Origin of the sequence: Ilyobacter polytropus DSM 2926 (assembly GCF_000165505.1) — a bacterium.
GTDB classification, from domain to species: Bacteria; Fusobacteriota; Fusobacteriia; order Fusobacteriales; family Fusobacteriaceae; genus Ilyobacter; species Ilyobacter polytropus.
Map to the genome: position 1 here is coordinate 1,036,223 of NC_014632.1, position 57,671 is coordinate 1,093,893.

Annotated in this window: 61 protein-coding genes (2 of these 61 running past the window's edge); 27 read left to right on the forward strand and 34 right to left on the reverse strand. The window is 32.6% G+C overall.

Features of this window, described 5'->3' with window-relative positions:
• The 6 genes from ILYOP_RS04765 to ILYOP_RS04790 all read right to left on the reverse strand — a co-directional run.
• Positions 1 to 414 carry the 5' end (the start) of a glycogen debranching protein gene (locus ILYOP_RS04765; RefSeq protein WP_013387389.1) on the reverse strand. It extends 1,650 nt beyond the left edge of the window, so only the first 414 of its 2,064 coding nucleotides appear in the window; it begins with the start codon at positions 412 to 414; the stop codon falls past the left edge of the window.
• A 204-nt stretch (positions 415 to 618) separates the two neighbouring features.
• On the reverse strand, positions 619 to 1,086 hold the full coding sequence (gene tnpA / locus ILYOP_RS04770) for an IS200/IS605 family transposase (protein WP_013387381.1): 468 nt from the start codon (positions 1,084 to 1,086) through the stop codon (positions 619 to 621).
• A 248-nt stretch (positions 1,087 to 1,334) separates the two neighbouring features.
• Complete coding sequence (locus tag ILYOP_RS04775; protein ID WP_013387390.1) at positions 1,335 to 1,877, reverse strand: nitroreductase family protein; 543 nt, start codon at positions 1,875 to 1,877, stop codon at positions 1,335 to 1,337.
• A 13-nt stretch (positions 1,878 to 1,890) separates the two neighbouring features.
• Positions 1,891 to 2,787 (reverse strand): deoxyribonuclease IV, encoded by an 897-nt coding sequence (gene nfo / locus ILYOP_RS04780; protein ID WP_013387391.1) that lies wholly within the window; start codon positions 2,785 to 2,787, stop codon positions 1,891 to 1,893.
• A 268-nt stretch (positions 2,788 to 3,055) separates the two neighbouring features.
• A complete protein-coding gene (locus ILYOP_RS04785) occupies positions 3,056 to 4,378 on the reverse strand; it encodes an aspartate kinase (protein ID WP_013387393.1) in 1,323 nt (440 codons plus the stop codon).
• A 770-nt stretch (positions 4,379 to 5,148) separates the two neighbouring features.
• Entirely contained in the window at positions 5,149 to 5,601 is a 453-nt protein-coding gene (locus ILYOP_RS04790) for a hypothetical protein (RefSeq protein WP_013387394.1), read from the reverse strand.
• A 2,007-nt stretch (positions 5,602 to 7,608) separates the two neighbouring features.
• Between ILYOP_RS04790 and ILYOP_RS04795 the strand changes: the two genes are divergently transcribed.
• Positions 7,609 to 7,998 carry a hypothetical protein gene (locus tag ILYOP_RS04795; RefSeq protein ID WP_013387395.1) on the forward strand — a complete coding sequence of 130 codons (390 nt, stop codon included), beginning with the start codon at positions 7,609 to 7,611 and terminating at the stop codon, positions 7,996 to 7,998.
• 59 nt (positions 7,999 to 8,057) lie between these two features.
• Positions 8,058 to 8,219, forward strand: coding sequence for a hypothetical protein (locus ILYOP_RS15745; protein ID WP_013387396.1), 162 nt, complete (start codon positions 8,058 to 8,060; stop codon positions 8,217 to 8,219).
• A gap of 177 nt (positions 8,220 to 8,396) precedes the next feature.
• Here the strand turns inward: ILYOP_RS15745 and ILYOP_RS04800 are convergent, their stop codons facing one another.
• Both ILYOP_RS04800 and ILYOP_RS15965 read right to left on the reverse strand, forming a co-directional pair.
• Complete coding sequence (locus tag ILYOP_RS04800) at positions 8,397 to 9,383, reverse strand: NAD(P)-dependent alcohol dehydrogenase (RefSeq protein WP_013387397.1); 987 nt, start codon at positions 9,381 to 9,383, stop codon at positions 8,397 to 8,399.
• A gap of 211 nt (positions 9,384 to 9,594) precedes the next feature.
• A complete protein-coding gene (locus ILYOP_RS15965) occupies positions 9,595 to 9,819 on the reverse strand; it encodes a hypothetical protein (protein ID WP_222838836.1) in 225 nt (74 codons plus the stop codon).
• Positions 9,820 to 10,214: 395 nt separating this feature from the next.
• Between ILYOP_RS15965 and ILYOP_RS04810 the strand changes: the two genes are divergently transcribed.
• The 4 genes from ILYOP_RS04810 to ILYOP_RS04825 all read left to right on the forward strand — a co-directional run bounded on the left by ILYOP_RS04810 (position 10,215) and on the right by ILYOP_RS04825 (position 13,791).
• Positions 10,215 to 10,871 (forward strand): GGDEF domain-containing protein, encoded by a 657-nt coding sequence (locus ILYOP_RS04810; RefSeq protein WP_222838837.1) that lies wholly within the window; start codon positions 10,215 to 10,217, stop codon positions 10,869 to 10,871.
• A 163-nt stretch (positions 10,872 to 11,034) separates the two neighbouring features.
• Complete coding sequence (locus tag ILYOP_RS04815; protein ID WP_013387398.1) at positions 11,035 to 11,235, forward strand: cold-shock protein; 201 nt, start codon at positions 11,035 to 11,037, stop codon at positions 11,233 to 11,235.
• Positions 11,236 to 11,487: 252 nt separating this feature from the next.
• Complete coding sequence (locus ILYOP_RS04820) at positions 11,488 to 13,107, forward strand: ABC-F family ATP-binding cassette domain-containing protein (protein ID WP_013387399.1); 1,620 nt, start codon at positions 11,488 to 11,490, stop codon at positions 13,105 to 13,107.
• A gap of 189 nt (positions 13,108 to 13,296) precedes the next feature.
• A complete protein-coding gene (locus ILYOP_RS04825) occupies positions 13,297 to 13,791 on the forward strand; it encodes a cyclic nucleotide-binding domain-containing protein (RefSeq protein ID WP_013387400.1) in 495 nt (164 codons plus the stop codon).
• A gap of 483 nt (positions 13,792 to 14,274) precedes the next feature.
• Here ILYOP_RS04825 and ILYOP_RS04830 read toward each other — a convergent pair whose 3' ends face one another.
• Complete coding sequence (locus tag ILYOP_RS04830) at positions 14,275 to 15,933, reverse strand: putative bifunctional diguanylate cyclase/phosphodiesterase (RefSeq protein ID WP_013387401.1); 1,659 nt, start codon at positions 15,931 to 15,933, stop codon at positions 14,275 to 14,277.
• A gap of 172 nt (positions 15,934 to 16,105) precedes the next feature.
• Between ILYOP_RS04830 and ILYOP_RS04835 the strand changes: the two genes are divergently transcribed.
• Both ILYOP_RS04835 and ILYOP_RS04840 read left to right on the forward strand, forming a co-directional pair.
• Positions 16,106 to 16,468 (forward strand): DUF805 domain-containing protein, encoded by a 363-nt coding sequence (locus ILYOP_RS04835; protein WP_013387402.1) that lies wholly within the window; start codon positions 16,106 to 16,108, stop codon positions 16,466 to 16,468.
• Between the two features lie 318 nt (positions 16,469 to 16,786).
• Positions 16,787 to 18,271, forward strand: a complete 1,485-nt coding sequence (locus ILYOP_RS04840; RefSeq protein WP_222838838.1) for a bifunctional diguanylate cyclase/phosphodiesterase — start codon at positions 16,787 to 16,789, stop codon at positions 18,269 to 18,271.
• A 224-nt stretch (positions 18,272 to 18,495) separates the two neighbouring features.
• Here ILYOP_RS04840 and mnmL read toward each other — a convergent pair whose 3' ends face one another.
• Positions 18,496 to 19,419, reverse strand: a complete 924-nt coding sequence (gene mnmL / locus ILYOP_RS04845; protein ID WP_013387404.1) for a tRNA modification radical SAM protein MnmL/YtqA — start codon at positions 19,417 to 19,419, stop codon at positions 18,496 to 18,498.
• Between the two features lie 142 nt (positions 19,420 to 19,561).
• Here mnmL and ILYOP_RS04850 point away from each other — a divergent pair, with 142 nt between their 5' ends.
• Complete coding sequence (locus tag ILYOP_RS04850; protein WP_013387405.1) at positions 19,562 to 19,738, forward strand: HTH domain-containing protein; 177 nt, start codon at positions 19,562 to 19,564, stop codon at positions 19,736 to 19,738.
• An 83-nt stretch (positions 19,739 to 19,821) separates the two neighbouring features.
• Here ILYOP_RS04850 and ILYOP_RS04855 read toward each other — a convergent pair whose 3' ends face one another.
• On the reverse strand, positions 19,822 to 20,454 hold the full coding sequence (locus tag ILYOP_RS04855; RefSeq protein WP_013387406.1) for a flavodoxin family protein: 633 nt from the start codon (positions 20,452 to 20,454) through the stop codon (positions 19,822 to 19,824).
• 149 nt (positions 20,455 to 20,603) lie between these two features.
• Here ILYOP_RS04855 and ILYOP_RS04860 point away from each other — a divergent pair, with 149 nt between their 5' ends.
• Complete coding sequence (locus ILYOP_RS04860) at positions 20,604 to 20,951, forward strand: winged helix-turn-helix transcriptional regulator (RefSeq protein ID WP_013387407.1); 348 nt, start codon at positions 20,604 to 20,606, stop codon at positions 20,949 to 20,951.
• A gap of 36 nt (positions 20,952 to 20,987) precedes the next feature.
• On the opposite strand, the gene ILYOP_RS04865 is transcribed toward ILYOP_RS04860, so the two are convergent.
• From ILYOP_RS04865 to ybaK, 7 genes are all read right to left on the reverse strand, one after another.
• Positions 20,988 to 21,680: a hypothetical protein gene (locus ILYOP_RS04865; protein ID WP_013387408.1), complete on the reverse strand. Its 693-nt coding sequence runs from the start codon at positions 21,678 to 21,680 to the stop codon at positions 20,988 to 20,990.
• A 220-nt stretch (positions 21,681 to 21,900) separates the two neighbouring features.
• Positions 21,901 to 22,521, reverse strand: coding sequence for an epoxyqueuosine reductase QueH (locus ILYOP_RS04870; RefSeq protein ID WP_148223695.1), 621 nt, complete (start codon positions 22,519 to 22,521; stop codon positions 21,901 to 21,903).
• Between the two features lie 62 nt (positions 22,522 to 22,583).
• Entirely contained in the window at positions 22,584 to 23,117 is a 534-nt protein-coding gene (locus ILYOP_RS04875; protein WP_013387410.1) for an NUDIX hydrolase, read from the reverse strand.
• A gap of 10 nt (positions 23,118 to 23,127) precedes the next feature.
• Positions 23,128 to 23,883: a TrmH family RNA methyltransferase gene (locus ILYOP_RS04880; protein ID WP_013387411.1), complete on the reverse strand. Its 756-nt coding sequence runs from the start codon at positions 23,881 to 23,883 to the stop codon at positions 23,128 to 23,130.
• A gap of 44 nt (positions 23,884 to 23,927) precedes the next feature.
• Entirely contained in the window at positions 23,928 to 24,173 is a 246-nt protein-coding gene (locus ILYOP_RS04885) for a hypothetical protein (RefSeq protein WP_222838839.1), read from the reverse strand.
• A 98-nt stretch (positions 24,174 to 24,271) separates the two neighbouring features.
• Positions 24,272 to 24,508 carry a hypothetical protein gene (locus ILYOP_RS04890; protein WP_013387413.1) on the reverse strand — a complete coding sequence of 79 codons (237 nt, stop codon included), beginning with the start codon at positions 24,506 to 24,508 and terminating at the stop codon, positions 24,272 to 24,274.
• 18 nt (positions 24,509 to 24,526) lie between these two features.
• Entirely contained in the window at positions 24,527 to 25,000 is a 474-nt protein-coding gene (gene ybaK / locus ILYOP_RS04895; RefSeq protein ID WP_013387414.1) for a Cys-tRNA(Pro) deacylase, read from the reverse strand.
• Positions 25,001 to 25,147: 147 nt separating this feature from the next.
• On the opposite strand from ybaK, the gene ILYOP_RS04900 reads away from it, so the two are divergent.
• The 3 genes from ILYOP_RS04900 to htpX all read left to right on the forward strand — a co-directional run bounded on the left by ILYOP_RS04900 (position 25,148) and on the right by htpX (position 28,974).
• Positions 25,148 to 26,632 (forward strand): phytoene desaturase family protein, encoded by a 1,485-nt coding sequence (locus tag ILYOP_RS04900; protein WP_013387415.1) that lies wholly within the window; start codon positions 25,148 to 25,150, stop codon positions 26,630 to 26,632.
• Between the two features lie 2 nt (positions 26,633 to 26,634).
• On the forward strand, positions 26,635 to 27,840 hold the full coding sequence (locus tag ILYOP_RS15120) for an AarF/UbiB family protein (RefSeq protein WP_013387416.1): 1,206 nt from the start codon (positions 26,635 to 26,637) through the stop codon (positions 27,838 to 27,840).
• Positions 27,841 to 28,134: 294 nt separating this feature from the next.
• The gene (gene htpX, locus ILYOP_RS04905; protein ID WP_013387417.1) at positions 28,135 to 28,974 is read left to right on the forward strand and encodes a zinc metalloprotease HtpX; all 840 of its coding nucleotides are present in this window, start codon (positions 28,135 to 28,137) and stop codon (positions 28,972 to 28,974) included.
• A 36-nt stretch (positions 28,975 to 29,010) separates the two neighbouring features.
• On the opposite strand, the gene ILYOP_RS04910 is transcribed toward htpX, so the two are convergent.
• Together ILYOP_RS04910 and ILYOP_RS04915 are read right to left on the reverse strand one after the other, a co-directional pair.
• Positions 29,011 to 29,409, reverse strand: a complete 399-nt coding sequence (locus tag ILYOP_RS04910) for a cupredoxin domain-containing protein (protein ID WP_013387418.1) — start codon at positions 29,407 to 29,409, stop codon at positions 29,011 to 29,013.
• A 65-nt stretch (positions 29,410 to 29,474) separates the two neighbouring features.
• Positions 29,475 to 30,647 carry an iron-containing alcohol dehydrogenase gene (locus ILYOP_RS04915; RefSeq protein WP_013387419.1) on the reverse strand — a complete coding sequence of 391 codons (1,173 nt, stop codon included), beginning with the start codon at positions 30,645 to 30,647 and terminating at the stop codon, positions 29,475 to 29,477.
• A 156-nt stretch (positions 30,648 to 30,803) separates the two neighbouring features.
• Here ILYOP_RS04915 and ILYOP_RS04920 point away from each other — a divergent pair, with 156 nt between their 5' ends.
• Together ILYOP_RS04920 and ILYOP_RS04925 are read left to right on the forward strand one after the other, a co-directional pair.
• Positions 30,804 to 31,217 carry an acyl-CoA thioesterase gene (locus ILYOP_RS04920; protein WP_013387420.1) on the forward strand — a complete coding sequence of 138 codons (414 nt, stop codon included), beginning with the start codon at positions 30,804 to 30,806 and terminating at the stop codon, positions 31,215 to 31,217.
• Between the two features lie 49 nt (positions 31,218 to 31,266).
• Positions 31,267 to 31,980: a hypothetical protein gene (locus ILYOP_RS04925; RefSeq protein WP_013387421.1), complete on the forward strand. Its 714-nt coding sequence runs from the start codon at positions 31,267 to 31,269 to the stop codon at positions 31,978 to 31,980.
• Between the two features lie 578 nt (positions 31,981 to 32,558).
• Here the strand turns inward: ILYOP_RS04925 and ILYOP_RS04930 are convergent.
• Positions 32,559 to 34,139 (reverse strand): NAD(P)/FAD-dependent oxidoreductase, encoded by a 1,581-nt coding sequence (locus ILYOP_RS04930; RefSeq protein WP_013387422.1) that lies wholly within the window; start codon positions 34,137 to 34,139, stop codon positions 32,559 to 32,561.
• Positions 34,120 to 34,557: a CGGC domain-containing protein gene (locus ILYOP_RS04935; protein WP_013387423.1), complete on the reverse strand. Its 438-nt coding sequence runs from the start codon at positions 34,555 to 34,557 to the stop codon at positions 34,120 to 34,122. The genes ILYOP_RS04930 and ILYOP_RS04935 overlap by 20 nt, the downstream gene beginning before the upstream one ends.
• A gap of 204 nt (positions 34,558 to 34,761) precedes the next feature.
• On the opposite strand from ILYOP_RS04935, the gene ILYOP_RS04940 reads away from it, so the two are divergent.
• The 3 genes from ILYOP_RS04940 (at position 34,762) to ILYOP_RS04950 (ending at position 38,416) form a co-directional block, all read left to right on the forward strand.
• Positions 34,762 to 36,027, forward strand: coding sequence for an ATP-binding protein (locus tag ILYOP_RS04940; RefSeq protein WP_013387424.1), 1,266 nt, complete (start codon positions 34,762 to 34,764; stop codon positions 36,025 to 36,027).
• Positions 36,028 to 36,042: 15 nt separating this feature from the next.
• Positions 36,043 to 36,924, forward strand: coding sequence for a response regulator (locus ILYOP_RS04945; RefSeq protein WP_013387425.1), 882 nt, complete (start codon positions 36,043 to 36,045; stop codon positions 36,922 to 36,924).
• 238 nt (positions 36,925 to 37,162) lie between these two features.
• On the forward strand, positions 37,163 to 38,416 hold the full coding sequence (locus ILYOP_RS04950; protein WP_013387426.1) for a dicarboxylate/amino acid:cation symporter: 1,254 nt from the start codon (positions 37,163 to 37,165) through the stop codon (positions 38,414 to 38,416).
• 84 nt (positions 38,417 to 38,500) lie between these two features.
• Here ILYOP_RS04950 and ILYOP_RS04955 read toward each other — a convergent pair whose 3' ends face one another.
• The 3 genes from ILYOP_RS04955 to ILYOP_RS04965 are packed head-to-tail and all read right to left on the reverse strand — an operon-like array spanning position 38,501 to position 40,948.
• Positions 38,501 to 39,322, reverse strand: a complete 822-nt coding sequence (locus ILYOP_RS04955) for a nitroreductase family protein (RefSeq protein ID WP_013387427.1) — start codon at positions 39,320 to 39,322, stop codon at positions 38,501 to 38,503.
• A 25-nt stretch (positions 39,323 to 39,347) separates the two neighbouring features.
• The gene (locus ILYOP_RS04960; protein WP_013387428.1) at positions 39,348 to 40,520 is read right to left on the reverse strand and encodes an iron-containing alcohol dehydrogenase; all 1,173 of its coding nucleotides are present in this window, start codon (positions 40,518 to 40,520) and stop codon (positions 39,348 to 39,350) included.
• Positions 40,521 to 40,558: 38 nt separating this feature from the next.
• Positions 40,559 to 40,948 (reverse strand): MerR family transcriptional regulator, encoded by a 390-nt coding sequence (locus tag ILYOP_RS04965; RefSeq protein WP_013387429.1) that lies wholly within the window; start codon positions 40,946 to 40,948, stop codon positions 40,559 to 40,561.
• Positions 40,949 to 41,173: 225 nt separating this feature from the next.
• On the opposite strand from ILYOP_RS04965, the gene ILYOP_RS04970 reads away from it, so the two are divergent.
• The 3 genes from ILYOP_RS04970 to ILYOP_RS04980 all read left to right on the forward strand — a co-directional run bounded on the left by ILYOP_RS04970 (position 41,174) and on the right by ILYOP_RS04980 (position 44,449).
• Entirely contained in the window at positions 41,174 to 42,271 is a 1,098-nt protein-coding gene (locus tag ILYOP_RS04970) for a Leu/Phe/Val dehydrogenase (protein WP_013387430.1), read from the forward strand.
• Positions 42,272 to 42,303: 32 nt separating this feature from the next.
• A complete protein-coding gene (gene buk / locus ILYOP_RS04975; RefSeq protein ID WP_013387431.1) occupies positions 42,304 to 43,383 on the forward strand; it encodes a butyrate kinase in 1,080 nt (359 codons plus the stop codon).
• A 184-nt stretch (positions 43,384 to 43,567) separates the two neighbouring features.
• Positions 43,568 to 44,449 (forward strand): fumarylacetoacetate hydrolase family protein, encoded by an 882-nt coding sequence (locus ILYOP_RS04980; RefSeq protein WP_013387432.1) that lies wholly within the window; start codon positions 43,568 to 43,570, stop codon positions 44,447 to 44,449.
• A gap of 256 nt (positions 44,450 to 44,705) precedes the next feature.
• Here ILYOP_RS04980 and aroF read toward each other — a convergent pair whose 3' ends face one another.
• The 7 genes from aroF to ILYOP_RS05010 form a co-directional block, all read right to left on the reverse strand.
• Complete coding sequence (gene aroF, locus ILYOP_RS04985) at positions 44,706 to 45,719, reverse strand: 3-deoxy-7-phosphoheptulonate synthase (protein WP_013387433.1); 1,014 nt, start codon at positions 45,717 to 45,719, stop codon at positions 44,706 to 44,708.
• A 363-nt stretch (positions 45,720 to 46,082) separates the two neighbouring features.
• A complete protein-coding gene (locus ILYOP_RS15750; protein WP_013387434.1) occupies positions 46,083 to 46,250 on the reverse strand; it encodes a hypothetical protein in 168 nt (55 codons plus the stop codon).
• 1 nt (position 46,251) lies between these two features.
• A complete protein-coding gene (locus ILYOP_RS04990; RefSeq protein WP_013387435.1) occupies positions 46,252 to 47,925 on the reverse strand; it encodes an L-lactate permease in 1,674 nt (557 codons plus the stop codon).
• A 326-nt stretch (positions 47,926 to 48,251) separates the two neighbouring features.
• The gene (locus tag ILYOP_RS04995) at positions 48,252 to 49,652 is read right to left on the reverse strand and encodes an FAD-binding oxidoreductase (protein ID WP_013387436.1); all 1,401 of its coding nucleotides are present in this window, start codon (positions 49,650 to 49,652) and stop codon (positions 48,252 to 48,254) included.
• Between the two features lie 2 nt (positions 49,653 to 49,654).
• Entirely contained in the window at positions 49,655 to 50,869 is a 1,215-nt protein-coding gene (locus ILYOP_RS05000) for an electron transfer flavoprotein subunit alpha/FixB family protein (RefSeq protein ID WP_013387437.1), read from the reverse strand.
• Positions 50,870 to 50,878: 9 nt separating this feature from the next.
• Positions 50,879 to 51,667 (reverse strand): electron transfer flavoprotein subunit beta/FixA family protein, encoded by a 789-nt coding sequence (locus ILYOP_RS05005; protein ID WP_013387438.1) that lies wholly within the window; start codon positions 51,665 to 51,667, stop codon positions 50,879 to 50,881.
• A gap of 331 nt (positions 51,668 to 51,998) precedes the next feature.
• Complete coding sequence (locus ILYOP_RS05010; protein WP_013387439.1) at positions 51,999 to 52,667, reverse strand: FadR/GntR family transcriptional regulator; 669 nt, start codon at positions 52,665 to 52,667, stop codon at positions 51,999 to 52,001.
• Positions 52,668 to 53,168: 501 nt separating this feature from the next.
• Between ILYOP_RS05010 and ILYOP_RS05015 the strand changes: the two genes are divergently transcribed.
• The 3 genes from ILYOP_RS05015 to ILYOP_RS05025 all read left to right on the forward strand — a co-directional run bounded on the left by ILYOP_RS05015 (position 53,169) and on the right by ILYOP_RS05025 (position 54,321).
• Positions 53,169 to 53,432, forward strand: a complete 264-nt coding sequence (locus ILYOP_RS05015) for a hypothetical protein (protein WP_013387440.1) — start codon at positions 53,169 to 53,171, stop codon at positions 53,430 to 53,432.
• A gap of 108 nt (positions 53,433 to 53,540) precedes the next feature.
• Positions 53,541 to 53,939: a hypothetical protein gene (locus ILYOP_RS05020; protein ID WP_013387441.1), complete on the forward strand. Its 399-nt coding sequence runs from the start codon at positions 53,541 to 53,543 to the stop codon at positions 53,937 to 53,939.
• A gap of 199 nt (positions 53,940 to 54,138) precedes the next feature.
• The gene (locus ILYOP_RS05025; protein ID WP_013387442.1) at positions 54,139 to 54,321 is read left to right on the forward strand and encodes a hypothetical protein; all 183 of its coding nucleotides are present in this window, start codon (positions 54,139 to 54,141) and stop codon (positions 54,319 to 54,321) included.
• A gap of 45 nt (positions 54,322 to 54,366) precedes the next feature.
• On the opposite strand, the gene ILYOP_RS05030 is transcribed toward ILYOP_RS05025, so the two are convergent.
• On the reverse strand, positions 54,367 to 55,044 hold the full coding sequence (locus tag ILYOP_RS05030) for a metal-dependent hydrolase (protein ID WP_013387443.1): 678 nt from the start codon (positions 55,042 to 55,044) through the stop codon (positions 54,367 to 54,369).
• Positions 55,045 to 55,477: 433 nt separating this feature from the next.
• Here ILYOP_RS05030 and ILYOP_RS05035 point away from each other — a divergent pair, with 433 nt between their 5' ends.
• The gene (locus tag ILYOP_RS05035) at positions 55,478 to 56,803 is read left to right on the forward strand and encodes an SH3 domain-containing protein (RefSeq protein WP_013387444.1); all 1,326 of its coding nucleotides are present in this window, start codon (positions 55,478 to 55,480) and stop codon (positions 56,801 to 56,803) included.
• Positions 56,804 to 56,832: 29 nt separating this feature from the next.
• Here ILYOP_RS05035 and ILYOP_RS05040 read toward each other — a convergent pair whose 3' ends face one another.
• A complete protein-coding gene (locus ILYOP_RS05040; RefSeq protein WP_013387445.1) occupies positions 56,833 to 57,159 on the reverse strand; it encodes a hypothetical protein in 327 nt (108 codons plus the stop codon).
• Between the two features lie 152 nt (positions 57,160 to 57,311).
• Here ILYOP_RS05040 and ILYOP_RS05045 point away from each other — a divergent pair, with 152 nt between their 5' ends.
• Positions 57,312 to 57,554: an SH3 domain-containing protein gene (locus ILYOP_RS05045; RefSeq protein WP_013387446.1), complete on the forward strand. Its 243-nt coding sequence runs from the start codon at positions 57,312 to 57,314 to the stop codon at positions 57,552 to 57,554.
• Between the two features lie 12 nt (positions 57,555 to 57,566).
• Positions 57,567 to 57,671: the beginning of an OmpA family protein gene (locus tag ILYOP_RS15125; RefSeq protein ID WP_013387447.1), read on the forward strand. It continues 522 nt past the right edge of the window; the window shows 105 of its 627 coding nt (coding positions 1-105); the start codon lies at positions 57,567 to 57,569; its stop codon lies off the right edge, out of view.

Below are 57,671 nucleotides of genomic sequence, written 5' to 3' on the forward strand. Positions count from 1 at the left end.
GTTTTTTGGTTTCATATCTTCAGACCAGTTGTATGTTCTGGTATCTAATATCAAACCTTTTCTAGGAGATTTTGGGCAGCCATTTTTAGGAGTTATACACTTTGCATAGGGATCTAAAATTAGTTTGTCAGGGGAAAATCTATGTCCGAGCTTCATATCAAAAGGCCCGTCTACTATCCACCCATAATAGTAACCTTCAGTCATACCTTCTACATACACATGCCATATATCTCCTGTTTTATTAACATTTTTATCTAATTTATATGAAAAACAAGGTTCACAATCATCTGAGTGTTCAAATATATGTAAAGTCATACTGGTTGCATTCCTGCTGAATATTCCAAAATTCACTCCTGCATCAAGAACAATCGCCCCCATAAAATAAATTCCAGGTCGAGCTATCAATTTATTCATAAAAACCACCTCCAAAACTCTATCTATATAATACCATTTTTTTCCGATTTTCATTTATTGTTTAGATAAAATCAAAACTACCACTTCAAGTGGTAGTTTGCTCATGCCCTAGAAGGGCGCTTTTCCAGCATTGGGCTGAAGCCCTTCTGAACGGTTTGCCAACCGCGTAATATTTCATTTAGCTACTCAAGTAGCTCTTTGTTTCTAGCTCTTTTTTACTTTACCTCCAGTAAAAGGATCAATATATTCTTTCAATGTTAATTGATCTTCTGCAATATCTTCTTGCAACTGATTTCTAATATAATCTTCGATCCTTTTCCTGTTACGACCTACTGTATCTACATAGTATCCGCGGCACCAAAAGTGCCTGTTTCCATACTTATATTTTAGATTTGCATGTCGATCAAATATCATTAATGAACTTTTTCCTTTTAAATACCCCATGAAACTAGATACACTCAATTTAGGCGGTATGCTCACAAGCATATGTATGTGATCTTTACATGCGCTTGCTTCGTGTATCTCTACTTTTTTATTCTCGCAAAGTTTTCTAAGTATTTGCCCAATATCTTGCTTTATCTTTCCATAGATTACTTTTCTCCTGTACTTAGGTGCAAAGACTATGTGATATTTACAATTCCATCTTGTGTGTGCTAAACTATTACTATCCATTTAAACCTCCTTTTGTATCTCAACTGGTCGGCAAACCTAAGTTGATTATATCAAAGGAGGTTTTCTATTTTATACGCATAGCCTTCCGGCATTTTGGGTCCACCTGCAGAGCAGGTGGTTTTCTTTTTCTATAATAAAAAGGCAGAATAAATTTCTGCCTTTTAAGCTAATGTCAATTAAGAGTTTATAAACCCCTATAATATTAACCTTTATTAATTTATTATCTTATTTATACTAAGTTTTATCAATTATTTGCTCGTATATGAAGTTCCATAGCTGTTGTAATGAACCTTTGAAAAATCCATGTCCTCTTCAGTATAAGCTGGCCTTTCTTGTTCTGGATATCCCATTGCCAGTATAGCAAGCACTTTGATATCCTCCTCTATACCTAATATCTCTCTTGCTATAACATCTGCTCCTCTTCCGTCTTCAGATGGTCTTTTGTCAATCTGGACCCAGCATGATTTAAGGCCCTTTTCTTCCGCCTCTAGCTGCATAAATGTAAGAGCTATAGAGCAGTCTTCTAACCATGTATCTGACTTTTCCTCTCTACCTAAAACCACTATTGCTACTGGGGCATCTTTCACAAGCTGCCCTCCTGCAGGTTTTGCCTTAGAAAGTTTATCTAATTTAGCACTGTCGTCTACCACCACAAATTCCCAAGGTCTTTTATTTTTCCCACTTGGAGATATTAGTCCCGCCTTTAGAATAGTTTCCAATTTTTCAGTTTCTACCGGTTTTTCTTGAAATTTTCTTATACTTCTTCTTTTTTTCAGTAATTCAAACAACATAATTTATTCCCCCTTAATCTTCTATTAAATCATATAAAAGTTCTATCTCTTCTTTCCACAATGTTTCATCTATGGTTTCTAGAATAATAGGCATTTTATCAAACCTGGTATCATTCATAAATCTCTTAAAAAAGTCCATTCCGAGAACACCCTTTCCTATACTATGATGCCTGTCTTTTCGGCTTCCTGTGTCAAACTTTGAGTCATTGAGATGAATGGCCTTTAGATATTTGAAACCTACAGTTTTCTCAAACGCATTCATTGTTTTATCATATCCTTCTTTATCTTTTAACTCATAACCAGCTGCAAGGGTGTGACATGTGTCTAAACAGACTCCTATTCTGGATTTATCATCTATTCTTTCTATTATATAAGCTAGATCTTCGAATCTGTTTCCAAGATTAGATCCCTGGCCAGCTGTGTTTTCTAGTATCACAGAAATATACTCTGTGGATTCTAAGGCTTTATTTATTCCGTTAGATATATGATCAAGACATTCTTCTCGTGAGATCTCATTCAGGTGACTTCCCGGATGTGTGTTTATATATTTCAGACCCAGTTGTTCACATCTTTTCATCTCGTCGATAAATGCATTTAGTGATTTTCCTCTTTTTTCTGCATCTGGATTTCCAAGGTTTATAAGGTATCCGTCATGGGGTAAAACTACATCAGGAGTATACTTATTTTTCTCCATTGCCTCTTTGAACTTTTCTATATCCTTATCAGTAAGTGGTTTTGCTTCCCAACGTCTCTGATTTTTTACAAAAAGTCCAAAGGCCCTTGCCCCTATACCCCTGGCATTTATAGGGGCGTTGAAGACCCCACCTGAAGCACTTACATGCGTCCCAACATACTTGTTTTTAATTTTTTCTTCTCTGCTTCTTGTATCTTTTTTAGTTTTTTTATTCATCGGATACTGCTCCTGTTATCACTTTATATATAGAAAGAGTATAACATATTTTTATACTTTTCCTATTCTGGGAATCGACCATAGTACATGATGGATAATTCTCCATAGACCTTGTCCTACTTTTTAAGGTTTTTTTCCGCTATTGCTAAACAGATAAAATGCCTTAAGGAGCACTTGATTTGATGGAAAGACACTAGAACTTGAAACAGACTCAGAGTGGTGATTTCTAGCTCATCATACACGTTTTATGCCAAATTCTTTTTTCTTTTTAATTTCCATTTTCAAAAGCGTAGTAGATCGCATTAATAGCATTTCCCAAATCATCTGATTCAACACCAATAATAATATTGATTTCACTTGAACCTTGATCAATCATTCTAATATTAATATTCTCTTTTGCTAAAGCTGCAAAAACTTTTGCAGACATTCCTGGTATCTCTGCAATTCCATAACCAACAGTAGCAATAATTGCCATATTAGAAAAAACATTTATAGAGTTTGGTTCACACTCTTGGTTGATTTCTTCAATTGCCTTATCTAATTTTCCTTTTACTTTACAATCTTGAATAACAATAGATAAAGTATCTATCCCAGATGGTAGATGCTCAACAGAAATTTCATATTTTTCTAATATAGATAATATTTTTCTAATAAAACCAATTTGTCCATTCATAAGGTCTTTATGAATAGCTAAAACTGTAAAGTTTTTAGTTCCTGCTATACCTGTAATTTTTCCTACCTTTAAATTATCACTGTAATCCTCGACAATGATTGTCCCTTTATGGTCAGGATCATTAGTATTTCTGATATTAATTGGAATACCAGCTTCCCGTACTGGAAATACTGCTTCATCATGTAATACATTAGCACCCATATAAGAAAGCTCTCTAAGCTCTTTATAAGTTATTTTTTCAATAGGCTTAGGATTATTAACGATTCTTGGGTCTGCCATAAGAAAACCAGAAACATCTGTCCAATTTTCATAAACTTCTGCGTTAACTGCTTTAGCTATAATGGCTCCTGTAACATCTGATCCACCTCTTGAAAAAGTTTTAATTTCTCCATCAAAGGATGAACCATAAAACCCAGGTATCACTGCATTTTCAACACCTATTAAGGTTTCACGAATTGTTTTATAAGTTTTTTCAACATCAAGGTTATTGTTTTGGTTAAAATAAATCATATCTTTTGGATCTAAGAATTTAAACCCTAACAGCTGTGATAAAATAAGACCATTTAAATATTCTCCTCGACTTGCTACATAATCTGTGTTAGCACCTTTAGATATATTTTCTTTTATTTCAATTAAATAGGGCTTGATATTAAAATCAAGATTAAGATCCCTGACAATTTCTTCGTACCTATTAGATATAATTTCAAATACTTGATCAAATGGCACTGACTTTTGAACATGCTGACGGCACAAATAAAGTAAGTCTGTTATTTTTGAATCTTCTTTATTTCTTTTTCCTGGCGCCGAAGTAATAACAAATTTTCTTTTTGGATCTTTTTTAACAATATTAAACACTTTCATCATCTGGCTTGCATTAGCAACTGATGATCCACCAAATTTTGCAACTTTAATTCCCATGAACTACATCTCCTTTGATAGTAAACTTTCTTTTTTATGAAAATTATTATTATTGATTTATTTCAATACACCGTCCTAATTTTGAAGATTCATTTAATATTTTATACCAACAACTGTCATTTTCCACCTATGAAATAAGAAAAGTTAACCTAAATGATACATGCACTTACATGTGCCCCAAAAAATTTATTTTTTCTTTCCTGGTTATTGTATCTTTTTTAGTTTTTTTATTCATTGGATACTACTCCTAATAATGACCTATATATGAATAGAGTATAACATATTTTTATAATAGATATTAAGAGCATTTATCTAAATTTTTAATTTCGAAAGTAAAAAAGGATAGGATTTCAAAATTGGCAATTTAAGCTTCTATTTTTTTTAGAGTATTTTTTATAATTTTATCTTCTATCTTTTTATCATTGGTATTTAAGGAATGGATTAAAAACTCATTTTATTTATAAAAATTACAAGACCTCAGGCAGCTAATCCTGAGGTCCCGTAAAAAATTATTTTTATCCTTTGCTATGATTGGAAGGGACATAACAAAATTTGAGGATAACATATTCAAATGAATCTGATAAGCCATTTTTAAATATATATACATCACTTTTATGTCTCAAAATGGCCGGTGTTTGTACTCTGTTTAATTTTAGAAATGCACGAAAATATTAACCTGTGCATATTTAATTCTAAAATAAATTTGTTTTGCCATGCTTAATCTTAATAACGTATTTTCAAAAGAAAAAAGATTCGAATATCGTATTCGATTAGGATATCTGCCATAGGGTTTCATAAATGATTTCGGATATTTTCAATTGTAGAAGATGAGCATTTATACGTTTAAAATTGACGTAAGTAATGGATTTACCTAAAGATAAAGACTTGTATTCTTTAAAAGAAAAATTCTTTTCATTAAGTTCTTTTGCTATTATTTTTTCCAGAAGATCCTCTATACGAGGAAGCTCATCTTTGATTAAATCAAGCAAGGCAGTTTGACTAAATAACTCATGGTCCATATCGCAAATATTTGCAAAATCCTTTATTGTTTCCCAAGGAACTCTTTGATATTTTTTTATTATCCTGTCACTTATTTTTCTTGATGCTTTACCTATCTTCACCAGGACAGGAACTGAATGGTTAAATGGAATGTTATCAAAATAATTAAGAAACTCAGATATATTTTGATATGATTTATCGGTTTCTGAAAGTTCTCCAAACAAAAATATAGAGAATGAAGTTGCCGAGATAACTATTAAACAAAAGATATTTTTTATGGAAGATATCCCTAATGGACCTAAAGCCTGGGATATGAAAGAACAAATTTCAAAAATGATTTTTAAATTTGAAAAATTAAAAAATATTTTTATAATACATAAAAATTAATTTAAATAAACATTGTTTTTAACTAATTAAATCAATATATAAAATTACATGTTTAATTTCAAAAGAATACATTTTGATTAATAACTTGTGAATCATATAACTTATCCAATACAGATCTTTAGTTGAAGTATCAAGGATATAAAAATACTACTTAATAAAAATAAAATTACATTTTTTTATAAAAAAAAGTTCATTTTTTGATAGTTTTATGATAAAGTAGAGTATAACAAAACTTTCCAACCAGCTATACCCGACAGTAATCTCCCCAAGGTGGCTGTCACCTCAAAACTTATATTCAATATTTATAATTGAAAAATATGATGAGATAATCGCTAATGGTTATCTCATTTTTTATTATGATAGATTTTTAAACATTCCTTTGCCATATAAAGAGCTTCTTCAAAATCTTCACTATATGTATATCTTACCAAGTGTTTCTATACGTTTCAATCAGGATATTAATAGTATAAACTGAAAAAGACAAGAACCTCTCTTGCATTTTATTTGTTTTTTATCTAGACTAATATTTATATTAAAGAAGAAAAAAAGACTGGAAATTAATCCAGCCTCTACCCTAAAAACATATTTTTTAATAGAAGTATTATCCCTAAAATATAGGTTATTATTGACAAAACTTTTCGTTTTGGATTATTTCTAGAAATTAAGTAATTTATTCCCATTAGAGTAATTATCATTATATTTGACATCCTTTTGGATCAAGGTAAAATTTACTAAAAGCATGAGGGACCACCTGTCCTCTAGCATTACTTTTATTTCCCCCTTCCCTTTCACACCTCCTTTTTATTATTATATTTTGGTTATTTAAACTGCTTGGTATATATTAGGTGTATTTCATAATTCTACTGGTTATTTTCTACTATATACTGTAATTTGATATGTTCTATAATATAAGAAAGTTAACCTCAATGACACACGCATTTACATGTGCCTCCAAATGTTTACTTTTTATTTTTTCTTCTCTGATTTTTTTTATAAAATCTCACTCCGCTGACTATAATTATCTCTTTGAAAGTATAACATATGAAAAATATTATTAAAACCTTAATCTCCTAATAAATATAGAAATAGATCTATAGAAATAATCTTATATGCATTTAAATACCTGACTTTCCAAAGAATTGAGATAAGTGTATCAATGTCTATCTTATAAATTTCTTCAACAGTATTTGGGTTTCGAAGTTTTAATATCAAATAATTTTCATCTATATAAAATTAAAATTATTATATTTATCAAAACAAATTTTATAATCCTGATTTTTATATTTAATGTTTCTCGAATTGTATAATTAACTGCAACAGGTTATTTTTTAAGGAGTATAGGATATTTTTATAAGAGACATTAAGGCCATTTATTTAAAATTTTACTTTTTTAAAAAACTAGACAGTCTTATAAATGGAACTTAAATTTATAAGACCGTTAGAATCAAAAGATTTTCTCACAAATAAAAATCAATAAAAGATAAAAAAATCGCACTAATAATAAAAAAACTTGTGCTCCTAGAGAACACAGAAAAAAAGAAGGACTGACCATAGAAAAAATAAAATTAAAAATATAATAATAAATATATTAAAGGAAAAAAACCTGCATCGAGTATAATTTTTTTAAGGATATTCTCAAGATATGGTGTATCTTGAGATTATCTTTTTAGAAACAAACCTATTAAAATTTTCTCCCTAAGAAAGCCAGACCTAGGTCTGGCTTTCAAGACATAAGTGAAATGTAAAATGAAACTGAATAAAACCTTATTTTATTGTGATCCTATGTTTACTAATAAAATTTTTATATATCGTTGCAATGGTTTAAAAATCCCAAAGGTGATACTATGTATATCAATAAAATTAAAAGTATAATAGAGGATTATATAAGTAGCCTTAACTCCTCGGATATTTCCAAAATTATTTCTTTAGTTCACCGAGATATAGGTATTTACAGCATGAAAAATGGTGATATTGTAAAATTGGCTTTAGGAAAAGAGGAATTCAAGAGTATTCTAGAATTTTTTAACCTTGAATATCAATTTATCTACTGGAAAATTCTCAATAATAATATAAAAAAGGAAGCTGCTGAGATAACTATTAAACAAAAAATATTTTTTATGGAAGATATCCCTAATGGCCCTGAAGCCTGGGATATGGAGGAACAGACTTCAAAAATGGTTTTTAAATTTGAAAAATTAAAGATTAAAAATATTTTTATAATACACAGTCAATAAGCTAAACATAGTGCTTATTCATCTTGAACTTTTATTATGATTTTAAAGAGGTGTTTTATATGAAAAAAATAGACAAAGTAATGACCAATTCGGAGTATCAGGAATTATTAAACGAGTTCAAAAAGCTCGAAATGGAAGAGGAGATAACTGGGAAGGATAATAGTGTCCGAATGAATGAGATCAAAGAACTCCTTGAAATCGACGAAAAAGAAGATGATTGAGTATAGGGGCCTAGAAGGCCTTTTTATTTTTCCAAATCTATTTTTATCAAAATGTTAAAGTAAAATTATAGATCCTACACCAAAAGTTTATAACAACTTCTACCAATATTTCTTCCTTTGGTAATATTTTATATTTACACCAAGTTTCGGATATTTTTATTAATTTTATAGTAAGGTCTATTTAAAATCTGAATGCACTACTGTTATGATGACATTTCCAAGCTTTTCTCCTTTTTCTACGTACTTGTAGGCCTCTGAAATTTCTTCTAAAGTATAGCTTCTGTCTACCACCGCATGAAATTTTTCCTCTTCTATTAGTTTTCTAATTAGAAGTATACTTCTCTTTATGTTTGCAGGAAAAGGAAAAGCAGTTTTCTTGTTTTTAAATAAGAATTTTATAAAAGGAGTTATAAAGGGCAGAAATAGATTTTGTGCCATATAACCTAAGTCTGAAGAAATATAAACTCCACCATTTTTCAGTATGGGTCCGCATTTAAAAAAAGAACTTTTCCCCACAGTATCAAAAACATATTGGAATTTCTGATTAGATTTTGTAAAATCTTCACTGATATAGTCTATCACCTCATCTGCCCCCAGTGATTTTACCAAATTTATATTCTTTTCGCTGCATACAGCAGTGACATGAACTTTAAAATATTTTAAAAGCTGAACTGCACTTGAACCGATAGCTCCAGTAGCACCGTTTACAAGTACTCTCTGGCCGGCTTTTAGATCTACTTTATTGATGAAATTATATGCATAATGTACACCCTCTATACCAGCAGTAGCCTGTTCTACACTTATATTTTTGGGTATAATAAAGGCCTTCTCTTCAGATATTTTCATATATTCTCCATGTGATTCTAGCCCTTGATCATCAAAACCGAAAACTTTGTCCCCTTTTTTTAAAGAAGTGACATTTTTTCCAGTTTCTTCTACGATACCTGAAAATTCACTTCCTGAAATTTCAAGCTTCGGTTTGAATATCCCTGTGGCTACTCTGGTTAAGAGTGGCTTACCTCTCAGACTCGCACAGTCGGTTCTGTTTACTGAAGTGGCATATATTTTTATCAAGACCTCGTCGTCACTGGGAACCGGCTTTTTCATATCTATAAGCTGAAGTATATCTGGTGAACCATATTTTTTATGGACAACTGCTTTCATCTGATCCCCTCCTCTTTTGCACTTGCATAACAAACAAAACGTCTAAACCTTCATAATAATTTACTTCTTATTAATATTATTCCTGCAGATTTAAGAAATCTGAATTAATAGATGTTATTGAAAATAAGATTATTTTATTTTTGATAAAAAAATTAAATGATTTTTTATATTTTGACAGTATATTACTGAGAAATGTCATAAAATTACATATTTATAGATATGAAAAGGAGGTTCCGGCTATGGGGATGAGTGTAAAAATTGCCCTGATAAGCCACTGTATCAGTAATATAATAGTTACACTGGTTATTTTTTTCCTGTGGAGGCAAAACAAAAGTCGGTTTAATGGAATTTCAAGCTGGATGACCTGTTTTTTACTGCAGGCCATTGGTATGCCCCTTATTTTTATGAGAGGTGTTATCCCGGATTTTTTTTCCATCGTATTAAGCAACACTCTGATTGTTACAGGGTCTGTTATACTATATTTTGGATTTGGAGATTTTATAAATGAGAAGATATTAAAATGGCCTTATTTTTCGGTAATTGGAGTTTTCTTTATGTTTTACATTTATTTTGGATTAATATCTCCTAATCTTTACAATAGACTGATATTACTGTACTTGGCTATTACAATTATAAATTTTCAGTGTGTAAGGATACTCTGGAAAAACAAAGATCCAAGTATGAATAATCATTATAAACTGACAGGAGGTATAATTTTTCTTTCGGGGTTATTTTATCTATTTAGTTTGTTTGATAACCTCTACAATCACTATGACCTTGACTTCTTTTACAAAGGACTGTCTTTTGTTACACTTATTTATAGTAAGTCAGTTGATAAAGATTATAGTGACATTTTCTATTATGATGATGGTAAACAGAAGGCTTTTTTTAAGTTTAGAAAATGAATCTGTTGCAAAAGAAAACTTGGTGAAAGAACTAAAATATCAGGCAAGAGTGGATATCCTCACCAATATATGGAACAGAAGGACATTAGAAGAAAGGTTAGAAGAGGAATTAATGAGAGCTAAGAAGTATAGGGGTAAAATGTCCCTTATTTTACTGGACATTGATTATTTTAAGAAAATAAATGACACCTTTGGACATCCTGCAGGAGATTCTGTCTTAAAAAAAATAGCTGATATATTAAAAGACAATCTCAGAAAAAATGATTTTATAGGCCGTTGGGGTGGCGAGGAGTTTATAGTGGTCTGTGCCGAAACAGACGAATCAATAGTTTGGAAAGTATCAGAAAAACTAAGAAAATCCGTGGAAAATTATGATTTTAATTTAGGTATTCCTCTGACAATAAGCTTAGGTACTGCTACCTTTGATAACATTGAAACTCTAGATGAAATTTTGAAACGGGCAGATACAAATATGTACAAGGCCAAAGAAAAAGGAAGAAACAAAACCCATCCTGATATCTATTACAGTATAGACCAAGAAGAAACAGTAGATAGTCTTGAAATTTTGAGTTCCACAGTATAAATAAAATTATTTCTTGACATATATCTGTAAAAATGATAAACTCTTTCTTAGTGATTCAGAATAAAATTTAATTCTAATTTTCGTTCAATACTTTATAAGTTTTGTGATGATTTAGTTAAAAATTGTTCTAGATTTCAAAACAAAATTTATGGAGGTATTACAAATGGCAAACGGAACAGTAAAATGGTTTAATGCAGAAAAAGGATTCGGATTTATCACTTCTGAGGATGGAACTGATGTATTCGCACACTTCTCTGAAATTCAAAAAGATGGATTCAAATCTTTAGAAGAGGGAGAGCAAGTTACTTTTGAGATCACTAAAGGTCAAAAAGGTCCTCAAGCTTCTAACATCAAAACTGTATAATCAAAGTACTTAAAGCTGTCTTAATTGACAGCTTTTTTTATTTTCACAACTATTAAAATTTTAATATAACTTTTTTCTTTTCTCATTTTTTAATTTTATATTTATATCAAAACTAACTTATAAATTAGTTTATAGGTTCCTTGTATATGAGCTTTTATAGAGATACCAATGTAAAAAAGTCCAATTTTTTTAGTAGTTTTAAATAAAATATGGTATAATGTTGTTTAGATCAAGAGTATGGGAGAACAAATTATGAATATTATCGAATTTCAAAATGTTTCAAAATCATTTTTTACTCAAAAATTATACAAAAAAGTCAATTTAGAAATAAACTCTGGGGACAAAATAGCCCTTACAGGACATAACGGTACAGGTAAATCCACTTTTATAAAATTAATTACAGGTGAACAGGACCCTGATTATGGTCAGGTTATAATAAATGAAGAGACTAGTTTTTCGTGCTTTGACCAGTTTGGCAGAGTAGATCAAAATATGAAAGTAAAAGATCTACTGAATATTCCCTTTGAAGATGTGATTGCCACACAAAATGAACTAGAACTAATATCCACTCAGTTCTCTGATGATGCTGATGAAAATGAGGCAATTATGGAAAAATATGCTGATATTTCAGATAAATTTGAGAGTTTAGGAGGATACTCTTACATCCATATACAATCGGAATTCATAGATGTATTTGAAATAGGAGATAAACTAGAGAAAACGTTCAGAGAGTTAAGCGGTGGAGAAAAGCAGTATATAAGACTTGCAATAACACTCTTTAGTAATTCTGATTTGATTATTTTAGATGAGCCGCTGTCATATTTTGACAAGAAAAAAACAGCTTGGCTTTCAAACTATATTTCAGAGAGTTCTAAGGCCTTTGTGGTTGTTTCTCATAACGTTGACTTTATAAGAGGTATTGCCAATAAGATACTTGATATAGACAATAAAACCATTACAGCCTATGAGTGTGACTACCGTAATTTCCTGAAAGAGAAGAAATTAAAACTTTCAGAAGAGAGAAAGCACAACCAAAAAACTGATCTGGTTATTGAGGAAACTCAGTTAAGTGTCCACAGAAAAGTTAAACTTTTGGAAAAAGTTGATAATAAACATGCTCATGCTGTAATATTACGTAGAATGAGAAAAGAACTTAAAAAACTGGAAAAACAGAAGATAGAATTTTCTCCAGAATACAAGTATGAATATGCTGCTGCTCCAGAGGATTTCTTCACAAAAAACAGGGATATCGGTGATAATATGGTTACCCTATCTGGGGTTTCTAAAGAATTTCCAGATAAATTCCTCTATAAAGATGCTGACCTTGAGGTTTTGAAAGACAGTAAAATTTGTATTGTGGGAGAAAATGGTTCTGGAAAATCCACTCTTCTCAGAATACTTGCAGGAAAAGAATCCCCTACAGGTGGTATTGTAGAGATAAATGAGAAGGCTAAAATATCTTTTATAGAGCAGGAAACTGTTTTGGAAAATGAGCAGTTATATATAAAAGATTATCTAAAGGACAAGACAGGTTTATCAGATGACTTTATAGAGGCTGCTATTGATTCGCTGTATAACCATGATCCTGAATTCAGAGATAAGAAATTATTTATGCTGTCTGGCGGTGAGAAAAAAAGACTTGAAATTTTTGCTCATATCTTATCAGAAACAGATGTTTTAATAATAGATGAACCGTCGACTTACATGGATGACTATTCTAGAAACACCATTGCAAATATGCTGCTAGAATATCCAGGAGCTGTTATTATGGTAACCCATGACAAGGCCCTCCTTAGAAAAATAGATTTTGAACTTTATGATATCCGTGACAATAGGTTCAGAGTTAAGGAACAGGGAAAGAAGGCTGTATAACTAAACTACGTTTTACTTTTTTCTCAAAGAAAATCTATATTATTAATAAATTTTATGCCCCCTTTGTTTACTAGATAAAATCTATTGAGCAGAAGGGGGTTTTTGTATCCTGGTACGATTCTTTACATTTAAAAAATAAGAGATTATAATATCACATTATTATGATAAACTAATCAAAGGGGTAGTCATATGAAAATAAAAAATGAATGCCATCTAGATAGGCAAAAGGTAATGAATATGTTAAGTAAAATAACTCTCTTTGGGGGATTTGAAAGAAACAATCTAGAATATCTTTTGAATAACCTAAGTGAAATTTCTATAGAAAAGGGTGAAATTATATTTAAGGAAGGAGATTCTCCTAGTGATATTTATATAGTTTTAGAGGGAAGAGCAGAGTTCTTTTTAAATGGAGAAAAGTTTCTTGATATAGAAAAAGGATTTAGTATGGCCGAAACAGCAGTACTGGGAATACAAAAGCATGTTTTTACTGCCATAGCAGCTACTGATATGGAACTTTTGGTTTTATCAAAGAAAAAACTAAAGGAAATCTTTCATAAAAATAAAGAGGTTTTTAGCTTACTTATTCTGAATATGGCTAGAGAACTTGCAAGAGGAGTGGCACTTTTCGGAGATAATAAACATATTTATACTTCCATGGAAAAGAAAAAAATAGAGAAAAAATAAAAAAATCTGCCTTTAACCGGTAGATTTTTTTAGTTCTAGTATCTATACTACAGGTAGTGCCTTTTTATGCTTATACTGACTTTATAAAATACATCGGGTAAATACTTATAGCATATCATCTAAAAAGGAGACCTCTACATTATGATGGAAAACAAAAAAAATATTTTGGATGTATTTACTGAATTCTTTTATAGCCTCTATACTAAATCGGATTTTTTATAAATAACTATATAATTTGTCCTATCACCCACTTCAGATTAAATTATTTTTTTAATTGGTTTATAAATAAGTTACTTAATATTTAATTATTTTTGCCTAAAAAAAAGGCCCCTACGGGCCTTTTGGACAAGGGGGAAAGTATAACAACTCCTCAAATCCCAGGAGCTTGAATGTAACGCCTCTTAAATCTTATCTATCCTACTGTGCAAATATTAAAATATAATTAATTTGATTCCTAAAAAAAAACTTAAACTATTAAAAATTTTAGGATAATTTTTCAGTAGAATTATAATCTTTATACCATCTTATAAATTCAGGATAAGTCATGGGTTTGGCATAGTGATATCCCTGAGCATAGTCACATCCCATATTCTGAAGTATTTCTACTGCTTTTATGGTCTCCACTCCTTCTGCTACAACCTCCATTCCCAAGGTGTGTCCAATATCAATAGTTGACTGGACAAGTTCTCTCATACTTTCATCATTTTCTATATCTTTTATAAACATCCTGTCTATCTTTATCCTATCAAAAGGAAGCTGCTGCATATAAGACAAAGTAGAGTAACCTGTCCCATAGTCATCTAGAGAAAAATTAATCCCTAATTTTTTTAAATCTTTCATGGCAGAGGCTGTTTTTTTAAAATTCTCTACATTATCCCTCTCCAAAATTTCCAATTCCAATTTATAAATAGAAAGGGGATTTCTTTTGTATGCTTCTATATATCTTATAATTTTGGGATTTTCAAGAATTTTTAAAGGGATATTCACAGAAAAATTGGTATTTATATTTTCTTTCTCCATACTTTTAATTTCAAAAAAAGCAGTTTTTATCACCCATTCTGTAACTGTATTGATCATTGATGTCTTTTCTATATAAGGTATAAAAGCATCAGGAGGAATTAATCCTTTTTCTGGATGAAGCCACCTTATAAGAGCTTCGACTCCTTCCACTTTACCAGATTTAAGATTGATTTTAGGGTGATAGGTGAGAAAGAACTCTCTATTATTTATTGCTCTGGGAATCTCCAGTGAAAGATCAAAATTTTTATTTAATTGTTCACTTAATTCTGGAGAATATATTTCATAGAACTTAAGATTTTTCCTGGCCGACCTTCTTGCTATTTCTGCCTTCTGCAAAACTTCTGTATTACTACCAGTTCTCGGACTTATTCCTATAAAATAACTGGGGAAATAAGTCACATTTTTTTCTTTTATTGCCTTATAAAAAGTCTTATAAACGACTTTAAAATTGTTCTTCATTTCTGAATCTGAAAAAATAATTGCAAATTTATCCTCTTCCAGATGGAATACATTTTGTTCCTTGTTATTCTTATTTTTTTCATTAAAAATTTTTACAAAAATATCAGATATTTTGTTTATAAAATCCGTTGCATAATCAATGCCCAAATTTTCTATCATTTTGTGATACTCTTCAAATTTTATAACTGCTATGCGTTCGTCAAAATAGTAATCTCTAGTCATATTTTCAAAATAATTTTTATTGGGAAGCTTGGTAATTGGGTTATAGAGGGTAATCGAACTGAGTCTGTCGATAATATTTAAAAGATATTCTATAACCACTCCTGAAATATATCCAGTAAATATATAAAAAAACAGCCTAAACAACCAACTTGCTTTTTCCTGCATAAGCATCGTCGTCGTATCGGCAGGCATAACAGGCCCTAAAAAAAATCCGCCTGTTAATCCTAATAACGCTCCTCCAAGAGGGCCTAAAACAAAACCACCTAATATTATTACTGAAAGTTCTAAATAAACATATGAATTTTTTGTTCCACCTAAATAGAATATAAAAAAAGCGATCAAGAGCTGTATGGAGACTATGAGAGTCATAAGTAAAAATTTTCTGATAAGACTGGTCTTTTTCCAAATTATTATCTTTTCTATTCCGGTTATTACATCCATTAAACCCATCACTCCAAGTATGTATTTTTATTATTGTACAGTATATACTATTCTTTTTCAACAAAATAAAGAGATTAAGGCTAAAACATACAATTTATGTCCTGTAAAAGGATTATATATATTTGTACGGTATTTTCTTTTTAAGTATATTAATTTTATTGAAGGAGGTTTTATGAAGTGGTATTTAAAAGCATTTAAAAATTATGCTGTTTTTAACGGAAGAGCCAGAAGAAAAGAGTATTGGTACTTTGTACTGTTTAATATAATATTTAGTATTCTTTTGACAGCTGTAGACTCTTTTGCCGGCACTCTCGATGCCAACGGAAGCGGACTTTTAAGTAGTATCTACGCTTTAGTTGTATTTCTTCCTAGTATTGCAGTGGCGGTGAGGAGACTTCATGATGTGGATAAGTCGGCGTGGTGGATGCTTATAGGCATAGTCCCGGTTATAGGGGTTATAATTCTATTTATATTTATGGTCAAAGAGGGAGACCCTTACCAAAACAGGTACGGAATCAACCCTAAACTATATTAGTATAAATTTTTATTTTAAGGATCCCTATAGGAATCCTTTTTTTGTCCTATCATTCATAATATATATTCTAATGATATTTTTTTTAGTTTTGAGCTTGTCCTCATATTTCATCTATGTTATACTTCTACGTAATCGTATTAAAAACCAAGGAGTCAACGTCCAATGAATATTATTTTATTAATCAGCCGCCTTTCTGAGTGGACTGCTTTAAAAGGGTTGAAAAAAAACCTGGTGATTTTAGCCATAATTTTACTGCAAATAAGTGTTTTTATATTGGTCTACAAAACAGGAGGAATAAAATATTCATATTCTCATATTATGTATCTTGTGATAATTTTAAGTTCATTTTTTTTCGGAGCCATAGGGGGAACTTTATTTGGTATAACTGGTGGTCTGATCTTAGGGCCCTATATGCCACTTAATACTGCTACGATGGAGATGCAGCTTCCCTATAATTATCTCTATAGGATATTTTTCTTTACGGTGGTAGGTATTTTGTCTGGGTTTATCTCTCACTATCTAATAAGTGTTTTGAAGAGAGTTGAAAAAAGTTCTTTCTATAGCCAGATAACAGGTATGCCGAATAGAAAATATTTTGAAAATATGGATTTTGATGAATCTCTTTCGCCCACACTTATCTTGATAGAGCTTAAAAATTATCATAAGGCTGCCGAAGATTTTGGATATAATTTTTATACAGATATGATCACAGCTTTTAATCAATCTTTTAAACAGTTTATGAAAAATAATGATTTAATGGAGTTATTTCATTTTGATACAGGTACTTTTGCAGTTTTACTTTACAAGACAGACCCTAAAAAGTATATAGATCTTTTTCTTGATTTTTTAAAAAACCCTTTGAAAATTAGAGAGATTGATTTTTATACATCTGCAACTATAGGAGTTTCTACTTATGGTGGGAACACCTTGAAATTCATCAGAGAAGCTTATTTTGCAAAGGATCTAGCAGCAAAAAACTTAAAACATTATCTAATATTTACTCCAGAAATGGAAAGGGAGTCTTCTGCAAACTTTAACCTTGTAAATGATATTCCTAAGGCTTTAAGCAGGAATGAATTTTTTCTATGCTATCAGCCTAAGATAGATCTTTTCACAAACCAAGTAAGCAGTATAGAGGCTCTGATCAGATGGAATCATCCAAGACTTGGCCTAGTTCCTCCAAATGATTTTATAGAGTATATAGAAACAACAACTTTTATAGATGATATTACCAGATGGGTTATAAAGAAGTCTTTGGATTCTATTATCCTCATGGAAAAAATAAATATCCAGATGGATATAGCAGTTAATGTACCTCTCAAACTTCTTGAGCATGAAAAGTTTTTTGACTTTCTTTCTGACTTGAAATCTTCTGGAAAACCAATCAATAAAATTCAGTTTGAGATAATAGAGAGGGATCTTGTTAAGGATTTTGAAGCTACATCCTCACTCATATTGAAATATAAAGATCTTGGAATTCGTTTTGCACTAGATGACTTTGGCACAGGATATTCTACACTGTCATACCTTCAGCAGCTTCCGTTAGACAAGATAAAAATAGACAGGCTCTTTATAAAGAATCTTAAAACAGACAAAAAGGACAGTGATATAGTAAAATCTTCCATCGACATTGCACATATTTTAAATCTAAAAGTTGTGGCTGAAGGGGTAGAGGACAGAAAATCTCTTGATATTTTGAAAAAAATGGGATGTGATTTTGCTCAAGGATACTATTTTACTAAGCCCGTTGTATACGAGAAATTTATAGACTGGTATAAAAATTATACTGAAAATCATCAATAAAACAAAGAATAAATTAATTTTAATATATTTATATTATTTAGGAGGAAATTACGCTAAGACACAGAAAAATATAACAGGTGACACCTACCCCACCTAACCGTATTATGAGAGCATCTAAGTATAGAGGTGCACTCATAAAAAAAAGAAAGTCCTCTGGTATTCCCAGAGGGCCTTCTTTTTTTATTTTATATGGGAATAAGGCCTATTAAGCTACCAAATTGGCCTTAATATTCTGTATAAAATTTACCCTGATAGGAGTTTTTTTCCTTTAAAAGTTTGTCCACACCATTTAATATAGACCTCTTATCCAAACTCCATAAAGGTCCAATAAGTGTATCTCTGGTACCATCTCCTGTTATCCTGTGTACAGTCATCTCTGGGTTCAGTATTTCTAATATTTCAACTACCAATTCTATATAATTTTCTTTCTCCATTAGAGGAAAGGAATTTGTTTTGTAATATTCATGGAGGGGTGTCTCTTTTATAATGTGTAATAGATGAAGTTTTATACCCCAACTTTTTGATTTATTTACAAATCTGACACTGTTTAAAATATCTGTTTTTGATTCTCCAGGAAGTCCTAAGATCAAATGTGTTACAAAGGGTATTTTCTTTTCTAGGAGATTTTCAACAGATATTATGAACTGCTCTAAAGAATATCCCCTATTGATCAGTTCTGAAGTTTTTTCATGGATTGTCTGAAGACCTAGTTCTATCCAGATAAAGTTTTCCTTCCCTAGCTCCTCTAAAAGATCTAAAACTTCCTCTGGAATGCAGTCTGGTCTTGTTGCTATGGCAAGGCCTGATACTCTAGGATGGGACAAAGCTTCTGTATATATTTTTCTCAGTTTTTCTATAGAGGCATAGGTATTTGTAAAATTCTGAAAATAGGCAATTACCTTCCCCTTGGGAAACTTTTTTTCTATGAGTTTCAACTGGTCATCTATCTGATCCCCTATACTCTTTCTTCTGTCACCTGCAAACTCCCCGCTTCCTTTGTCACTGCAAAATATACATCCTTTATTGCCTAAAGTCCCGTCCCTGTTTGGGCATGTGAATCCCCCGTCTAAGGATACTTTATATATTTTTTCTCCGAATTTTTTTTTCAATTCATAATTAAGTGTATGAAATCTTTTATTATCCCACATAAAACTGCTCCTGTTCTAATCTATTTTAGATATTTTACAATATTTTAAATAATATTCAAAACTTAATATAAATTTCCCTTGATTTCTAGTTTTTAAGATGTTATCATTGATTTGTAATCATTACAAAAAGAGAGGTGTTTTTATGGAATTAAAAAACGAGGTTTTAGAACTTTTAAAAAAATCAGAACCACTGAAGGCTGGTGAAATAGCTGAAAAATTAAATGCAGATAAAAAAGATGTTGATAAAGTCATAAAAGCCTTAAAAAAAGAAAACGCTGTTGTTTCTCCAAAAAGATGCTTTTATTCTGTAGATAAATAGAATCTTGTAAATGAGTTTCTTATACATAAGAAAAAGTGGCTGGATTTTTTATCCAAGCCACTTTTTTATAAAGTCAGATAAATCTATCTTATAAAGTGCATAAACTGTTTAGCCTCTTTTTCAGGGGCCTTTACCTTATCCTTGCCATTCTCTACAAGCTTTAGTGCCCAAGCCATATTCTTCCCGAGGATTCTCATTATCTGTACACCCTCTTCATCTTTTAGGGCCTCTCCTGGAGTTGTTCCGTGTATCACATTCCAATAATTAGATGTAGGAATAATCATCTCAGAATAGTTTAAAAAGTTATTCAGCTGATCAAAGGTAGGCAGACCTCCAGAACGTCTGACTGCTACAACAGCTGCTCCAACCTTATGACGGAACAGACTTCCATTGACTCCTGCCACGTAGAAAACTCGGTCTAAGAAAGACTTCATAGTCCCTCCTATAGCAGAATAATGTACCGGGGACCCCAATAACAGCCCGTCTGCTTCCTTGATCTTTTGGATGGCCTCATTTACCTCGTCGTCAATAATACATTTTTCATTTTTATTTTTTATACATGCTCCACAAGCTGTACAGCCTCTTATGGCTTTATTACCTATGTGTAGTATCTCAGTTTCTATCCCCTCGTTTTTTAGCTCGTTGATGACCATATTCAGTGCGTGGTATGTATTTCCGTCTTTTTTAGGACTTCCGTTTATAGCGATTACTTTCATATTGTTTGACACCTCCATTGTTTTATATATATAATGTATCAGATATTATAATTTATTAAAAGTAGGCACTTTTTCGTAAGTATAGTTACTAAAAAGTAAGTTTATTGAAATTAATGGATACTAAGCAAATTTTATAGGAGTGAATTTTTATGTTAACCGTTGATGACAAAAATTACATCTGTTCATTGGATTATGCCATGAGTATAATAAAAGGCAAATGGAAATCCGTTATAATCTGTCATCTAAACCGATCATCAACTAGGTTTTTAGAGCTTCAGAGACAGCTCCCTGGAGTGAGCCAGAAAGTTCTCACAGAAAATCTAAAAGAACTTGAAGCTGACAAAATAATTAAAAAAATTGTCTTTCCAGAGGTTCCTCCAAGAGTAGAGTACGAGCTCACAGAGACAGGTTATAAGCTTTTTGAAATAATTACTCTGCTGGAAACCTGGGGGAAGGAATATATAAAAGAATTCAAAATCAATAATTCTCCTAATTAAATTAGAATAAATAGCAAGCTATATTTTTTACAAAAGTCATGAGTCTGCGGGATTATTTATGGGGAAACTCCACAATAGGCCTAGAAGCCCCATAAAGGAGCCTAAAGCTAAAAATTCTCCAGATAACAATTTAAAAGATTCTTCAAAAATAGTAGAAGAAACAGTTCTTGGTTGAAAAGTTGAATCAATGAAAGTATGAATAAAATAAAAGATAAAAGCCATCAAAAAAAATTCCATGACCATTGGGTAGCGGACTCCAAGTGGAAAAAGAAAAAATATTCCCATTAATGCTATCGGGCCGTACATAATCACAATAATGTCATTCCAACTTCTAAAAATAGAAGGCGGTTCTATTATGTTATGAATTATTCTTCCAGCTCTTTCATGAAACTGTAAAAGTTCATCAAATCCTAAAAACATAAATGCAAAAAATAATATTAACCAGAACCATTTACACCTGTCTTTGTATTTTAGAGTTACAATGGCAGAACTCAAGGAGAATGCTCCGGCAGATATGAGAAAAATGGCAGACATCACTGTTATTGTGCCGCGTTCATTTATAAAATTAAAATTTTGTGGTCCGTTTTCAGGAATTATTACTATAGATGCAAAAATATATAAAAGCGTAAATATCGTTAAAAAGATAGTAATATAAACAAAATTAGGAACTACTATATTTTTTCTATAATCCAGTGATTCTTTTATTTTTTCTGTGAAATATCCTGTCATTTTAATCTCCTCCCTTTTTAATAAATTAATAGTTTGCGTTAGAAACGAAAAACATTTTATTCTATATTAATTTATACCAATAACAGGATAATTCCTCTAATATGTGTATTTAGATTTATTAAAATTTTTGATCATAAACTTCCATGTATGATGGGCGTTATCAAAAAAATCTTTTTACCAACAAAAAAGTCCGGACAAAAATCCAGACTTTTTTGTTATTTTATTTAGTTTCTCTCTCTAATTTGGAAAAAACGCAACCACAGTAATCCTGTCTATAAAGGTCATGATTTTTAGACAGTTCTACAGACCTTTTATAACCATTTTTCTTTTTAAAATCTCCTATAAGGAATTTTACTTTATATTTCTCCTGTAGCTCTTTTCCTATTTCATTTATTTTCTGAGAATTTTTCAGTGGACTTATTGAGAGCACAGTAGAAAAATAATCAAATCCCTTTTCCTTGGCTTTTTTTGCAGTATCTTCAAGCCTTAGAGCATAGCATCTGAAACATCTCTCCCCTCCTTCTTTAGAATCCTCTAGACCCTCTATACATTTAAAGAACTCCTCTACATCATACCTTCCCTCTATAAGGTTAATCTTATTCTTTACCGCTATATCTCTGTTGAAAATTTTCTGTTCCTCTAGCCTCTTTTGGTATTCTTTTTCAAAGGTTATATTTGGGTTATAAAAATTTACAGTGATATCAAAATACTCACTAAGGTACTCAAGGACATACGAGCTGCATGGAGCACAGCATGAATGTAAAAGAAGCTTAGGCTTTTTTTCAGATTTCTTTATTTTTTCCAATATTTGTTCTAACTCTTTCTGATAATTAATTTTCATCATCTGTTGATACCTCTTATTTTTCATATGACAGTCAAAACTGTCATCAATTTTATTTTAATTTACTTTTCACGTAGAGAAGGAGTCCCTAATATCTCAAGATGCTTTATTGCAAGTATTGATTTTCCATCTACTAGGCTTAGAGTTTGTACTTCTTCAAAAGAAGCCTCTATAATCTCTAAAAATTCATCATCATCCAAGGACTGCTTTGTCTTTACCAAAGATTTTGCCAGGAAGATATGTGTTTTAGACTTTGATATACCTGGACTGGAGTAATATTCATATATTTTCTCCATACTTTCTGCCCTGTACCCGGCTTCTTCCTCTAGTTCTCTGTATGCAGTTTCTTCTGGAGACTCTCCAGGTTCTATAAGTCCGGCAGGTATCTCTAATACAAAATCCTGTACCGCTGGTCTGTACTGCTTTACCAGGATAACCTTGTTGTCATCTGTAAGAGCAAGTATCCCAACAGCATCTACTCCCTCTATAAAACTCCACCATACCTCTTTTCCTCCTGGAAGTATCAACTTTTCCTGGGATATTTCAAAGTGATCATTCTTGTAGACTACTTTTTTATCTATATGCTTGAACTTCATATCAATCCCCCTAAACCAAAAGTTCTCTGAACTTATAAAGAACAATACCCGTAGCCACTGCCACATTTAGAGATTCAGCAGAGCCGTATATAGGTATTATTACCTTACTATCACTGACTTCTATTAGTCTCTCTGACACACCCTGCCCCTCGTTTCCGAATATTATGGCATTTTTTGAACCTGGAATGATATCAGTATATGATACTGCATCCTCTCTTAAGGCAGTTGCAGTGGACTTATAATTTTTTTCAGCCATAAATTTTATAAGCTCGTCTTCTTCCATATAGATAAAGTTCATGTTAAAGAGAGATCCCATGCTGCTTCTCACTGTTTTTTCGTTATATACATCTACACTACCCTTTAAAAGGACTATATCTTTGTATCCAGCTGCATCAGATACTCTTATTATTGTCCCTAGATTTCCTGGATCCTGAATTCTGTCAAGGATTACTATGTTATCACCTATACTCGCTATAGAGGATTCTTTCATAGGGTAAATTAGAATTATCCCCTGAGAATTTTCCTGAGAGCTTATTTCATTAAAAAGTGATTCAGAGAAAATATATTTTGGACATACAAATTCTTCTACCTTGTCCTGGTATCTATCGTCACCGTCTCTTAAGATTATCGCCTTAGGAATTTCTTTAAAATCCAAAAACTTATGACCCTCTGCAATAAAGAGCTTTTCTTTTTCTCTGTATTTTCTGGTTTTTAACTTTTTTATTGTTTTATAGAGTTTATTCTCTTTACTTTTTATAAATTCCAAATTTATCCTCCAGATAATAGTTGTTATCAGGATAATTATATCTTTTATTGATGATGTTTATCAAGTTTTTTTATTCTTTCAGATAAAAACTCCAGGTCAATACTATCTTCAACGTTGATTTTAGAAGTTTTAAAGTTTCGAAGATGCCAAAATCCCTTTTTCCTAATATGGGCCTTAGATGAGCTTTTTCCAAGCCAGTCTGGTGATGGCTTATAATGTTCTGCCAAATCCATGCATTTTATGAATTTTCTTACCATTCTTTTTCTAACACGGGAAGAACGGATTTTCACAAAACTTATCTTCATATTTTCTCTTATATACTGATCTAAGAAAGCATTTATCTCTTCAGGATTTTTATAATTTCTATATCTCTTCTGTACAGCTTTCCTCAGATTTTTTCTGAAAGAGGAAGATCCCCATAAGACTTCCCTGATCTTATTTGGAAGGTTCCCTTTTTTTTGTTAAACCCTATTCTTACGATTCTCTCTAGGCCTTTATAGGTCTCTCCTGTCTCTGTGATAAAGTATATCCCATCACTTGGTATGTTTATATAATCCATTTCTTTTATGTATAATTTGGGTATCTTATCCACCAAAATGTGAAGTCTATTGCATTCAACACTCATAGCTCTCTCCCTATATAGTCAAATAAAAGATATTGAGGTAACCTCTGCATCTAGGACTTCAGCCAGCTTTTCCGGCTCTAACTCTATCTGCACCCCTCTCCTACCGCCACTTATTAGTATAGATGAAAATTTCATTGCACTTTCATCTATATAGGTAGGATACTTTTTCTTCATCCCAAGAGGAGAACAGCCTCCTCTTATATATCCTGTTATTTTTTCCAAATCCTTCATAGGGATCATCTCTACTTTTTTATTTTTACTTGTCTTTGCTAGGGTTTTAAGATCTAGCTCTCTCTCTCCTGGAATACACGCCACAAGGTAACCGCTTTTATCTCCTAAAAGCACAAGAGTCTTAAAAATTCTTCTTATATCCTCTCCTGTCTTTGCTGCTGCCGATACTGCACTAAGATCATTTTCATCTACAGGATATTCTGCTGTTTTATATTTATATTTTTTACTATCTAATAAACGCATCGCATTTGTTTTTTTCATTTAGTATCACCTCTTTATAATTATATCACAAAAAATAATAAAAAAAAGGACTACGTGATTTTTTTATTTTGAATTTTTATTTTTATTTTTCTTATAAAGGAATATAGTCAATTATATATAAAATTACTATATAAGGGGGAGTTTATTATGGAAAAAATTATTATTATAGGAGCCGGACCCGGAGGACTTTCTGCTGGTATGCTTCTGGCGTCTAAAGGATATGATGTAAATATATTTGAAAAACAAAATCATATAGGGGGAAGGAACTCCCGTCTGAGCGTAGGTGAGTTTTCATTTGATCTAGGGCCTACCTTTTTCCTAATGAAGAATATATTAGAGGAGATATTTACTGAAACTGGTAGAAAACTCGAAGATTATGTGAATCTTATGGAGATAAATCCCATGTATAGACTTAAGTTTTCAGAAAAAAAAGAGTTTTATCCTTATTCCATGGGCAATGATGAAAAAATGAAAGAGGAGATAGACCGAGTCTTTCCAGGAGAACATAAAAATTATTTGCAGTATATAGAGCGAGAGGAGAAAAAGTTTCAGAAACTTCTTCCCTGTCTTCAGGTGCCCTACGACAATTTTTTAGATTTTTTAAAGCCTAATTTTCTCAAAAGCCTGCCCTATCTTGATGCGCACAAATCAATATATAATGTTCTCAGTGATTACTTCACCGATGAAGATTTAAAACTTTCCTTTACATTTCAGGCAAAATATATAGGAATGTCTCCTTGGGAGGCACCGGGAACTTTCAGTATAATATCCTATCTTGAGCATAAATTTGGCGTATACCATGTAGAGGGAGGACTAAACAGACTTTCTAGCGCCATGGGAAAAGTTATAGAGGAAGAAGGTGGTAAAATATCACTCTCTACTTCGGTAAAGGAGATCCTTTTTGATGACACAAAGGCTATAGGGGTTCTGCTAGAAGATGGTGAAAAAATCTTTGGAGATCATATTATTATGAATGCAGACTTTGCCTACGGGATAAAGAATCTTGTTCCAGCACCCATTAAAAGCAAGTACAGTGATAATAAATTAAAAAGTAAGAAATATTCATGCTCTACATTTATGATTTATCTGGGCTTAAATAAAATTTACAACACACTACCCCATCATAATATCATCTTTGCAGAGGATTATAAGAGAAATGTAGAAGAAATGTCCCATAGAAAAATACTTTCAGATGATTTTTCTTTTTATGTTCAGAACGCATCTGTAACTGATTCTACCCTAGCACCTGAAGGAAAATCGGCTCTGTATATTCTGGTACCAGTTCCAAATAATAAATCATCTATTGACTGGGAAAAGGAAAAGACAGATTATAAAAATAAGGTCTTAGATGCCATGGAGAAAAAAGGTAATTTTAAGAATATAAGAGAGAGTATAGAGGTGGAAAAAATCATTACACCTAAGGACTGGGAGACTGAAAGAGACGTCTACCTTGGTGCTACTTTTAACCTCGGACATCAGGTGTCTCAGATGCTTGTGTTTAGGCCTCACAATAAATTAGAGGGATATAAAAATTTTTACATAGTTGGAGGAGGGACACATCCTGGAAGCGGACTTCCTACCATATATGAATCTGGAAGAATTGTTTCCAAAATTATTTTAAAGGAGGAATAAAGATGAATGGAATATCATTTTTAAGACTTATTAAATCATTTTATTCTTCTAAACTCCCAGATCTTGAAAAAATCGAAAAAAAGGGCCTTTTAGCTGTAAAAATCGCTCAGCATTATGCTTTAAGAGTTGACTTTATAAAAGAAGAGATGTGTTATCATCTTTCTAAACTTTACACTCACAGTTTCCCAGCAGAAAAAAAGAGTTTTTCCCAACTTGTGTCGCATGATTCTGAAATACTGAATCAGTTTAAATCTTTGGATGAAAACCCTTTTTCTTCTGCCTCAGTGGGACAGGTTCATAAAGCAGTCTTGCAAAATGATGAAGTAGTGGCTGTAAAAATAATAAAAAAAGATTTTAAAAATGGGTTTATAGAGGATATTGAAAGAATTGAAAAACCCATAAAAAAAATTGGGTTTCTCTGGCCAAAATTCAACAGAATATTTAACCCTATTGGGATAATAGAAAATATAAGAAACTATACTCTAGATGAATTAGATCTCAAGAATGAAGCTAAAGGTATAGAGGTATTAAGATTATATAAAAACAATTTTTCAAAGGAGTTTAACCTTTCAAATTTGAAGTTTCCAAAGGTTTATCCAGAGCTTTCAAGTGAAAAAATTTTAGTGACTGAATTTATAGAGGGAGAAACTTTTGACTCTTTGTTAAATGATAAAAAACTTACTTATGAGACTCTTTTAGAGCTTTTTAGACTTCACAGTTTTTATATATTTAAAATAGGCGTTTTTCACGGAGACATACACCCTGGTAACGTCATTTTAGGAAAAGATAAAAACATCTATCTTGTAGATTGTGCTTCTCTCTCTGAAATTACACTAAAATTAAAAAAAGGGTTATTTTGGTTTTTTTATTACCTAAGCCGATACGACTATAAAAATGCAGCAAAATACCTTCATGAGATGTCCACAGAGAGATTGGACGGGCCTGTATTTGATGAGTTTGAAAAGGAATTTTTAAAACTATACAGTGATTTTACCATGGCCACAGTGAGTGAAGTAAGTCTCACACGAAGAATGATGGAAACCATCAAAATGGGGATAAATTTTGGAATGAATTTTGGCGATCAGATGTTCCCGGTAATTAAAAGCCTTATGTATTTAGACGGTATGGTTATGAGATGCAATCCGAATGCTATACTGATGGAAGATATGAGAAATTTTACAGTGGATTTAGAAGATGAAATGAAATAAAAAAAGGCGCTATATTTGCTTATAGCCTGCCTTTTTTCATTTTTTGAAAATTAAAAGTATCTTGTGAAATATTTTTTTAAAAATCTCCTCGTAAAAACTATCTGTATTCTCCATGCAATATCTGCACATTTTATTTCCTCCTTCTCAAAATAATGTCTATCTTAAAAATCTATGCCAGACTTACTGAAATATGCCAACTTTTACTTTTATTTATTCGTCAAATCTGAAAAGGGTTTACTTTAATAAGCTAATATGATATCTATATTATATAATAACATAAGGAGAGTGGTTTTCTTGAAAACTTTAAAAACATTTTTATTAATGTTTGTAATGACTATTATACTGATGTTTTTTGGAAACATTTTAGGCGGACAAAGAGGTATGACCATAGCACTTTTATTTTCATTTGGAATGAACTTTTTTTCATATTGGTTTAGTGACAAGATGGTATTGTCTATGTATAAAGCCCAGCCTTTGACCCAAGACTCAAAGGTATATCAAATCGTAAGAAGGCTTGCAAGAAACGCAGACCTGCCCATGCCTAAGGTATACATTATAAACCAGTCACAGCCAAATGCCTTTGCAACAGGTAGAAATCCTAAACATGCTGCTGTGGCAGTTACAAGAGGTCTACTAGACATTCTTGATGACAATGAACTTTCTGGAGTAATAGCACATGAATTAGGTCATGTTAATAACAGAGATATCCTAATTGGTACTATCGCAGCCTCTATGGCTGGAGCAATTACCTATCTGGCTCATATGGCAAGATGGGCGGCTATCTTTGGAAGAAGCGATAATGACAGAGATGAAAATCCCTTTGCACTTATAGCCACAATGATTTTAGCCCCTATAGCAGCAATGCTTGTGCAGATGGCTATATCAAGAACTCGTGAGTACAAGGCTGATGCCTATGGAGCAAAGGTGAGCGGAAACCCCCTATACCTAGCCAGAGCTCTTAGAAAACTGGAGATGTCTAGTAAAAGAATTCCCATGTCGGCTAATCCTGCAACATCACACATGTTTATCGTAAATCCATTGTCAGCAGAGAAAATGGCTTCGCTTTTCAGCACTCACCCTAGTACTGCAATGCGTATCGCAAAACTTGAAGAGATGTCTGAAAACGGATTATAACAAAAATTAAAAAGGGAGCCTTGCTCCCTTTTTAATTTACTTTACTATAAGCCAGCCCTTCATTTTCATATGTCCAGGTCCACAGAACACAGAACATCTGAATTCATAAGTTCCTATTTCATTGGCATAAAACTCTACAATATTATCTTTCCCAGGTTCTATTCTCTTATTTATTCCGATTTCTTCAAGTTTAAACCCATGAACGACGTCTAAAGAAGTTAATCTCAACCTCACCTTGTCTCCTGCATTTACAACTATAATATCGGGATTAAATCCAAACTTATAAGCCTCAACATCAATTATTCTAACTCCATTTTCTACTTTTCCCGATAAACTATAATACATAGGGCTTATTTCCTCTTTTGTCATCGACTCCCTACTTGTACACCCTAAAATAGCAGTAAGCAAAATCAATAAAACAAATATTTTTTTCATATTCCTCACTCCCTTTACTCTTTGAAGTTTTATATGGTGCAGCAGGGATAATTCCTTTTAAATTTTTATAGTGCCATTGTGTATATCTCTAATACATCTTCCTTTTCAAGAGCCTTCATAGTACCAAGAGGGCCGTTTTTTACAGCTTTTTCTGCCATTATTTCAAATTTTTCATGATCTATCCCAACTTCAGTCAATGTTTTCGGAATTCCCAAGGATGTAAAAAACTCTCTTGTTTTATCTATGGCTTTTCTCGCAACACTCATCTCAGAGTCACCCTCTATACCCCATACATTTTTGGCATAATCTACAAATCTGTGAGCATTTTCTTCAGAAAGCACATAATCCATCCAGTACGGTGTCAGTATCCCTAGTCCCATCCCGTGGGTAATATCATACTGGGCACTTAGCTCATGTTCCATGGCGTGAGTGGCCCAATCTGTTGACTCTTTACCGCAAGACATCATTCCGTTTAAAGCCAGAGAACTTGACCACATGAGATTTGCCCTGGCTTCATAATCTTTTGGATCTTTTAAAGCTATAGGACCAAAGTGAACTGCAGTCTTTAATATTCCTTCCATAAGTCTGCTCTGAAGGTACCCTCTCTTGTCTGGGGAGAAATACTGCTCAAAAACATGACTCATAATATCTACAACCCCAGCTGCAGTATGAAATTTATTAACTGTAAATGTATAAGTCGGATCAAGTATGGAGAAGACAGGTCTTAGCTTTCCGTGACCAATTGCAAGTTTTTCATTCGTCTCCATTTTGGAGATGACAGAGTTTCCGTTCATTTCACTTCCTGTAGCTGCGAGAGTAAGTATAGAGGCTACTGGTAATGCATCACGTAGTTCACCGAGCTTACTGTCTACATATAAGTCCTGCCAGACGTCTCCTTCGTATTTAGCCTGCACAGCTATAGCTTTTGCACAGTCAATTACACTTCCACCACCGGCAGCTAACACCAGTCCTATATTATTTTCTTTACATATCTTTGCTCCCTCATAGACACTTTCTATTCTTGGATTCGGATCTACTCCTGCCAGTTCAAAACATTTGATATTAAAATCAGTAAGCTGTTTTTTAATAAGATCATAAAGCCCAGATTTTTTTATGCTTGACATTCCGTATACAAGAAGGACTTTAGAAGTGTATTTATTTACTTCAGATCCTAATTTCTCGGCTTTTCCCTTTCCAAAAAGCACCTTTGTCGGAATATTGTAATTAAAATTTTTCATTATATCACTCCTTTATAGATTGATTTTTTACATTTTAGTATACATTATTTTTTTCTCTTTTTCATTGATAAAATATCAGATAAGTGATAGATTCTAAATATCATTTTTAGATATTATAGGAATATCTATAGAAAAAACTGGAGGTTAAGAAAAATTATGTTTATAAGTAAATATCAAGTGAGAATATCGGATATAAACTACGGAGGGCATATGGGAAATGAAAGGGCTTTAGTGGCATTTCAGCAAGCAAGAATCGAATGGTTAAAAACTATAGGCCTGTCAGAGATCAGTATCGGTGAGGATAAAGGCTTAATACAAAGAAGGGCCAATGTAGAGTACCTTAGGGAAATTTCCTTAGGAGATATTTTAAATATTAAAATTTATCCTGTAGAGATAAGGGGAAGTTATTTCGTCCTTTCACATGAAGTAACCAACCAAGAGGGTGTTAAAGTATTGACTGGAAACGTAACTCTTGGATCTTTTGACTATAGTGATAAAAAACTGGCCAAAATTCCAAATACTTTGAAAAAAATACTCGAAAAAGAAAAATCACAAAACGATAGGGTTTGATTTTACAAAACCTTTAGAGTATAATCAAAGAAAAAATTAGGAGGACTAGATGAAACTTTACAGATATTTTATACTGATACTTTTTGTACTAGCAACTTTCACAGGATGTAGCAACGCAAATCGAAGCAGACTACATTTTGATTCTAAGCCCTATAACTTTATCACAGGGGAAAACAATACTGAATATATGGAATTATTTTTATTAAAAGTTGATGATATAGACAATCGTTTTTATATACAGATTAAATCAAAGAAAAATTTGAAAATTTCAAAAGAAATAAGAGGGAAATGGAGTATGAAAAACGGTATTTTGTTCATGACCCCAGAAGACAGCAACAAATTAATCAAAATATCAGGATATAACAGTTATCCAAGGGTTATTTACTCTGATATTCCCCAACTTTATTATTTTAATCTTAATCTGTCACCAAGTATATACAGATATAGTGAAAATTTTAGGAAAGACAACTCTAAATATAATATAGATTTAAAACTTTTTGAAAAAGAAAAATCTATACCATTCTATATAATACCTCCTGACGAGCAGAAAAATAGTTTTTTTATAACAGTTGTCGAGTCAATTGATGGAAAAACAGTCTCTTATGAAGAGTTCACCGGAGACTGGATTATCAAGGAAAAAATACTTTATCTTCGGCTAGACGATGACACCATGTACTTTAAAACAAGCAGAGATAGTATAGAGCTAGTTAATTATGAAAATAGGTATGATATCGATCAAATTATACTAAAAAAAGTAAAATAATAAAAAATTCGGCTCTGAGCCGAATTTTTTTAATCTTATATTTATTTGAGATGATTATTAACCTTGCTACGACAAATTTGTTGAAACCAAGTTGATTTTTTTCTTTAAATTAAAGTATTGAATTTATCCGAAAGGCTGTGTTACTTTCTTTGCTTGCCCAAAGAAAGTAACCAAAGAAAAAGCACCCCTAAAAAATACCTAAAATCCCTTCTGAACTAACTTTCTATTGAAATATAGTCGGTAAACCTCCTTATTTCAATGAAAGTGGATTTCACAAGATGATTTCTTAACGGTATTTTTTTAAAGGGGAATTTAAAATCTTTAAATAATTTTTTTAAATCTTTTGAAATTCTTTCGGCCATTGACAAAATCAGCGTTAAGAATAACCGCAGGGAAATCCGTAAAAAAAATCGACTGTCTGAGCGTAGCGAGTTTCGAGTTTTTCTTGGATTTTCAAGGTTATTTAGCTTATTTTTCACAGGCCTTGATTTTTGGTTACTTTTCATCAAGGAAAAGTAACGGAACTTTAAATAAAGTCAGTAATTTATCTGAATTTCTGACAAATAACAACTTAACTTCTATTCAATTACCTCTGTAAAAACTAAATCCACTATTTTCAAGCCGTCAACAGCGGCACTCATTATCCCTCCGGCATAACCAGCACCCTCTCCTACAGGGTAGACACCTTGGACACTTACAGAGTCTCCAGATTCTTTTCTGGTAATCCTTACAGGAGCAGAGGTTCTAGTCTCTGGTCCGATTAGATTTGCTCTTGGTGAAAGAAAGTATTTATTTTTCCCCCAGTGTTCTAAAGCCATTTTCATATTTCTACTGATAAACTCAGGGAAAAAATCATTTAAATTATGGGATTCTAGCCTCATTTTATAGCTAGACTCTATCTCCATGCTGCTTTTTTGGTTTTTCAGAAAATCTTCTGCCCTCTGATAAAGGGCTCCGTAGTTTGAGATAGTATCATAGGCCTTTTTTTCAAGTTCTCTCTGAAACTTCATCCCAGAGAAAAGTTCTTCTCCAAATTCGTTCTCTTTTACGGCGACCACCAAAGCAGAGTTGGAAAATTCTCCATCTCTTGTGGAATTACTCATTCCGTTAACAAGAGTCCCTCCATTTTCTGAGGCTGCATTGACAATCTCTCCTCCAGGGCACATACAAAAAGAAAATATTCCTCTTTCTTCAGCCTTATTATTATAAGCCATATTGTATGTGGCCGCTCCCAAAAGAGGGTGATCTGCATAATCACCATACTGCATTCTGTCTATATCAGCTCTAGGATGCTCTATACGTGCTCCAACTGCAAAGGCCTTGTTCTCCATATATATGCCCCTTTCGTGAAGCATCTGATATGTATCTCGTGCCGAATGCCCTATGCAGAGAAGAAGGTGATCCACCTCTATACTCTCCCTGCTCTTATTTTTATTCTGAATTTCAATCTTTTTGATCTTACCGTTTATCACATCTATATCCGTCATCTTAGTCTCAAAATAAAATTTACCTCCCATTGATATAATCTTCTCCCTGAGGTTTTTTACCACATCTTTTAACACATCAGTACCCACGTGAGGTTTATAGTCCCACATAATCTCTTTTTGAGCCCCGTGATCCACCAGTTCCTTAAACACCTTGTTTATATACTCACTTTTTATCCTCGTATTAAGCTTACCGTCAGAATAGGTCCCGGCTCCTCCCTCTCCAAACTGTATATTAGAGTCCTCATCTAGCTGGTCCATAGTATAAAAAAGATCCACTGACTTATGTCTTTCATCTACTTTTTTCCCTCTTTCAAAGATAAGAGGTTCATAGCCATATTCACATAACCTTAAAGCTGCAAAAAGTCCAGCAGGGCCTGTTCCAATAATGGCTATCTTCCCCATATTATCTTTTACTTTTCTTTTAGGAAAGATTTTTTCATTTATCAGGGAGACGTTATTCAGCCTATTTAGATCCAGTTCTTTTTCAAGTGTTACAGAGATATTATACACAAGCTTGATATCTTTTTTCTTTCTGCTGTCTATAGATTTTTTTTCATATTCTATATGGCCTATATTATTTTTTCTTATTCCACGTTTTTCGATTTCTTTAATAAGGGCTTTCTTCTGATCTTTTTCTATTGAAACCATTATATTATTTATTGCGACTTTCATTATTCACCTCATGTTTTTTATATGTTCCCAATTCTCTTTTTATCTGGGCTTTTTTACTTATATAAGATCCTTCTATTATTGTTTCTATTCCTGCTTTGTTTATTATTGACTTCATAAAGTCCACATTTGGACACCTATCTGAATGACGGTTATCAAATGTTATACACGAAGAAAGATGAACAGCAATTTCATTCTTTTTTATATCTGCTAACTTTGGCATTCTTCTCACTAGGTTACTTATCTTTGGACCAACTCCTTTTCCGTTACAACCTCCGCATGTAAAAGAGAGGTATTGAGTTTTATTGTTATATTCACTAAATGAATTTATTTTTTTATAAAATGAATCAGAACATGCATATCCACTGCATCTATTTTTTGCTTTTTCACACTGAATTATTGCTACTAATTTTATATTCAATTTTACCTCCTAAAATGATCTTTTAAATTTTATGTTTTTTATTATAACATAATTTAAATTTTTATGTTTTAAAATAAAATGTAATAATAAATAAATTATAGGACTTTATTTATTTTGGTTGATGTTTTATCCCTATATTAAAACTAATCATTTTATGTTAAAATGAATCAGTGTATTAATCATATTTTTAAGTGAGGTGATATTTTGCCTTGGAAAAGGAAAAATTTTGAAAATATATTTATTGTTTGTGTAATAACAATATTTATGGGACAGATATATATGAGTCCCTTTTCATCATGGTTTAGGTTTTCTATCGCAGGAGTTGTACTGCCTATTGCTTTATTATTTTTTTCGGATATACCTATTTTTATTACATGTGTGATCATAGGGTTCTTTATCCCATTTTTCAGAGCTTTTGTAGAATTTCTAAATGTTTCTGATATTTCATATATAGATGCTTTTCATAAATATCTGCCAACCATAGGATATTATGTAATGTATGCCCTTTTATTTATGGCTTTGGACATAAGAAATAAAAAAAATAAATTCTCTATATTTATTCTGAGTATGTGGATCTGTGATTCAACATCAAATATTTTAGAGTTGTCTATTAGAAACATTTGGTGGGATTTTCCATTTAAAGTGGCCATATTTCAGGCTATTCTAGTTGGATTTGTAAGAGCCTTTGTAGTTTATCTTTTTTATAACTTTGTTCTCTATGTAAAAAACAGATATGATAAAGATAAAAAAGATAAGGAATATAAAGAATCTCTTATTTTTGTTTCAAAACTTAAAACAGAGGTTTTCTTTTTAAAAAAATCAATAGATGACATTGAACACACTATGGAGAAAAGTTACCTTTTATATGATGAACTTAAAGATGCTGAACTGAAAAACTATGCCCTTGAAATTTCAAGAAATATACATGAGATAAAAAAAGATTACTTTAGAGTAGTTACCGGAATAGAGAGTACCCTAGAAACAGAGATGGAAGAGCGAAACTTCACTATGAATCTTTTTGATGTGTTGAAGATCATAGAAGACAGTACAAGAAAAATCCTTAATTCTGTAGATAAAGATATCTACCTCAAGTTTGATGTCAAAAAAAATATAAAACTTATAAATTATCTCCCTTTAATATCGTTGATTAATAACCTTATTATAAATTCAATTGAGGCAATTGACAAAAACGGCCTCATAACAGTAGAGGGAACAACTGAAAATAAAAATCTTGTGATCACAGTTACTGACAACGGACCGGGTATTGAAAAAGAAGATTTAAAACTTATCTTCCAACCGGGATTTTCCACCAAATATGACTTGGTCTCAGGAAAGATGTCCACTGGAATAGGGTTGTCACACGTGAAGAACTTGGTAGATGAATACTATCAGGGGGAATTATGCTGCGATAGTATTCAAAATGTCTTTACTTCATTTACCATAAAAATCCCAGTTACCAATCTAATATAAAGGAGTGAATTGATAATGAATTTTTATATAGTCGATGACGATCCCGGAATACAGAAAATATTAAAGAATATATTGATCAAAAATAAACTCGGTGAGATCGTAGGGACAGCAAATGAAGGAGCAAAGGCTATAGAGGATATCAAAAGTTTAAAACCCGATATTGTGTTGGCCGATCTACTTCTTCCAAAGGTTGACGGAATAGGAATTGTTAACGCTCTTAGAAACACAGATATTGACACAAATTTTATAATGATCTCTGAAGTTCGTTCTCCTGAGATGATCTCTAGAGCCTACGAAAGCGGGGTAGAGTTTTTTATAACTAAGCCTATAAATGTGGTAGAGGTCCTTTCTGTAATAAAAAAGGTTCAAGAAAAAATTAAAATGTCAAATGTAATAGCTTCTTTTGAAAGTGCCTTTAAAAGTATGGATATTCTCCGAAACAATCCACAAAAGACAGAGACTGAGAAAACCGATATCAAAAAAGAGATAAATATAGTTTTGGGGGAACTTGGTATTTTAGGAGATCTTGGCTGTAATGATATTTCCGACGGAATTTTATGGATAAAGGATCAATCTGACAAATCCAAACAACAGTATAAGCTTTCTGATGTATATACTTTTCTAAGGTCAGTCCATGAAAAGAACGAAGGAATAGAGATAAATACAAGCACAATAGAACAAAGAATCCGAAGGACTATAAGTAAAGTTCTCCAGAATATTTCTAATCTGGGTATAGAGGACTATGGAAATGAGATATTTTTAAAGTATTCAGGAACTATTTTTGATTTTAAAGAAGTTCGTAAACAAATGGATTTTGAAAGAGGTAAATCTCCCTACTGTGGAAAAATCAGTGTAAAAAAGTTCTTTGAAGGTATTTTACTGATGCTAAAAATTTAGTATGAATGTTCTTTTTATAACTAAATTAAAAGTCTTAAACAAAAAGTTTAAGACTTTTTTTTATTTTTTATGTTTTTTTGTGTCGGATTTTGTATGTTGCACTGTAGTATTATTAATATAATAAATAGTGCAACTGATAAACATTTTAACAATGAATATTTGTTGCAAGTTTAATTTTATATATGGTTTATTTAAACTAAAGACATAATTAATAATTTAAAATTGGGAGGAATGTTATATGAAAAAAATGCAGCTGACAACAAAAATTTTCATCGGCCTGCTTCTAGGAGCAATTATTGGAGCTATGCTTTATCCTGTGAGAGAAGTTCCATTTGTAAATGACTATGTTATAGGATTTGCTTTCCATCTAATGGGCAGAATCTTTATGAATGCTATAAAAATGATGGTTGTACCACTAGTTTTCTTTTCACTAATCATGGGAACTGCTTCAATGAAGGATATCAAAAAACTCGGTAGAATAGGTACTAAAACTCTTGGTTTCTATCTGACAACAACTGCAATTGCTATCACTATCGCACTTGGACTTGCGAACATTGTTAACCCTGGTAAAGGATTGGATCTAGGAACTGTAGAAAAATCAGCCTTTGCAATAAAAGAATCGAAATCATTTGTTAATGTTCTAATTGATATGGTTCCTACTAACCCAGTAGCTGCAATGGCAAACGGTAATATGCTTCAAATAATCATCTTTGCTATTTTATGTGGTGTTTCTCTAACTCTTATGGGTGAAAAAGGGGAGAGATTAAAGGATATCTGCTCTGAAATCAACGACCTCGTTCTTAAGCTTGTAGAAATTATCATGTTATTTGCACCAATTGGTGTTTTCGGACTTATAGGTAAAACTTTTGCAACTCTTGGATACGATGCCATGAAGCCACTTTTCGTTTATATGCTTACTGTCTTAGCAGCTTTATTGATCCATGCAATCATTACTTATCAAGGATTACTCTTTGCTTTTGCAAGATATAACCCTATTACATTCTTTAAGAAATTTGCACCTGCAATATCTGTAGCTTTCTCTACATCAAGTAGTGGTGCTACTATTCCAGTAACAATGGATACTCTTTTGACAAGATTTAAAGTACCTGAGGATATAACTTCTTTCACTATCCCACTTGGAGCAACTGTAAACATGGATGGAACTGCTATAATGCAGGGAGTCGCTACAGTATTTATCGCTCAGGTATACGGTGTAAACCTTGGCCCTGCTGACTATCTAGCTGTTATACTTACGGCCACTCTAGCTTCTGTTGGTACTGCTGGTGTTCCTGGTGTAGGACTAATCATGCTGTCTATGGTTCTTACTCAAGTAGGAATTCCTGTAGAAGGTATAGGTCTAATCATGGGGGTTGACAGAATCCTAGACATGACTAGAACTGCGGTTAACATCACTGGAGACGCTGTTTGTACTCTAATCGTTGCAAAAACAGAAGGAGAACTTCTTACTGCAGAAGAGTTAGAAGTAGCATAACTTTAAAATAATAATCAGAAGACCCCCCCTTTAGGAAGTGCCTAGAGGAGGGGTTTTAAATTTATCTTACCTAGATTGATTATCTTATTTCCACGATATTTTAGGAGACTTTCGAGGGACTGTTCTTTTATATTTTATATCTGGATAACCTATGATCATGCATGTTGCAACTTCTTTTCCTTCTTTTATTCCAAGTAACTCTCTTATCTTTTTATTTCCTTCTGCAGCCCTAACAAAAAAGCCGCTAAATAGAGCTCCGAGATCTAGAGCGTTTGTCATAAGCTCCATATTTGAAGACGCTAAAACACCGTTGATTTGAAAGTTTGCAGTTACAACTATAACAGCAGGTGCATTAAAGAATAGCTCATCTTCTTTATCTGGATTTTCTTTGTATTTCTCATACATCTTTACCCAAAGTTTTGCATACTTCACATATATTATATTTTCTGGAGTTATATTGGATAAAATTTTATTTCCTATATCATTTAGAGTTTCTAACGTTAATCTCCTCAGTTCCTGTAAACCTTCTCTAACAACAATATAAGAAACATCCTGCATATTTGCGGCTGTTTCTGTAAATCTTCCAGCCTCTATAATTTTAGAAAGCTTTTCTTCCTCTACCTCTTTGTCTTTAAACTGCCTTATGCTCCTTCTGAATTTTATGAAATTTAACAAATTATTAGGGTCTACCTGGAATTTTTCCTTATCATACTCAATGACTTCTGACATATCAAATTCATCTGTAGTAACTGCATCTGTTGGACAAACAGCAATACAATGACCACATTTAAAGCATGTTACATTGTTAATCTTGGCTTTTTTATCTATCAACTCTATATCCTTTGGAAAGCAGTCTTTAACACAAAGCCCACACCCTATACATTTTTCTTCGTTTACAATCATCATAATCTTTACACTCCTAATTTCAATTTTATAAAGCTTTTCGTAAAATTTCCTCAGAAATTTCTAAAGTAACCTCTCTACTCTCTGATAAAGCTGTCATTCCATGTTTTTCCAAAGAATTAATAATCTTTTGTATATCATCTTCCCCGATATTATAATCTGAAAGTTTTGTTTTTATACCTAAACTGTGGAAAAACTTCTCAGTTTTCATGATAGCTAGATCTATTTTTTCATCTTCTTTACCATCTTTTATATTCCATACTCTTTCTGCATACTGCAGAAGTTTTTCTTTTTTCGATGATTTCCTCACTTTCCATATTGCTGGCTGAACTACTGCCAAGGTTTTAGCATGATCCAAACCAAATAAAGCGGTCATTTCGTGCCCTATCATATGTGTGGTCCAGTCCTGAGGCACTCCTGAGCCGATAAGACCGTTTAAGGCCATAGTGGCACACCATACAAGGTTTGCTCTGGCGTCATAATTTGTAGGATTTTCTATGGTTTCTTTCCCTACTTCTATAAGGGTCTGTAGTATTCCTTCAGCTGTTCTGTCCTGAAAACCTGCATTTACTGGATAAGTCACATATTGTTCCACAGTATGAATAAATGTATCTACGACACCGTTGGCAACCTGGGTAGCAGGAAGGCTATATGTAAGAGTCGGATCAAGGATCGAAAATTTTGGAAATGTAAAATTACTGAATATAGGTAGTTTGTCTATCCCTTTAGTTATAACTGCACCGTTATTCATTTCGGAACCTGTAGCAGGAAGAGTCACCACTGTCCCAAATGGTAGTGCAGTTTTTACGGGGATGGGATTAAAACCAAATTTTAAAAGTTCGCTCTCTTTTCCTATAAACTCGTCGGTAGTTGATGCTATTGCTATGAATTTTGTTCCGTCCATTACAGAACCTCCTCCAACGGCAAGAAGAAAATCAATTTTTTTATCTCTAACTATTTCAACGGCTTTCATAAGAGTTTCAAATCTTGGATTGGCCTCTATACCTCCAAACTCAAATATTTCTCTTTCAGATTTCCCAAGTTCCTCCTTGACCTTATCTAGTGTCCCAAATCTTTTTACAGAACCCCCTCCGTATGTGATAAGAATTTTTGCATTTTTAGGTACAAGGGTGTCTAAGTTTTTCATCTGATCTTTACCGAAAATTATATTGGTAGGGTTATAAAAACTAAAATTTAACATGTTTTCCTCCTAGATATATTTATTTGACATTTATCTGTTTAATTTTTTCTATCTGACGAACATTTTATAATACATACTCCCTTTTCGTCATCATATTTTTTGATCTGCTTTTGAAGATCTTTCTTAGTTAAAATGAGCTCCTGTATTTTTTCATCTATAAGCTCTATATGATCAAGAAGAATATCTTTTCTTTCATCCACAGTTTCTATTCCGCCTTTTTTCAAAGAGATATAGTGTTTTATATCTTTTAAAGACATCCCTGTTCCTTTCAGATTCAAAAAAAACTCAATCCACAAAAGATCCTCTTTTGTATAAAGTCTATTATCATTCTTGTCTCTGGCAATCTTTCTGATTACACCGTTTTTTTCATAATATCTTAATTTTGATTTTGTTATATGAAAATGTTTTGCTACCTCATCTATATTCATACGGCTCCTCCCTTCCTATGTATTATATAAATATACACCTTAGACCATAGTTTAAAGCAAGTTTTTTTTAATTTTTTATAAAAAATACATGAATTTTTGGTAGCATTCGCATAAATTTTGTCATAAAAATAAAAATCTCTTTTGAAAGAAGATAGAATTTTTAGTGTATCTATATAATATATAGAAAATTTAAAATTGTGATTGAATTATTGAGGGGGGATTTAAATGGAAAAGTTTGAGTACATGGAAAAATACGGTCATGAACAATTGGTTTACTTTTTTGACAAGATCACCGGCCTCCGAGGAGTCACATGCATTCACGATACAAGCCTAGGACCAGCTTTAGGCGGTACAAGGATATGGAACTACGAAAATGAAGAAGAAGCTATTTTAGACGCTTTCAGGCTTTCTAGAGGGATGACATATAAGGCCGCCTGTGCAGGACTTAATCTAGGAGGAGGAAAAACTGTTTTATACGGAGATCCTAAAGTCGTTAAAAGTGAAGCTTATTTCAGAAGTCTCGGAAGATTTGTACAAAGTTTAAATGGGAGATACATAACTGCTGAAGACGTAAATACAAATACGAAAGATATGTCTTATGTCGCCATGGAAACCGACTATGTAGTTGGACTGCCAGGTAAAAGCGGAAATCCTTCGCCTGTAACAGCCTGGGGAATTTTTATGGGTATCAAAGCTACTTTAAAAGAAGTCTTCGGAGATGATTCTATAAAAGACCGTAGTTTTGCAGTACAGGGAGCAGGTCAAACAGGGTATTACCTTATAAAATATCTTTTAGGAGAAGATTATCCAGATAAAAATTACAAAACCGAAAAAGCCTCTAAAATATATTTTACAGAAATAAATGACGATCATATAAGAAGAATGAAAAATGAGCATCCCCAGGTTGAATTTGTCAAACCAGACGACATATACTCCTTAGAGGTTGATATTTTCTCACCATGTGCTTTAGGGGCTGTTATAAATGATGTCACAGTGCCTCAATTCAAGTGCAAAGCCATAGCCGGCAGTGCAAATAATGTACTGAAAGATGCAGTTCACGGAAGGCAGTTAAAGGAAAGAGGGATATTGTACGCACCTGACTATGTAATAAATGCTGGTGGACTTATAAATGTCTATCACGAACTTCAAGGATACAACAGAGATATGGCAGTGAAAGACGTAGAACTTATATATGACCGTTTAATGGAAATATATAAAATTTCAAAAAATAAGAACATTGCCACCAGTGATGCTGCAGACCGATTTGCAGAAAACCGGATCAAGATCATAAAGGAGATAGAGAGCAATTATATACGAAGATAAATTCTTAATCTTTAAAGTACAGGAGGAAATATATGAAAAAGTTTAAAATCCTGGCAATAAATCCAGGTTCCACTTCTACAAAAATATCTGTTTTTGAAAATGATGATGAGATATTCACCGAAACCATCAGACATTCTTCAGACGATATACAGCAGTTCAAAAGAATTATAAATCAATTTGAATTTAGAAAAAAAATAATAGAGAAAGTACTTGATGAGAACAATCTTTTAAATGAAGGACTTCATGCTGTAGTGGGACGTGGTGGACTTCTCAGACCTTTATCAGGCGGAACCTATCTCATAGAAGACGCTATACTGAGAGATCTGCGAGTCGGAGTTTCAGGAGAACATGCCTCAAATTTAGGAGGAATAATTGCTTATGAGATAGGGAAAGATTTTCATATCCCTTCATATATAGTAGATCCAGTTGTAGTAGATGAACTTGAACCTGTTGCCAGGATATCCGGAATCCCAGAAATTGAAAGAAAATCTATTTTTCATGCACTGAACCAAAAGGCAGTGGCTAGAAGTTACGCCAAGGAGATAGGAAAACCCTATGAAAGCTTAAACCTTATTGTGGTGCATATGGGTGGCGGTATAACTATCGGGTCACACAAAAATGGTAGAGTCATTGATGTCACAAATGCACTAGATGGTGAAGGACCTTTATCTTCTGAGAGATCAGGAGCCTTGCCAGTTGGTGATATTATCAAAATGTGTTTTGAAAAAAAATATAACGAGGATTTTTTAAAGAAAAGAATGGTTGGGAAAGGCGGGGCAGTTGCTTATCTTCGAACCAATAGTATTATAGAGGTTTTAAATCTCATTGAAAAAGGGGATAAAAAAGCCAAACTAATCTTTGATGCTATGATATACCAGATTTCAAAAGAAATTGGAGCTTTTTCTACAGTCTTAAAGGGTAATGTAGATACCATAATTCTAACGGGAGGTATGGCTTATTCTGAAAAAATCATCGATCTTATAAAAGAACGGGTGGATTTTATTGCTCCCATAAAAGTATATCCGGGGGAGCATGAGATGTCAGCCTTAGCCCAAGGGGCATTAAGGATACTAAAAAAAGAGGAAATTCCTTTGATATATAATCCAGATTGAAATATAAATAAAATGATTCTTGAATTATTTAAAAAAAGATATTTTAAAACCTGCATTGTCAAATCAAATATAAAAATTGTATATATTTAAATAAAATTTTGTAATTTAGAATATATGGTCATATATTCTAAACTAAAAACACAAATTAATATGATATCTGAAAAATATTGGAGGAGATTAGAAAATGAGATTGGCAACAATTAAACTTGATGGTTTGGAAATTGCTACGATAGTAACTGATAGTGGTATGTTACCTATAGCTAAGATTAATGAAACGACAGGCAACAGTTGGTTAACTGATATGCAAGAAATAATTAATTCAGGACAATTAGAAGAGATAAAAGATTGGTATTTATCTGGTGGAAAATCTCAGTCAGAAGCGATGACTGAGTACACTATTCCTAAAGAAAAGGCAGTATTAGCACCTCTATACCGAAATCCAAGTAAAATTTGGGGTATCGGTCTAAATTATGTAGATCACGCCGGAGACCTTGCAGAGAAAGCTCCAACGATAGCTCCAGCCAGTTTCCCTAAATTTACGACTACAATCATAGGACCGAACGATGAAATTAAAATTCCTGTGCAATCTGAAAAAACTACAGGTGAAGCTGAATTAGCGGTAATTTACGGGAAAAAATGCAAGGACGTAGAAGAAAAAGATTGGCTAAGTGTAGTTGCAGGATTTACTACTGTAATTGATATGACAGCTGAAGATATTCTTCGTCTTAATCCCCGTTATCTTACTAGAGCTAAAAATTTTGATACCTTTTTAAGCTTGGGTTCAATCCTGGTTACACCAGATGAAATTGAAGATGTTAAAAAATTAAAGGTATCAACTGTTATTAATGGTGAAATATATGCTCAGAATTTTGTTTCGAATATGACTTTTTCTCCAGACTATTTAGTTTCATTCCACTCTAAAGTATCAACTATGCTGCCTGGAGATATTATATCAACAGGTACTCCTAGAGCTGTACATATAACTGATGGAGATATTGTAGAGTGCAGAATTGAAGGTTTTGAATCAATGTCAAATCCAGTAATAGATCTTAAATTAAAAAAATAATTATAACATTACAATTCAAGATCATTTTCAGATTATGATAAGCGACTTAACCTACGCTAGATTGGGAAATGCTTAGAACTATCTCTGTGTCTTAATATATCTTTTTAAAAGAGAAATAAAAGAATAAATATTTGATTTAAAAAAGTGATCCAACTGGATCACCTATAAATGACTAGGAATATAATTTAAATGTAATTTGGGATAGACCCATTTAATAAAAAAGGAGAGGAATGACCTCTCCTTTTTTGTGTTATCCTTAAATTCTTTTATCTACAAGTTCAGCTATCTTCTTTACGTCTACCATAACTTCGGCAAATCCTGCAGGTGTAAGTGACTGTGCTCCGTCACAAAGAGCATTTTCAGGATCATTGTGAACCTCTATCATAAGTCCGTCTGCCCCTACTGCTGCTGCTGCCATAGCCAGATTTTTTACCATCCATCTCTTTCCTGTTGCATGGCTAGGATCTACTATTACAGGAAGATGTGTTAGTTTCTTTACAGCTAGTACTGCACTTAGATCTAAAGTATTTCTTGTGTATTTTTCAAATGTTCTTATCCCTCTTTCACAAAGAATTACATTTGGATTTCCTTCTGACATGATGTATTCTGCAGACATTATCCATTCCTCTATAGTCGCCGACATACCTCTTTTAAGAAGTACTGGAGTCTGAGTTTTTCCTAATGCCTTAAGTAAGTCAAAGTTTTGCATATTTCTAGCCCCTACCTGGATTATATCTACATCTTCTACAAATTTATCCACAAGTGAAGGAGACATAATCTCAGTTACTATAGGCATACCTGTAATTTTTCTGGCTTCTTTCAGAAGATCAAGTCCTTCTAATTCTAACCCTTGGAATGCATATGGAGATGTTCTAGGTTTGAAGGCCCCTCCTCTTAAGATTTGAGAACCTGCTGCTTTCACTCCTTCTGCTACTTCTATTATTTGATCTCTTGATTCTACAGAACAAGGTCCTGACATAATTGTGAAGTTACCTCCACCGATTTTTATTCCCTTTACATCTATTACAGTATCTTCACTTTTTAGAACCCTATTAGCCTTTTTAAAAGGTTCCTGAATTCTAGTAACTGTTTCCACACCTGGAAGACCCTCTATACTACCCATATCCAATCCAGAAGTATCCCCTATAACTCCTATGATTCTGTATTCCTCACCATTTATATCATGTACTCCCAGTCCTTTTTTCTTAAGAGAATCCATTATCTTTTCTATTACACTCCACTCAGCATCTTTTTTCATCTTGATTATCATTTTTTAATCCCCCTTATTGGCTATCACTTAAACTAATTTTTTGTGATTTAATTTAAAATTTATTTTTCTATTTGATACATTGTATCCTATTGTAACTTTTGCAGATAGATAACAATTTTTTTTTTAATATGTTCGTATTCTTCAAGACTAAATGACTATTTTTATTGACTTTATACCTTTTAATCCCATAAATTCTTGTAGGAATCATTGGGTTTGTTTTTATTTTTTTTGGTTCTTTTCAGTTAAAATAAACTAAATTTTTCTTGTAGAAACAGAGTTGTATAAAGAAAAAGACCCTCTTCAATAATCCTTTGAAGAAGGTCTCTGTTAAAATTTTACTATTTTATTCAAAAATAAGCTATTTTATTTATCTGTATCTCTACCAAATATCTTTTTATTCTTATGGTAAAATTCAATCTCTTCTATAGTTACTGCTAGAGGGCTCAAGTATATCTTATTCTGTATTTCCTTATATTTTTTTATAAGGTCCTCTTGACCCCGGTATATAAAACATCCCTCACATTTTTCCATATTAGAGGACTCCGTTAACTACAAATCCTAATAGACCTACTACCACTGCATAAAACATCGCTGCAGGAAGTGTCTTTCTTATTATATTCCCCTCTTGCCCTGTCAGACCTACCACTGCTGCTGCAGCTACCACATTATGTATACATATCATGTTTCCTGCTGCTCCTCCTATTACCTGCTGAGCCAGTACAACAGTTGGATTAATCCCAACTGAATTAGCTACCTGATACTGAATAGGAGAGAAAGTCAAAGTAGATACTGTTGCTGAACCAGTTATAAAGGCCCCTAATTCGCCTAGGAAAGGAGCTATTCCAAGCCAGCTTCCTTGAAATACAGAAGATAAAATATTAGCCAAGTAATTTGGCATCCCTATTCCCACTGCAGAATTTGCCGAATTACTGAAAATCTGAACAACAGCAAGTGTAAAGCAAAGAGCTACCGAAGCATTTTTTACAGAATCAAGTGTTTCCTTGGTTGCTTTTTTAAGTGCCTTTCCATCTCCCTTTAGAGATAATAAAGCTATAAGTGAAGCAATCGCCAGTACAGTTCCAGGAGAATAAAGTATCTGCCATTTAGAGGTAACACCCTCTCCCAAAATGTTTCTCCAGCTAAAGTCAGCATGTGTTAGAACAAATGTTTTCACCGGAAGTACAATCCTGGTTACAAGTAGCATCATTACTACTGCCACATAAGGCATCCAAGCTGAAAAAATATCTTTTGCAGAAACTGATTCTGATAAAGTTATTGTACCGTTTTCATTAAAAGTTACTTTTCCTCCTGAAGTATTGTTTTTCTTAAGGGTTTTAGTTTTAACCTCTACCTCATTTTCTGCTGCAGACTCTGTCTTCCACTCACAATTTTTAGGTATTAATATGCCTTTCTTAGCAGTAAAACAAGACACTACAAGCCCTGTAAGAGAAGCAAGTATAGATACAAATTCCGCTCCTAAAAAAGTAGAATAAAGAACAGCCGATCCTGCATAAGATGCACCTACTAAAACTGACCATGGAAGTATTTCAAAGGCAGCCTTAAAAGATTTTTCCTTACCGAAAAATTTAGTTAGTATCATAATAATCATTGTAGGAAGCAGTGTAGCAGTTATAAGATCCATTCTTGTTACTGTTCTTCCTATAAGGTCAAAGAACTCAGGACTTGCTCCTGGAATATTTCCTAAGCCAACAATAATCGGAGTTCCTACTGCTCCAAAAGATACTGGACTACTGTCTCCTATAAGTGCTATAGAGGCTGCTGCCAAAGGATTGAATCCTAATGCCACAAGAAAAGGCCCTGCAACTGCAGCTGGAGTTCCAAAACCTGCTGCTCCCTCTATAAGTGCCACAAAGAAAGCTCCAACAATAACTGCCTGGACTCTCATGTCCTTAGTAACACTGCTAAATCCTCTCTTTATTATGTCCACTCCCCCTGTATGGGTCATGACTTTTAAGAGTAAAATAGCACCAAATAATATCCATAGTATGGTTACAGACTTATGCACTCCCTGAAGTATTGAAGCTGTAATTATGTCTCCACCCATTCCCCACACACCAAAAGCTAAAAGCAAAAATATGACAAAAGTCAAAAACATTCCTTTTTTTGCAGGCATTCTCAAAACTACCAAAAATATCAAAGGTAACAAAATAGGCATCATAGCCACTAAAATCTGAATCATACTCATATACTTCCTCCCTATAAAAACGTCACAATAATCAAGCAAACAATATAAAAATTCAATCCATTTACACACCACTTAGCTATAAAATTATTTCTGTTTCACATTTAACTGTTGTTGGTTATAAAACTTTATATAAAGAAAGGAAGTAATGATCAATTTTTATGCCTATCTTGCTGATTAGCAGAATAATTTTTCAGATTCAACTATCATCCTAAGGCACTCCGCCTCTCTTTAACAAACTATGTTTCAACGGCTACTGCCCTTGTAGCCGTCTACACATAATACGTAAGATTACTTTGTTACAATGAATATTTTTGGAGTTTTGTGATTTACTGACAGACTTTTCCTGGATTCAGAATGTTCTTTGGATCAAACACCTGCTTTATCCCTCTCATTATTTCAATATTATTTTCGCAATATTGGTCAAACATGTAATTCTTTTTTGCGTATCCTATACCGTGCTCTCCAGATACAAGTCCGCCTAACTCTTCAGATCTAGTATACATTTTCTTGAACACTGCACTTAATTTTTCTTCCCACTTTTCCTGCTCTAGACCATCTCTGCATATATATATATGAAGGTTTCCATCACCAGCATGTCCGAAGCTTGGGATTCTTATATCAAATTCTTTTTCTAATTCCTTTGTATATTTTATGAATTCTGAGACACAGTTTCTAGGAACAACTACATCACATTCATCCATTTCGTCAGTAGAGGCTTTTATAGCTTCTAGAAAAGCACCTCTTGCAGACCAAACACTCTCTTTTCTTTCTTCTGTATCTACTATATATACATCAGTAGCTCCTATTTCCAGACATAGATCTGCAACTACTTCATAGTCTTTTTCTACTTGCTCTTTGGAATTCCCATCAAATGTCAAAAGAAGATATGCATCGCTTGATTTGTCTGGAAATGTCTTTCCAAGGAATTCTTCTGCAGAATAGATAACTTCTTTTTGCATAAACTCAACAGCTGTTGGAATAGCTTTTGATCTTATTATTGTAGGAACTGCATCTATTGCATTATCGATGTTTCCAAATGGAATCAAAAGACTTATAGAATACTTTGGTAAAGGTAATAGTTTAAGTACTGCCTTAGTTATAATTCCAAGAGTTCCCTCTGATCCTATAACAAGATCCTTGAGACTGTATCCGGCAGAGTTTTTTACAACCTTACCTCCCATTTCCATTATGTCACCATTTGGAAGTACTACTTCTAAACCACGGACATAATCACGAGTCACTCCATATTTTACAGCTCTCATTCCACCTGCATTGGTACTTATATTTCCACCTATAGTTGCACTTTTTTCTCCGGGATCAGGTGGATAAAAGAAATCTCTGTCTTCTACGTATTTTCCTATTTCCATAAGCAGAACTCCAGGTTCAACTGTAAGAGTAAGGTTATCTTCATCTAGTTCTAGTATTTTGTTCATCTGAGTAGTTTCTATCATTATCCCACCATGAATTGGTACCGATGCTCCTACAAGACCTGTTCCAGATCCTCTAGCTACGATAGGTATAGAGTGCTCATAAGCGTATTTTACAACTTTAGATATTTCAGATGAATCTAGTGCCTTTACCAGAATATCCGGTTTTCTGCTTATTCCTCCTAGTTCATCATGGGAGTAATCTTCACTTATGCCATCTTCCCAGAGTACTCTCTCTTTGTTACCCAAAATTTCAGCTATATTTTCATAATCTTCGATATTCACATTTTTATAATTCATAATTACTCCTTCCCAGCAGAGATTATATCTCTTCCAGTTTTTATTTTTTCCATAAGTTCTGGTATTATCTGGTACATATCACCTACTACACCCCAATGAGCCACATTAAATATAGGGGCATTTTCATCTGTATTTATTGCCACTATTGTGTCTGAGTTTTCCATTCCCGCAGTAAACTGAACCGCTCCGTGGATTCCGCATGCAAAGATTATTTTCGGTTTTACAGTTCTTCCACTAAGTCCTATCTGGGTCTTGCAGTCCATCCATCCGCTCTCTATAAGAGGTCTTGTACACGCTAACCTTCCTCCTAAAAGATCTGCAAATTCCTGCATCATATCCATGTCTGATTCTTTCTTCAAAGCTCTTCCTACTGCAACTATTACTTCAGCATCAGATATGCAGCTTTCTTTTTCCTTTTTAAATATATTTCTAACATTTATCTTTGAGATAAGTTTGCTCTTATCTACATCATGGCTGATTATCTCACCTGACTTAGTTTCACTTCTAACTGGTGCATCAAATATTTTATTTCTTACTGTACAGAATTGAGGTCTATGATTTTCAGTTACTATCTGAGCCATTATGTTTCCACCAAAAGCCGGTCTTATCTGAATTAAGTCACTGTTTTTTTTCATTTCAAGTATTGTACAATCTGCAGTAAGTCCAGTTCTAAATCTTGCTGCCACTCTAGGAGCTAAAGATCTTCCTAAAGTTGTTGCTCCTACAAGTACTGAAGATGGCTTTATCTCATCTATATAAGACTCAAATACACCTGTATAATTTTCTATCTTGAAGTGTTCTAATTCTTCATCTTCATAAAGATGAACTTGATCTACTCCGTAATGCAGAAGTTCTTCAGCCAGAGGTTTTACATTATATCCCATTATTATTGCCTGTACCGGATGCTTAGTAACTTTAGCTAATTCCTTAGCTTTTCCTATAAGCTCAAGTGTCACAGGATGTATCTCACCTGCAAAATGGTCAACATATACTGTTAATCCCTTCCAAAGCTCTTTATCAATTTTTTCAATTTCTGTATCCTCAAGTAGTTCTATTGCTCCCTTTCCCTGCTTCACACAGAGTCTGCACATTTTACATCCAGCGTTGATATCTAGCTTCCCGTTGCTTTCCTCTATAGCATTAAAAGGGCATAGCTCTATCAATTCTCTCATAAGTTTATGATCAACCTTATCGTGATTTATATGTAATTGTCCCATTTTTACCTCCTAAGCAAATTTATATTCTCTCATTCTCTTGTATAATTCCTCGGCTATCTCAACTGAACTTCCTGTTATTGTTTCTCTGTCCTCTGATTTCTCAGGGTTAAATATTCTTTCTACCTGAGTAGGAGAACCTTTTAAACCATACATAAATTCTTTTTTATCAGGAAGATCGTCTAGAGACATCACTTTTATATCTTTTTGCATTGCAGCAAATTTTCTTTTATATGATGGAAGTCTAGGAGTATAGATACCTTTTTCTACTGTAATAAGACAAGGATAAGGTATATCTTGTACCTCTATAGTCTCACCCATATCCGCCTCTACTGTGATATACTCTTCTCCTATCTCTAGTAATCTACTTACATTGGCTATGTGTGGAATGGCAAGATATTCAGCCATTTCAGGACCAACTTGAGCTGTATCTCCGTCTGTAGTTTGCTTTCCACAGATTATAAGATCAATATTTCCAAGGGCTTTTATTCCCTGTGCCAGAGTATAAGAAGTAGCTAGTACATCTGCACCTGCAAATCTTCTGTCTGATAAGAGTATCCCTTCATCGGCTCCCATCATAAAAGACTCTCTTATTACTTCTTTTGCCTGAGGTGGACCCATAGAGATTATTCCTATCTCTGAGCCTTTCTCTTCTTTGATTTTAAGTGCAGTTTCTAGTGCATAAAGATCATAAGGGTTAACCTTCGAATCCACACCATCTCTTAAAAGTACTCCAGTATCTGGATCTACCTGGACATCACTATTACCCGGTACCTGTTTCACACAAACAGCAATTTTCATTTTAAACCTCCCATTTTTGGTCTGACCAAAATAAAGTTTAAAAAAATTTGGTCTGACCAATTATTCATATTAATTAAAAAGAGAAATCATGAGATCTCTCTTTATTGATCTAATATATGATAGTACTTTTTTTTCATAAAAGTCAACACTATATCCTTAATTACTTTTTTCACTTCAGCCCTGTGAAATCAAGCTTTACAGGAGTATCAGTGTGCACTATTACCACTTTTCCTTTTGTTTTTAGTTACTCTAAGACTTTGTTAATTATTTATTTAATATATAAGACACCTGTAATTCAACCTAAAAAAAATTATAAAAATATTGTACTTTTTCAATTTATAGTTTTCTCTATATGATCAAAATGTTCTTTTATAGCCTTTTTAGCTTTTTCTAAATTTCTTTCTTTCAGAGCGTCTACAATAGCTTGGTGATCTTGATCGATTGTCTTCTTTCCAAATTTTTCAATAACTCTTTGCCTCGATGTTTTTACTGAATTTTCCAAAATTTCAGAAACAGAGTTTAAGATAGATATTATAAGCGGATTTTTAGAAGCCTTTGCAATAATAGAGTGGAACTCCAAATCTACCAGACTCATCTGTGCCTCGTTTGTGCTTTCTAATAGTCTCTGATGAACTTCTTCCATGTCTCTTATCTCCTCATCTGTTATTCTGCCTACACACAGCTCTATCGAAGATTCTTCAAGCATCTTTCTCAGCTCATACACATCATTATAAGTTCCATTCTGAAGAGAAAACATAAGAGTTATAGGATTATAGAGCATTTTTTCAAAATTATTTGTAATATAATTACCTCCACCTCTTCTACTCTCTACAAGCCCCATAATTTCTAAAACTTTTATTCCTTCTCTCACGGTAGACCTACCAATATGAAGTTTTTCAGCAAGAACTCTTTCAGGAAGTAATTTTTCCCCATATTTGATACTTCCTTTTTTTATCCCATCTTTTATATATTCGACAACTATGTCATATTTTTTTACCATTTCATCCCCCGTTTTCACTTAATTTTCTATAACTTAATTATAACATTTAAAAATGCCTTTAAAAAACTTATATTAGTAATTTGATAATTTATTTTCTCGTCAGACTCATCTAAAATTAACATAAAGCTAATTTTTTATTGTAAATTACAGTATTAATTTTATTCGAATACCTATGTTACTTTCTTTGATTTCCCAAAGAAAAATAATCAAAGAAAAGGCACCCCTAAAAAATAACAAAAATCACTTCTGAACTAAGTTTCTATCGAAATATAGCCGGTGAATCTCCTTATTTCAATGAAAGTGCATTTTACAAGATGATTTCTTAACGGTTTTTTTTAAAGATAAGAATTTAAACTCAGGTTAACTATATATTTATAATGTTAAAAAGTTAACTTTACACTATATTGTGATTTTATGATATACTTTTTTAGTATGATTTAAATTTTTTTATCATTCAAATAAAGTTAACTTTTCTTAAATTTCAAACAGGAGTTGATAAAGATGAAATGCCCATGTAAAGCCACAACATGCTCAAGACACGGAAAATGTCATGAGTGCAGGATGAAACACAGAAATTCTAGAACCGCATGTGTAAAATATGCTGTAGAAGACAAAAAAGAAAATTTATTTTGTCCAAAAAATAAAAATGATGAACTCTTTGGAAAGTGTTGGACTTGCAGAGAACAAGCTGAGATAAATAAAAATCTTCCATTATGCCAGGAGATAGGCCACAGATTATATAATGAGCATAACCCAGAAGCATAGACTAACATATTGAAATGGGCTGAAAGGTCCATTTTTTATTATCTAACCACAATGATATCTTGTTAAAATTCCAAAATTAATGTATAATTTTTTAGGAGGTGTGTTGCTATGTTTAAATTAACTGTCTTATCTATGCTTTCCTTTATAGTGTTGTTTTTAACCAATCCTACTCAGGAAGAATTTTTGAATTTCTATAATCAAAAGATAAATGAATCCAAAAAAGAAGAGACACTTACTAAAAAAATATTCTTAGAAAGTAAAAAAATATTTACCCAGATAAAAGTAGAAAGAAAAGATCGATATGTTTATAGTGTATATACCGTTGATTTTTCTGGCGAGAGAGAGGTATATATCGGAATTTTCAAGAAATTTTTTCTCAAAGAAAAAGTTGAATCTGCCGAAGATGGAGCTATAAAAACATATAATAAAATAATTCATACTGCCGGTACAATCCTTGAAAACGGATCTTACAAGGTCGAAGAAATAGTAGAAAACGCATCAAAATAATTTTATAGTAAATTTTGGCTCTCTTAATAAGGGAGCTTTTTTATTTATAAGGCTATTTTTCAATTGATCTTTAATAATAAAATGAAGGTTTTTAGTAGCCCATGAAAATTTAAGTTAAATATTTCAACTTAAAGGAAGGAGTTCTATAGTTTTTCTAGAAAACTAACTTAGAGATATTATAAAAAGGAGGTATTGTATTATGGAGATAGACTCTATGTACATAAAGGACTTTGAAATGGCACTTCATTATGCAGTTCAGTCAATCAAAAAAGAAATAGAAATATGCGAGGAAACCTCTGATAAAACCCAGAAAGAAATATTAGAAAAAAGACTTGAAAAATTTGAATTCTTAATAAAAAAATTATCAAAAATGCAGCCCTAAAAGCTGCATTTTTATTTGCAATATTATTTTTAAAAAAATTTATGATTAATAATTATATTCATCTCCAGGATTTAATATAACTACGTCACAGGTTTTGACTGCTTCTTTAAATTCATAAGGGTCACTGTTTATAACAGGGAATGTCTTATAATGCATAGGAATAGCAATTTTAGGTTTTATAAATTCTACAGCTCTCACTGCATCCTTTACATCCATTGTAAAGTTCCCACCGATAGGAATAAGAGCTATATCAATATTCTCCTCTTCAAGAAGTTTCATATCTAAAGTGAGTCCGGTATCTCCTGCATGGTATATTTTTTTATTATTAACCTCAATAACAAAGCCTCCTGGATTACCTCCGCAGATCATTCCTTCTTCAGTAGTTATTCCAGATCCATGAAGGGCAGGAGTCATTTTTATCGTCCCAAAGTCCATCTTTATTCTTCCGCCTATATGCATCGTATGTACTTGTACGTCAAATTTACCAAGATATGCTCCTATCTCATGGTTGGTTATAATAGTAGCTCCTGTAGCTTTTGCAATAGGTACTGCATCCCCAAAATGATCCCCATGTCCATGAGTTACAAATATATGAGTAAGTTCTCCAACTTCTTCTTTACTTATAGGAGACTGAGGATTTCCTGTGATAAAAGGATCAATAATGGCCTTAAAAGATCCTTCTTCTAAATAAAAACATGAGTGTCCTAAAAATTTTAATTTCATAAACTACCTCCTTAAATTCTTTAAAATATTATATTACACACTCCATAAGTATTCAAATAAAACTTTTAAAGACCTTTTATATAAATATATGATAAAATATAATTGTCATTAATTTACTTTGATAGTTAATAATTCAAATCACTTTTGTCACTAATAAAAGCTAATGAAAATTTTATAAAAACTAAAGCTTTCTATAATCATCCAAGTGACAAAATGTCCTCACTAAATTATAAGAAACCAAATTACTTTTATTTAGGTAACGATTGAGTTTAATTGCTTAAATAATACATTTTTATACAAAATTATCAACTGTTATTTTTTTAAAGGAAAGCTAAGCCTAATTTTGAAAAAATCTACATAATATTATAAGATTATCCATATGAAACCATTAAATTTATAAAAAATTTCAAATACACTGTCAGGAGGTTGACCTATGAAAAAATTTTTACTTATTATATTTGCACTCACTGCATTTTACGGATGTGCTTCCCTAGAAGAAGGTACTTCTAAAGTGCAACTTTTAGAATATAAGTTGTCAAAGATACAAAATGAAAATACCAATTCTGAAAAGGAGATAAAAAACTACAAAAAAAGAATCACAGCCTCTAAAAATGAAATCTCAGAAATAAACCAAAAGCTCTCTGAAATAAAATCTCTTGCAGAAGAATCTGAAACTATTCATGTTTTTCAGGAAAAAATTACACCTAATTTAAAATTTGAAAGAAAATATTTTGGTAAACTTCCTGAAACTTTAAATTATGTCTTTGTAAGAAGCCGTCGAATAAACCTGAGAGAAGGGCCTACTACTATAAGTACAATTATCTCAAATGCAAATTATCTAGACAAACTTCCTCTCCTTGAAGAGGTTACGAACAAGCAGGGAACAAAATGGTACAAGGTATTAGACAAAAGTGGCAGGGAAGTCTATGTTCACTCTGGCGTGGTAGTAAAAAGAATCTTTAGGTTTAACACAATGGTTGACAATCTAAACAAGTTAGACACTTTCATTAACGGTGAACTAGAAAAAAACCGTACGATTGCTTTTATTAGGGCCTACGTTCCAAATCCCAACAGCGTAAACCTAAAAAGAAAAAAAGACAGATATGGAAATGTGGCAGATCAAAGTGCTGCAGCACATTCTGAAAGAGGAACGCTATTTATTCCAGATAGTACAATAATATCAATAGACGAAAACGAAATCACTGAGAATAATATGACAAAAATTAAAGTCTCTTATGCCACTGAGAAATCAATCTCTGTGCACAATTCTTTTATATCAAAGTCACCTAAAATAAACAGGTCTCCCAATAAGGCAGTTGTTATTGATACAACCAATCAAAACTTTGGAGTTTTCCAGAGAATAAAAGGTGAGTGGACTCTCATATCCTATGTCTATTCAAAAACAGGCTCAAAAAGTCGTCTGGGCTTTAGGACTCCTAAAGGATTTTTTATGGTTCCCAATGCAAAAAAAATAATGACATATAACAGTGAAATAGGTGAAAAACAGGGGTATGCCCAGTACGCTATCAGATTTTCAGGAGGCGGCTATATCCACGCCACACCTTTTAGCTATGATGAGAATAAAGAGGCAACCAGAGGTTGGAAAGAAGGAACCCTAGGAACTTCCCCAGGAACGAGAAAATGTGTAAGAAATGAAGAGGAACATGCAAAATTCTTGTTTGACTGGGTTCTTAGAGGAAAAATATCAAATGAAAATTATCAGAGTGTATACGACAATGTGGCAGTAATTGTGATGTAAATAAAAAAAGCTGAGAATCTTGATGATTCTCAGCTTTTTTCTATCCAATGCTCTAAAAGCTCTTTTGCAAGAAATGTATCTTCTGGTTTTTCTTGTGAAACTTCTACCTCTAAATCCTTGTTTAGGTATACATAATTGACAGTGTCGCAAATAGGACATTTAGAATAAAGCACCTCAGAATATTTGTATACGTAGAGATTATTTATATCTTCTTTTACTGCCTGAAACTCCCAGTGAGCTTTTTCTAATTTCTTTTTTTTCAAGGCTCTTGGTTTCAAAACATCGTAATGTTCTCGACAGTTACAGCAAGATATAATAGCTTTTTCATTTTTATCTTTAATATCAAAAACACCCATAAAAAACACCCCCTCTACAATGAAGTTATACGGTGTAATATTATATATCCTCCTTTGAAAAATTAATAAAATAAATTAAAATTTAGTTGATTTATTGGTACTTACAGGCTAAAATTTAACTATAACAAAAAAGATTAAGGAGGTATACAATTATGAAGAAAATTTTAATGTCGTTAGCTGTAATAACTGTCTTAGCAGGTTGTACTTCATCCAAGGTAGAAGAAGTAAATGAAAAAATAACAATGCTAGAGAAAAAGGTGGTTGCTGCTGAGAAAACTTCAGCTGGACTACAAGATGAAACTATGATCCTCAAAAATGAAACTATGACTCTGGAAAAAAATGTAGATATGCTAAATACAAAAGTTGAAGCAATTAAAGAATCACTATCTCAATAAGGAGGAAAATCTATGAAGAAAATAGTAGTTATGCTTGCAGCTTTAGCAGCTCTTTCAGGATGTAGTTCTGCAGATGAAGAAACTGCAATGTTGAATAAAATGGAAAAAAATCTTAAT

Coding starts and splice junctions, on each gene's coding strand:
- ILYOP_RS04930 (WP_013387422.1), bottom strand. CDS start 34,139: ATGAAAGTCGCAATAAATAATATAATGGTTTCAATAGAAAAAGATCAG.
- ILYOP_RS04950 (WP_013387426.1), top strand. CDS start 37,163: ATGAAAAAAATGCAGCTGACAACAAAAATTTTCATCGGCCTGCTTCTA.
- ILYOP_RS05040 (WP_013387445.1), bottom strand. CDS start 57,159: ATGGGTGTTTTTGATATTAAAGATAAAAATGAAAAAGCTATTATATCT.
- ILYOP_RS04915 (WP_013387419.1), bottom strand. CDS start 30,647: ATGAAAAATTTTAATTACAATATTCCGACAAAGGTGCTTTTTGGAAAG.
- ILYOP_RS15750 (WP_013387434.1), bottom strand. CDS start 46,250: ATGGAAAAATGTGAGGGATGTTTTATATACCGGGGTCAAGAGGACCTT.
- nfo (WP_013387391.1), bottom strand. CDS start 2,787: ATGAATAAAAAAACTAAAAAAGATACAAGAAGCAGAGAAGAAAAAATT.
- ILYOP_RS05020 (WP_013387441.1), top strand. CDS start 53,541: ATGTTTAAATTAACTGTCTTATCTATGCTTTCCTTTATAGTGTTGTTT.
- ILYOP_RS04870 (WP_148223695.1), bottom strand. CDS start 22,521: ATGAAAATTAATTATCAGAAAGAGTTAGAACAAATATTGGAAAAAATA.
- ILYOP_RS05000 (WP_013387437.1), bottom strand. CDS start 50,869: ATGGGACAATTACATATAAATCACGATAAGGTTGATCATAAACTTATG.
- ILYOP_RS05010 (WP_013387439.1), bottom strand. CDS start 52,667: ATGGTAAAAAAATATGACATAGTTGTCGAATATATAAAAGATGGGATA.
- ILYOP_RS04860 (WP_013387407.1), top strand. CDS start 20,604: ATGTTAACCGTTGATGACAAAAATTACATCTGTTCATTGGATTATGCC.
- tnpA (WP_013387381.1), bottom strand. CDS start 1,086: ATGGATAGTAATAGTTTAGCACACACAAGATGGAATTGTAAATATCAC.
- ILYOP_RS04775 (WP_013387390.1), bottom strand. CDS start 1,877: ATGTTGTTTGAATTACTGAAAAAAAGAAGAAGTATAAGAAAATTTCAA.
- ILYOP_RS04960 (WP_013387428.1), bottom strand. CDS start 40,520: ATGTTAAATTTTAGTTTTTATAACCCTACCAATATAATTTTCGGTAAA.
- ILYOP_RS04925 (WP_013387421.1), top strand. CDS start 31,267: ATGAAACTTTACAGATATTTTATACTGATACTTTTTGTACTAGCAACT.
- ILYOP_RS04800 (WP_013387397.1), bottom strand. CDS start 9,383: ATGAAAGCAGTTGTCCATAAAAAATATGGTTCACCAGATATACTTCAG.
- ILYOP_RS04970 (WP_013387430.1), top strand. CDS start 41,174: ATGGAAAAGTTTGAGTACATGGAAAAATACGGTCATGAACAATTGGTT.
- ILYOP_RS04890 (WP_013387413.1), bottom strand. CDS start 24,508: ATGAGTGTTGAATGCAATAGACTTCACATTTTGGTGGATAAGATACCC.
- ILYOP_RS04840 (WP_222838838.1), top strand. CDS start 16,787: ATGTATCTTGTGATAATTTTAAGTTCATTTTTTTTCGGAGCCATAGGG.
- ILYOP_RS04955 (WP_013387427.1), bottom strand. CDS start 39,322: ATGATGATTGTAAACGAAGAAAAATGTATAGGGTGTGGGCTTTGTGTT.
- ILYOP_RS04965 (WP_013387429.1), bottom strand. CDS start 40,948: ATGAATATAGATGAGGTAGCAAAACATTTTCATATAACAAAATCAAAA.
- ILYOP_RS04850 (WP_013387405.1), top strand. CDS start 19,562: ATGGAATTAAAAAACGAGGTTTTAGAACTTTTAAAAAAATCAGAACCA.
- ILYOP_RS04990 (WP_013387435.1), bottom strand. CDS start 47,925: ATGAGTATGATTCAGATTTTAGTGGCTATGATGCCTATTTTGTTACCT.
- ILYOP_RS04980 (WP_013387432.1), top strand. CDS start 43,568: ATGAGATTGGCAACAATTAAACTTGATGGTTTGGAAATTGCTACGATA.
- ILYOP_RS04910 (WP_013387418.1), bottom strand. CDS start 29,409: ATGAAAAAAATATTTGTTTTATTGATTTTGCTTACTGCTATTTTAGGG.
- ILYOP_RS05025 (WP_013387442.1), top strand. CDS start 54,139: ATGGAGATAGACTCTATGTACATAAAGGACTTTGAAATGGCACTTCAT.
- ILYOP_RS04825 (WP_013387400.1), top strand. CDS start 13,297: ATGAAAATAAAAAATGAATGCCATCTAGATAGGCAAAAGGTAATGAAT.
- ILYOP_RS04855 (WP_013387406.1), bottom strand. CDS start 20,454: ATGAAAGTAATCGCTATAAACGGAAGTCCTAAAAAAGACGGAAATACA.
- ILYOP_RS04875 (WP_013387410.1), bottom strand. CDS start 23,117: ATGAAGTTCAAGCATATAGATAAAAAAGTAGTCTACAAGAATGATCAC.
- ILYOP_RS04945 (WP_013387425.1), top strand. CDS start 36,043: ATGAATTTTTATATAGTCGATGACGATCCCGGAATACAGAAAATATTA.
- ILYOP_RS04865 (WP_013387408.1), bottom strand. CDS start 21,680: ATGACAGGATATTTCACAGAAAAAATAAAAGAATCACTGGATTATAGA.
- ILYOP_RS05045 (WP_013387446.1), top strand. CDS start 57,312: ATGAAGAAAATTTTAATGTCGTTAGCTGTAATAACTGTCTTAGCAGGT.
- ILYOP_RS15965 (WP_222838836.1), bottom strand. CDS start 9,819: ATGGAAAAAAAATCCGGGATAACACCTCTCATAAAAATAAGGGGCATA.
- ILYOP_RS04835 (WP_013387402.1), top strand. CDS start 16,106: ATGAAGTGGTATTTAAAAGCATTTAAAAATTATGCTGTTTTTAACGGA.
- ILYOP_RS04820 (WP_013387399.1), top strand. CDS start 11,488: ATGAATATTATCGAATTTCAAAATGTTTCAAAATCATTTTTTACTCAA.
- ILYOP_RS04815 (WP_013387398.1), top strand. CDS start 11,035: ATGGCAAACGGAACAGTAAAATGGTTTAATGCAGAAAAAGGATTCGGA.
- aroF (WP_013387433.1), bottom strand. CDS start 45,719: ATGATAATCAAGATGAAAAAAGATGCTGAGTGGAGTGTAATAGAAAAG.
- buk (WP_013387431.1), top strand. CDS start 42,304: ATGAAAAAGTTTAAAATCCTGGCAATAAATCCAGGTTCCACTTCTACA.
- ILYOP_RS04795 (WP_013387395.1), top strand. CDS start 7,609: ATGTATATCAATAAAATTAAAAGTATAATAGAGGATTATATAAGTAGC.
- ILYOP_RS04900 (WP_013387415.1), top strand. CDS start 25,148: ATGGAAAAAATTATTATTATAGGAGCCGGACCCGGAGGACTTTCTGCT.
- ILYOP_RS15745 (WP_013387396.1), top strand. CDS start 8,058: ATGAAAAAAATAGACAAAGTAATGACCAATTCGGAGTATCAGGAATTA.
- ILYOP_RS04785 (WP_013387393.1), bottom strand. CDS start 4,378: ATGGGAATTAAAGTTGCAAAATTTGGTGGATCATCAGTTGCTAATGCA.
- ILYOP_RS04830 (WP_013387401.1), bottom strand. CDS start 15,933: ATGGATGTAATAACCGGAATAGAAAAGATAATAATTTGGAAAAAGACC.
- ILYOP_RS04920 (WP_013387420.1), top strand. CDS start 30,804: ATGTTTATAAGTAAATATCAAGTGAGAATATCGGATATAAACTACGGA.
- ybaK (WP_013387414.1), bottom strand. CDS start 25,000: ATGAAAAAAACAAATGCGATGCGTTTATTAGATAGTAAAAAATATAAA.
- mnmL (WP_013387404.1), bottom strand. CDS start 19,419: ATGTGGGATAATAAAAGATTTCATACACTTAATTATGAATTGAAAAAA.
- ILYOP_RS15120 (WP_013387416.1), top strand. CDS start 26,635: ATGAATGGAATATCATTTTTAAGACTTATTAAATCATTTTATTCTTCT.
- ILYOP_RS05015 (WP_013387440.1), top strand. CDS start 53,169: ATGAAATGCCCATGTAAAGCCACAACATGCTCAAGACACGGAAAATGT.
- ILYOP_RS04995 (WP_013387436.1), bottom strand. CDS start 49,652: ATGAATTATAAAAATGTGAATATCGAAGATTATGAAAATATAGCTGAA.
- ILYOP_RS05035 (WP_013387444.1), top strand. CDS start 55,478: ATGAAAAAATTTTTACTTATTATATTTGCACTCACTGCATTTTACGGA.
- ILYOP_RS05030 (WP_013387443.1), bottom strand. CDS start 55,044: ATGAAATTAAAATTTTTAGGACACTCATGTTTTTATTTAGAAGAAGGA.
- ILYOP_RS05005 (WP_013387438.1), bottom strand. CDS start 51,667: ATGAAAATTGCTGTTTGTGTGAAACAGGTACCGGGTAATAGTGATGTC.